Annotated in this window: 53 protein-coding genes and 1 riboswitch (1 of these 54 running past the window's edge); of the genes, 20 read left to right on the top strand and 33 right to left on the bottom strand. The window is 72.3% G+C overall.

All coding sequences use genetic code 11. The features are described from left to right. From JS756_RS07235 to rsmH, 16 genes are all read right to left on the bottom strand, one after another. A protein-coding gene (locus tag JS756_RS07235) for a DivIVA domain-containing protein (RefSeq protein ID WP_205382143.1) crosses the window boundary here: on the bottom strand, positions 1 to 414 show its 5' end (the start). 684 nt of this gene lie to the left of the window's left edge; 414 of the gene's 1098 nt are visible here — the first part of the coding sequence; its start codon is at positions 412 to 414; its stop codon lies off the left edge, out of view. A gap of 55 nt (positions 415 to 469) precedes the next feature. After that, positions 470 to 757, bottom strand: coding sequence for a YggT family protein (locus JS756_RS07230; RefSeq protein ID WP_205382142.1), 288 nt, complete (start codon positions 755 to 757; stop codon positions 470 to 472). Positions 758 to 805: 48 nt separating this feature from the next. Continuing rightward, complete coding sequence (locus JS756_RS07225; RefSeq protein WP_205382141.1) at positions 806 to 1447, bottom strand: cell division protein SepF; 642 nt, start codon at positions 1445 to 1447, stop codon at positions 806 to 808. Positions 1448 to 1575: 128 nt separating this feature from the next. Further along, the gene (locus JS756_RS07220; protein ID WP_205382140.1) at positions 1576 to 2322 is read right to left on the bottom strand and encodes a YggS family pyridoxal phosphate-dependent enzyme; all 747 of its coding nucleotides are present in this window, start codon (positions 2320 to 2322) and stop codon (positions 1576 to 1578) included. Positions 2323 to 2328: 6 nt separating this feature from the next. Beyond that, positions 2329 to 3057, bottom strand: a complete 729-nt coding sequence (gene pgeF / locus JS756_RS07215; RefSeq protein ID WP_205382139.1) for a peptidoglycan editing factor PgeF — start codon at positions 3055 to 3057, stop codon at positions 2329 to 2331. Between the two features lie 10 nt (positions 3058 to 3067). After that, entirely contained in the window at positions 3068 to 4291 is a 1224-nt protein-coding gene (gene ftsZ, locus JS756_RS07210) for a cell division protein FtsZ (RefSeq protein WP_205382137.1), read from the bottom strand. Positions 4292 to 4569: 278 nt separating this feature from the next. Then, positions 4570 to 5373, bottom strand: coding sequence for a cell division protein FtsQ/DivIB (locus JS756_RS07205; RefSeq protein WP_205382136.1), 804 nt, complete (start codon positions 5371 to 5373; stop codon positions 4570 to 4572). A gap of 25 nt (positions 5374 to 5398) precedes the next feature. Beyond that, entirely contained in the window at positions 5399 to 6490 is a 1092-nt protein-coding gene (murG, locus tag JS756_RS07200) for an undecaprenyldiphospho-muramoylpentapeptide beta-N-acetylglucosaminyltransferase (RefSeq protein WP_205382134.1), read from the bottom strand. A gap of 6 nt (positions 6491 to 6496) precedes the next feature. Then, positions 6497 to 7852 (bottom strand): putative lipid II flippase FtsW, encoded by a 1356-nt coding sequence (ftsW, locus tag JS756_RS07195; protein ID WP_205382133.1) that lies wholly within the window; start codon positions 7850 to 7852, stop codon positions 6497 to 6499. A 68-nt stretch (positions 7853 to 7920) separates the two neighbouring features. Beyond that, the gene (murD, locus tag JS756_RS07190) at positions 7921 to 9372 is read right to left on the bottom strand and encodes a UDP-N-acetylmuramoyl-L-alanine--D-glutamate ligase (protein WP_240203410.1); all 1452 of its coding nucleotides are present in this window, start codon (positions 9370 to 9372) and stop codon (positions 7921 to 7923) included. Next, positions 9354 to 10442, bottom strand: coding sequence for a phospho-N-acetylmuramoyl-pentapeptide-transferase (gene mraY, locus JS756_RS07185; RefSeq protein WP_205382382.1), 1089 nt, complete (start codon positions 10440 to 10442; stop codon positions 9354 to 9356). The genes murD and mraY overlap by 19 nt, the downstream gene beginning before the upstream one ends. Beyond that, on the bottom strand, positions 10442 to 11863 hold the full coding sequence (locus JS756_RS07180) for a UDP-N-acetylmuramoyl-tripeptide--D-alanyl-D-alanine ligase (RefSeq protein ID WP_205382131.1): 1422 nt from the start codon (positions 11861 to 11863) through the stop codon (positions 10442 to 10444). Before JS756_RS07180 ends, mraY begins: the two co-directional genes overlap by 1 nt. 4 nt (positions 11864 to 11867) lie before the next feature. Next, on the bottom strand, positions 11868 to 13388 hold the full coding sequence (locus JS756_RS07175) for a UDP-N-acetylmuramoyl-L-alanyl-D-glutamate--2,6-diaminopimelate ligase (protein WP_205382381.1): 1521 nt from the start codon (positions 13386 to 13388) through the stop codon (positions 11868 to 11870). A 197-nt stretch (positions 13389 to 13585) separates the two neighbouring features. After that, positions 13586 to 15574 carry a peptidoglycan D,D-transpeptidase FtsI family protein gene (locus tag JS756_RS07170; RefSeq protein WP_307790380.1) on the bottom strand — a complete coding sequence of 663 codons (1989 nt, stop codon included), beginning with the start codon at positions 15572 to 15574 and terminating at the stop codon, positions 13586 to 13588. A 5-nt stretch (positions 15575 to 15579) separates the two neighbouring features. Further along, positions 15580 to 16143: a cell division protein FtsL gene (gene ftsL / locus JS756_RS07165; RefSeq protein WP_205382128.1), complete on the bottom strand. Its 564-nt coding sequence runs from the start codon at positions 16141 to 16143 to the stop codon at positions 15580 to 15582. A gap of 106 nt (positions 16144 to 16249) precedes the next feature. Next, positions 16250 to 17203: a 16S rRNA (cytosine(1402)-N(4))-methyltransferase RsmH gene (rsmH, locus tag JS756_RS07160; protein WP_205382127.1), complete on the bottom strand. Its 954-nt coding sequence runs from the start codon at positions 17201 to 17203 to the stop codon at positions 16250 to 16252. A gap of 444 nt (positions 17204 to 17647) precedes the next feature. Between rsmH and JS756_RS07155 the strand changes: the two genes are divergently transcribed. The 4 genes from JS756_RS07155 (at position 17648) to JS756_RS07140 (ending at position 23416) form a co-directional block, all read left to right on the top strand. Next, the gene (locus JS756_RS07155) at positions 17648 to 18190 is read left to right on the top strand and encodes a beta-class carbonic anhydrase (RefSeq protein WP_205382125.1); all 543 of its coding nucleotides are present in this window, start codon (positions 17648 to 17650) and stop codon (positions 18188 to 18190) included. A gap of 297 nt (positions 18191 to 18487) precedes the next feature. Continuing rightward, positions 18488 to 19522: an AAA family ATPase gene (locus tag JS756_RS07150; RefSeq protein WP_205382124.1), complete on the top strand. Its 1035-nt coding sequence runs from the start codon at positions 18488 to 18490 to the stop codon at positions 19520 to 19522. Then, positions 19522 to 20892, top strand: a complete 1371-nt coding sequence (locus JS756_RS07145; protein WP_205382123.1) for a DUF58 domain-containing protein — start codon at positions 19522 to 19524, stop codon at positions 20890 to 20892. The genes JS756_RS07150 and JS756_RS07145 overlap by 1 nt, the downstream gene beginning before the upstream one ends. Positions 20893 to 20923: 31 nt before the next feature. Further along, on the top strand, positions 20924 to 23416 hold the full coding sequence (locus JS756_RS07140) for a transglutaminase TgpA family protein (protein WP_205382380.1): 2493 nt from the start codon (positions 20924 to 20926) through the stop codon (positions 23414 to 23416). Positions 23417 to 23769: 353 nt separating this feature from the next. Here JS756_RS07140 and JS756_RS07135 read toward each other — a convergent pair whose 3' ends face one another. The 3 genes from JS756_RS07135 to JS756_RS07125 form a co-directional block, all read right to left on the bottom strand. Continuing rightward, positions 23770 to 24162 carry an SCO2097 family morphological protein gene (locus tag JS756_RS07135; protein ID WP_205382121.1) on the bottom strand — a complete coding sequence of 131 codons (393 nt, stop codon included), beginning with the start codon at positions 24160 to 24162 and terminating at the stop codon, positions 23770 to 23772. Between the two features lie 287 nt (positions 24163 to 24449). Further along, entirely contained in the window at positions 24450 to 25277 is an 828-nt protein-coding gene (locus JS756_RS07130; protein ID WP_205382120.1) for a methyltransferase, read from the bottom strand. Positions 25278 to 25437: 160 nt separating this feature from the next. Continuing rightward, positions 25438 to 26025, bottom strand: a complete 588-nt coding sequence (locus JS756_RS07125; protein ID WP_205382119.1) for an SAV_6107 family HEPN domain-containing protein — start codon at positions 26023 to 26025, stop codon at positions 25438 to 25440. A 179-nt stretch (positions 26026 to 26204) separates the two neighbouring features. Between JS756_RS07125 and JS756_RS07120 the strand changes: the two genes are divergently transcribed. The 4 genes from JS756_RS07120 (at position 26205) to JS756_RS07105 (ending at position 31555) form a co-directional block, all read left to right on the top strand. Next, a complete protein-coding gene (locus JS756_RS07120) occupies positions 26205 to 26948 on the top strand; it encodes an ATP-binding cassette domain-containing protein (protein WP_307790377.1) in 744 nt (247 codons plus the stop codon). Continuing rightward, a complete protein-coding gene (locus JS756_RS07115; protein WP_205382117.1) occupies positions 26920 to 29004 on the top strand; it encodes a YhgE/Pip family protein in 2085 nt (694 codons plus the stop codon). The genes JS756_RS07120 and JS756_RS07115 overlap by 29 nt, the downstream gene beginning before the upstream one ends. A gap of 35 nt (positions 29005 to 29039) precedes the next feature. Next, positions 29040 to 29666 (top strand): TetR/AcrR family transcriptional regulator, encoded by a 627-nt coding sequence (locus JS756_RS07110; protein ID WP_205382116.1) that lies wholly within the window; start codon positions 29040 to 29042, stop codon positions 29664 to 29666. Between the two features lie 383 nt (positions 29667 to 30049). After that, complete coding sequence (locus JS756_RS07105) at positions 30050 to 31555, top strand: phytoene desaturase family protein (RefSeq protein WP_205382115.1); 1506 nt, start codon at positions 30050 to 30052, stop codon at positions 31553 to 31555. A gap of 40 nt (positions 31556 to 31595) precedes the next feature. Here the strand turns inward: JS756_RS07105 and JS756_RS07100 are convergent, their stop codons facing one another. The 6 genes from JS756_RS07100 to JS756_RS07075 all read right to left on the bottom strand — a co-directional run bounded on the left by JS756_RS07100 (position 31596) and on the right by JS756_RS07075 (position 36555). Next, positions 31596 to 32576 (bottom strand): SCO2102 family sporulation regulator, encoded by a 981-nt coding sequence (locus tag JS756_RS07100; protein ID WP_205382114.1) that lies wholly within the window; start codon positions 32574 to 32576, stop codon positions 31596 to 31598. A gap of 56 nt (positions 32577 to 32632) precedes the next feature. Next, positions 32633 to 33556: a methylenetetrahydrofolate reductase [NAD(P)H] gene (metF, locus tag JS756_RS07095; RefSeq protein ID WP_205382113.1), complete on the bottom strand. Its 924-nt coding sequence runs from the start codon at positions 33554 to 33556 to the stop codon at positions 32633 to 32635. Positions 33557 to 33664: 108 nt separating this feature from the next. Further along, the gene (gene thiE / locus JS756_RS07090) at positions 33665 to 34318 is read right to left on the bottom strand and encodes a thiamine phosphate synthase (RefSeq protein ID WP_240203409.1); all 654 of its coding nucleotides are present in this window, start codon (positions 34316 to 34318) and stop codon (positions 33665 to 33667) included. A gap of 170 nt (positions 34319 to 34488) precedes the next feature. Continuing rightward, positions 34489 to 34854, bottom strand: coding sequence for an Rv2175c family DNA-binding protein (locus JS756_RS07085; RefSeq protein WP_061919720.1), 366 nt, complete (start codon positions 34852 to 34854; stop codon positions 34489 to 34491). Between the two features lie 76 nt (positions 34855 to 34930). After that, entirely contained in the window at positions 34931 to 36172 is a 1242-nt protein-coding gene (locus JS756_RS07080) for an NAD(P)/FAD-dependent oxidoreductase (RefSeq protein ID WP_205382112.1), read from the bottom strand. A 32-nt stretch (positions 36173 to 36204) separates the two neighbouring features. Further along, complete coding sequence (locus tag JS756_RS07075; protein WP_205382111.1) at positions 36205 to 36555, bottom strand: avidin-fold protein; 351 nt, start codon at positions 36553 to 36555, stop codon at positions 36205 to 36207. A gap of 52 nt (positions 36556 to 36607) precedes the next feature. After that, positions 36608 to 36719, top strand: a riboswitch (TPP riboswitch). On the opposite strand from JS756_RS07075, the gene thiO reads away from it, so the two are divergent. From thiO to JS756_RS07045, 6 genes are all read left to right on the top strand, one after another. Then, complete coding sequence (gene thiO / locus JS756_RS07070) at positions 36717 to 37886, top strand: glycine oxidase ThiO (protein WP_205382110.1); 1170 nt, start codon at positions 36717 to 36719, stop codon at positions 37884 to 37886. (Overlaps the previous riboswitch by 3 nt.) After that, positions 37883 to 38083 (top strand): sulfur carrier protein ThiS, encoded by a 201-nt coding sequence (thiS, locus tag JS756_RS07065; RefSeq protein WP_205382109.1) that lies wholly within the window; start codon positions 37883 to 37885, stop codon positions 38081 to 38083. The genes thiO and thiS overlap by 4 nt, the downstream gene beginning before the upstream one ends. A 3-nt stretch (positions 38084 to 38086) precedes the next feature. Next, positions 38087 to 38881: a thiazole synthase gene (locus JS756_RS07060; RefSeq protein WP_205382108.1), complete on the top strand. Its 795-nt coding sequence runs from the start codon at positions 38087 to 38089 to the stop codon at positions 38879 to 38881. A 197-nt stretch (positions 38882 to 39078) separates the two neighbouring features. Then, on the top strand, positions 39079 to 41007 hold the full coding sequence (gene pknB, locus JS756_RS07055; RefSeq protein WP_205382107.1) for a Stk1 family PASTA domain-containing Ser/Thr kinase: 1929 nt from the start codon (positions 39079 to 39081) through the stop codon (positions 41005 to 41007). Positions 41008 to 41074: 67 nt separating this feature from the next. Then, entirely contained in the window at positions 41075 to 41956 is an 882-nt protein-coding gene (locus tag JS756_RS07050; RefSeq protein WP_205382106.1) for a deoxyribonuclease IV, read from the top strand. 76 nt (positions 41957 to 42032) lie between these two features. After that, on the top strand, positions 42033 to 42557 hold the full coding sequence (locus tag JS756_RS07045; RefSeq protein WP_205382105.1) for a DUF4396 domain-containing protein: 525 nt from the start codon (positions 42033 to 42035) through the stop codon (positions 42555 to 42557). 159 nt (positions 42558 to 42716) lie between these two features. Here JS756_RS07045 and JS756_RS07040 read toward each other — a convergent pair whose 3' ends face one another. Continuing rightward, positions 42717 to 43349: a sulfite oxidase-like oxidoreductase gene (locus tag JS756_RS07040; protein WP_205382104.1), complete on the bottom strand. Its 633-nt coding sequence runs from the start codon at positions 43347 to 43349 to the stop codon at positions 42717 to 42719. Between the two features lie 179 nt (positions 43350 to 43528). On the opposite strand from JS756_RS07040, the gene bfr reads away from it, so the two are divergent. Continuing rightward, entirely contained in the window at positions 43529 to 44008 is a 480-nt protein-coding gene (gene bfr, locus JS756_RS07035; protein ID WP_205382103.1) for a bacterioferritin, read from the top strand. Positions 44009 to 44129: 121 nt separating this feature from the next. On the opposite strand, the gene JS756_RS07030 is transcribed toward bfr, so the two are convergent. Both JS756_RS07030 and JS756_RS07025 read right to left on the bottom strand, forming a co-directional pair. Beyond that, the gene (locus JS756_RS07030) at positions 44130 to 44366 is read right to left on the bottom strand and encodes a (2Fe-2S)-binding protein (protein ID WP_205382102.1); all 237 of its coding nucleotides are present in this window, start codon (positions 44364 to 44366) and stop codon (positions 44130 to 44132) included. 161 nt (positions 44367 to 44527) lie between these two features. Then, complete coding sequence (locus tag JS756_RS07025) at positions 44528 to 45880, bottom strand: class II 3-deoxy-7-phosphoheptulonate synthase (RefSeq protein WP_205382101.1); 1353 nt, start codon at positions 45878 to 45880, stop codon at positions 44528 to 44530. A 167-nt stretch (positions 45881 to 46047) separates the two neighbouring features. Here JS756_RS07025 and JS756_RS07020 point away from each other — a divergent pair, with 167 nt between their 5' ends. The 3 genes from JS756_RS07020 to JS756_RS07010 all read left to right on the top strand — a co-directional run bounded on the left by JS756_RS07020 (position 46048) and on the right by JS756_RS07010 (position 51009). Then, a complete protein-coding gene (locus tag JS756_RS07020) occupies positions 46048 to 48885 on the top strand; it encodes an N-acetylmuramoyl-L-alanine amidase (RefSeq protein ID WP_205382100.1) in 2838 nt (945 codons plus the stop codon). A 33-nt stretch (positions 48886 to 48918) separates the two neighbouring features. Next, complete coding sequence (locus JS756_RS38030) at positions 48919 to 48975, top strand: trp operon leader peptide (RefSeq protein WP_205382378.1); 57 nt, start codon at positions 48919 to 48921, stop codon at positions 48973 to 48975. A gap of 96 nt (positions 48976 to 49071) precedes the next feature. Then, positions 49072 to 51009, top strand: coding sequence for an anthranilate synthase family protein (locus JS756_RS07010; RefSeq protein ID WP_205382099.1), 1938 nt, complete (start codon positions 49072 to 49074; stop codon positions 51007 to 51009). On the opposite strand, the gene JS756_RS07005 is transcribed toward JS756_RS07010, so the two are convergent. From JS756_RS07005 to JS756_RS06985, 5 genes are all read right to left on the bottom strand, one after another. Then, on the bottom strand, positions 50961 to 51956 hold the full coding sequence (locus tag JS756_RS07005) for a 2-hydroxyacid dehydrogenase (RefSeq protein WP_205382098.1): 996 nt from the start codon (positions 51954 to 51956) through the stop codon (positions 50961 to 50963). The genes JS756_RS07010 and JS756_RS07005 overlap by 49 nt on opposite strands. 74 nt (positions 51957 to 52030) lie before the next feature. After that, a complete protein-coding gene (locus JS756_RS07000; RefSeq protein ID WP_205382097.1) occupies positions 52031 to 53059 on the bottom strand; it encodes a 6-phosphofructokinase in 1029 nt (342 codons plus the stop codon). Positions 53060 to 53234: 175 nt separating this feature from the next. Beyond that, positions 53235 to 53918: a response regulator gene (locus JS756_RS06995; protein ID WP_205382096.1), complete on the bottom strand. Its 684-nt coding sequence runs from the start codon at positions 53916 to 53918 to the stop codon at positions 53235 to 53237. Further along, positions 53918 to 55141: a MacS family sensor histidine kinase gene (gene macS, locus JS756_RS06990; protein WP_205382095.1), complete on the bottom strand. Its 1224-nt coding sequence runs from the start codon at positions 55139 to 55141 to the stop codon at positions 53918 to 53920. The genes JS756_RS06995 and macS overlap by 1 nt, the downstream gene beginning before the upstream one ends. 124 nt (positions 55142 to 55265) lie before the next feature. After that, positions 55266 to 56015: a lysophospholipid acyltransferase family protein gene (locus JS756_RS06985; protein ID WP_205382094.1), complete on the bottom strand. Its 750-nt coding sequence runs from the start codon at positions 56013 to 56015 to the stop codon at positions 55266 to 55268. Between the two features lie 161 nt (positions 56016 to 56176). Between JS756_RS06985 and JS756_RS06980 the strand changes: the two genes are divergently transcribed. Then, positions 56177 to 56956 carry an alpha/beta hydrolase gene (locus tag JS756_RS06980; RefSeq protein ID WP_205382093.1) on the top strand — a complete coding sequence of 260 codons (780 nt, stop codon included), beginning with the start codon at positions 56177 to 56179 and terminating at the stop codon, positions 56954 to 56956. After that, positions 56949 to 57527 carry a hypothetical protein gene (locus tag JS756_RS06975; protein WP_205382092.1) on the top strand — a complete coding sequence of 193 codons (579 nt, stop codon included), beginning with the start codon at positions 56949 to 56951 and terminating at the stop codon, positions 57525 to 57527. The genes JS756_RS06980 and JS756_RS06975 overlap by 8 nt, the downstream gene beginning before the upstream one ends. Positions 57528 to 57671 lie beyond the last annotated feature (144 nt).

The following is a 57671-nucleotide window of genomic DNA, read 5'->3' as shown; positions in this document are numbered from 1 at the left end:
CATGGGGCCGGGACCCTGACCCATCGGGCCGGGGCCCTGCGGGCCCTGACCGCCGGGACCGGCGGGCAGCTGCGGGGCACCGCTCGGCAGCTGGGGCGGGCCGCCCATGGGGCCGCCCATCTGCTGCTGCGGCGGGCCCGATATGCCGGCGGGCACCGGGGCGCCGGGGCCTCGCATCCCCTGTTGCTGCTGATCCTGAGGCTCGGGGGGTTTGCGCATGTTCTGCTGGTTCTGGGCAGCAGCGCGGGTGGCCGCGGCCAGCTTGGCGCGCAGGTCCTCGTTCTCGCGGAGCAGGCGGGTCAGTTCGGCTTCGACCTCGTCGAGGAAGGCATCGACCTCGTCCTCGTCATAGCCTTCTCGGAGGCGGACGGTCGTGAACTGCTTGTTCCGCACGTCCTCGGGGGTCAACGGCATCTCTTCACCTCAACGTAGTCATCGGCAGTCGGCAAGACCGTATCGTCCACATTCATCACACGAACCTCTGCACGATGGAGAGGAGAACATAGACGATGATCATCAGTACGAAGAAGGACAGGTCGAGCGCCACGCCCCCGAGACGCAGCGGCGGAATGAACCGCCGCAGAAGCTTCAACGGTGGATCGGTGACAGTGTAGGTGGCCTCAAGGACGACCACCATCGCCTTGCCGGGTTGCCACGAGCGGGCGAACTGGAAGACGTAGTCCATGACCAACCGGAAGATCAACACGATGAGGAAAACCATCAGCGCGATGTAGATCACCTGCGCGAACACGCTCATGGCCTGTGCTTCCCTCTCCCCTGTTCCTGCGTTTTCCGGTCGTGCGTCTCAGCTCTGGTTGAAGAACCCGCCTTCTGCGATGCGGGCCTTGTCCTCCGCCGTGACATCGACGTTAGCAGGCGACAACAGGAACACCTTCTGCGTCACCCGCTCGATGCTGCCGTGAAGACCAAACACCAAACCAGCCGCAAAGTCGACAAGTCGCTTCGCGTCTGTGTCATCCATCTCAGTCAGATTCATGATCACCGGGGTGCCCTCACGGAAGTGTTCCCCGATGGTACGGGCCTCGTTGTACGTCCGCGGGTGAAGCGTGGTGATCCGGTACGGCTCTCGTTCCGACACGACTTTGGGCATGATCACCGGTGCGTTCTTCTCCAGGGACTGACGTTCTTGTGTGATGGACGCCACGGGCGCGATACGCGCCGGGCGCCCGGATTCCGCGGGCAGCGAAGCAGACCGGGCCACGGGCTCGCGCGGCGCGGGAGGCTGCACGACTCGCACCTCTTCGTCCCTTTGGGACTGATGTGCGCCGTGCGACGGGTGGGACACCTCGTGTCGACGGTGGTCCCGCTCGGGCTCCGGGTCCAGCTCGGGCTCGAAGTCGTCGTCGGGGTCGAATCCGCGGCCGTCGTACCCATCGTCCTCCACGAGGCCGAGGTAGACCGCCATCTTGCGCATCGCGCCGGCCATGCTCTGAGTCCTCCGCTCTGTGGTGGATCGGCTGACGACTGCCAAGTGCCCGCGATCCACGTGGTCCTTGTGCCCGCCTTCGGCGGTAATGACCATATTTTCTGCTGTGGTCCGACTTCCTGGCGACGTTACCCGAGCCTGGGGCGGACTCCGAGTACCGCAGTGCCGACGCGCACATGTGTCGCCCCGGCCGCCACGGCCTCCTCGAGGTCCGCACTCATCCCTGCGGAGACCATGTTCGCAGCCGGATGGGCACGGCGCAGGTCAGTCGACAAATCCATCAACCGCTCGAACGCCGCCCGTTGCCGTCCCGCGAACCGCCCGGTGAGCGGGGCGACGGTCATCAGTCCGTCGAGCCGCAGCCCCGGCGAGTCGGCGACGAGGCCGGCCAACTCACCGATGCCCGCGGGCACCACCCCACCGCGTCCGCCCGGGGAGACCCCCGCTCCCCCCGGCTCCCGTCCGCTCTCCTCCGCGTCGAGCGCGACCTGGAGGAGGCAGCCGATCTCGCGTCCGGCCCGCACGGCCTCCCGGGACAGGGCGGTCACCAGCCGGGACCGGTCCACGGACTGCACGACATCGGCATAACCGACCACGGATCGGACTTTGTTGGTCTGCAGCTGGCCCACGAAGTGCCAGGTGAGTGGCAGATCCGAGCAGGCGGCGGCCTTGGGGGCCGCGTCCTGGTCGCGGTTCTCGGCCACATGGCGCACGCCGAGCTCCGACAGCATCCGCACGTCGCTCGCCGGATACGTCTTGGTGACCACGATCAGGGTCACCTCGTCGCGCTCCCGCCCCGCGGCCGCGCATGCCGCGGCGATGCGGCGCTCCACCTTCGCCAGGTTCGCGGCGAGTTCGTCCTTACGGTCCGTCATGCCCCATCAGTCCAGCCAGACGTAGCCCGCGAGCCGACCCGTGGTGCGGTCGCGGCGGTACGAGAAGTGGTCAGCCGACTCCAGCGTGCACACCGGCGACTGCGCCCGGTCGTGCACCCCCAGCCGTGCCAGCTGTGCGTGCACTCCGGCGGTCACGTCGACCGCCGGAGTGCCCCAGCTCGTCTCGGAATGCGCCGCCGGTTCGACGGCGGCCACCTCGGCGCGCATCCGCTCGGGCACCTCGTAGCACCGACCGCAGACGGCGGGCCCGGTGCGGGCGAGGATCCGGGACGGTTCGGCGCCGAGCTCGGTCATCGCGCGCACGGCCGCGGGGACCACCCCGGCGATCATCCCGGGCCGGCCCGCGTGGGCCGCGGCGGCGACGCCGGCGACGGGGTCGGCGAGCAGGACCGGTGTGCAGTCGGCGGTGAGCACGGCCAGGGCGAGCCCCCGCCGGACGGTGACCACGGCGTCCACGGCGGGGACGTCCGCGGTACCCCACGGGCCGTCGACGACCGCCACCTCGTTGCCGTGCACCTGATTCATCCAGACCACCCGGGCCGGGTCCAGGCCCAGCGAGCCGGCCGCCCGCTCCCGGTTGGTCCGTACGGCGCCGGGGTCGTCACCGACCGCGCCGCCGAGGTTGAGCTCCTCGTACGGAACGGCGCTCACCCCGCCCCACCGGTCGGTGAAGGCGAAGTGCGCGCCGTTCGCGATGTCGCGCTGTCCTATCACGTCAGAAGGATCACTTGAGGAAGTCCGGTACGTCCAGTTCCTCTGCCGCGCTGTCCGCGTACCGCGACGGCGGGATCGGCGGGGAGACCGGGATCTCCGCCGCGGGCTCCGGCGCGGGGGCGGGCTCCGGCGCCTCCTTCGGCGTCACGCTGCCGAGCGAGCCGAAGGACGGACGGCTCTCCGCCGGACGCGCCGGCGCGTCCTCCTCGCGGCGAGGCCCGGAGGAGGGCGACGCGGAAGAAGAGGAGGAGGCCGAGCCGAGGCCGTTCTCCCGGCGGGCCGGGGGCTGGCCGCCGTCGAAGCCGGCCGCGATCACGGTGACCCGGACCTCGTCGCCCAGGGCGTCGTCGATCACCGCGCCGAAGATGATGTTGGCCTCGGGGTGGGCCGCCTCGCTGACCAGCTGGGCGGCCTCGTTGATCTCGAAGAGCCCGAGGTCGCTGCCGCCGGAGATGGAGAGCAGCACGCCGCGGGCGCCGTCGATGGATGCCTCCAGCAGCGGCGAGGAGATCGCCATCTCGGCGGCGGCCACCGCGCGGTCGTCGCCGCGGGCCGAGCCGATGCCCATCAGGGCCGAACCGGCCTCGGACATCACCGACTTCACGTCGGCGAAGTCGAGGTTGATCAGGCCGGGCGTGGTGATCAGGTCGGTGATGCCCTGGACGCCGGAGAGCAGGACCTGGTCGGCCGACTTGAAGGCGTCCAGGACGGAGACCTGACGGTCCGAGATGGACAGCAGCCGGTCGTTGGGGATGACGATGAGGGTGTCGACCTCTTCGCGCAGTTCGGCGATGCCGTCCTCGGCCTGGTTGGCGCGCCGCCGCCCCTCGAAGGTGAACGGGCGGGTGACCACGCCGATGGTGAGGGCGCCCAGGGAGCGGGCGATGTTGGCGACGACGGGCGCGCCGCCGGTGCCGGTGCCGCCGCCTTCACCGGCCGTCACGAAGACCATGTCGGCCCCCTTGAGGACCTCCTCGATCTCCTCGCGGTGGTCCTCGGCGGCTTTGCGGCCGACGGCCGGGTTCGCCCCGGCGCCGAGTCCGCGGGTGAGTTCGCGGCCGACGTCGAGCTTGACGTCGGCGTCGCTCATCAACAGCGCCTGCGCGTCGGTGTTGATGGCGATGAACTCGACGCCCTTGAGACCGACCTCGATCATCCGGTTGATGGCATTGACACCACCGCCGCCGACACCGATGACTTTGATGACTGCGAGGTAGTTCTGCGGTGCTGCCACGTCGAAGGCCTCTCGCCTCGAGTTACGTGTCGCCGTCTCGCGTTGCGTCGCGCTCCGCCGACTGATGCCGAATGGGACGGTCCGAATCGCCGACCCGAACCCTAACGCTGAAGTTTAGGGTTACCAGTGTGTCTGTTCGCTGGAGTCTTCTGAACAGGACACTAAGTCGACAAGTGGCGCACGTTCAACGAACACGCCGAACCTCCCGTTTTTCTTTTCACCCTATGTGATCAGCCGTAGCGCTGCCCAACCAGGGTGCTGGCCTGCGCAGATGTGCGTCAACTCCCCGATGACGCAGGGGCGGTGGGGACACTCACGTCGAAGTGCCGCGCATCGGGTGCCGCTTTCATCAACGCGGCGAGGGTTCGGGCCTTGGCGTGCCCCTTCTCGGCGCTGCCCCAGGCGACCGTCCGGTCGCCGGTCAAGTCCAGTGAGATGTCGTCGAAGGAGCGCAGCTTGACGACCCTGGTCTCGCGGGCGACGGCGGCCGGAAGGGAGCCGGCGACCTCGACTGCCTCCCGCAGCAGCCGGTCCGTTCCGAAGCGGCGCAGGCCGGCCGCGCCCGAACCCGAGCGGGAGACCGAGAGGTCGAGCAGCGGCACGCCTTTCGGGGCGTCGGAAACCGTGGCGTACCGGACTCCCCCGTCGTCCACTTCCACATATTTTCCGCCCTTGGGGACCAGAAGCACCGGGGTGCGCTCGACCACTTTCAGCCCGATCGCATGAGGCCAGGAACGGACCACGTCCACCGTGTCGATCCGGGGCAGTTCCCGCCGCAGTCGTGCCGCGATCGCCTCGGTGTCGACGGACGCCAGAGGCGCCCCGACCGGAACCCGGGCCGCCTCGCGCACCTGTGCGGGTGTGAGGACGCGGGTGCCGGAGACCGGGACGCGCTCCACGCGCAGCCACGGCGAGCCGTACAACGTCCAGACACCGCCCGCCCCGAGGAGGACGACGGCCAACGCCAGGATGATGATCCTACGAAGCCGGCGCGGCCCCAGCCTCCGGAGCCTCCGGACGAGGGGCGGGCCGGACGTCTCCTGCTGGCGCCGACCGCGCTCGGCGGTGGTGGGTCCGGCCACGCTCCTGCCCTTTCGTCACACGTGCCTAGCGGTGCGCGGCGGCGATCGCCTCGTGCACCATGCCGACGAGCAGGTCGTCGGCGTCCCGGCGGCCGAACTCGGCGGCGGAGCGGGACATCTGGTAGAGCCGGTGGGGGTCGGCGAGCACGGGAAGGACGTTCTGCTGCACCCACTCCGGCGTCAGGTCCGCGTCGTCGACGAGGAGTCCGCCGCCCGCCTTCACCACCGGCTGAGCGTTCAGCCGCTGCTCGCCGTTGCCGATCGGCAGGGGGACGTAGGCGGCCGGAAGCCCGACGGCGGAGAGTTCGGCGACGGTCATCGCACCCGCGCGGCACAGCATCATGTCGGCCGCGGCGTACGCGAGGTCCATCCGGTCCAGGTAACTTACCGGGATGTAGGGCGGCATTCCCGGCATCTGGTGGACCTGCGGCAGTTCGTTCTTCGGGCCGACCGCGTGCAGGATCTGGATACCGGCCTGCTGGAGCCAGGGCGCGACCTGCTGGACGACCTCGTTGAGGCGGCGCGCACCCTGCGAGCCGCCGGAGACGAGCAGCGTCGGCAGGTTGGGGTCGAGCCCGAACATCGCCCGGGCCTCGGGGCGGGCGGCGGCCCGGTCCAGGGTCGCGATGGAGTGCCGCAGCGGGATCCCGATGTAGCGCGCGCCCCGCAGCTTGCTGTCGGGGGTCGCGACGGCGACCTGGGCGGCGTACCGGGAGCCGATCTTGTTGGCGAGACCGGGGCGGGCGTTCGCCTCGTGGATGACGATCGGCACGCCCAGACGCTTGGCGGCGAGGTAGCCGGGCAGGGCGACGTAGCCGCCGAAGCCGACGACGGCGTCGGCCTTGGTGCGCTCCAGGATCTGCTCGGCGGCCTTGATGGTGCCGCGCAGCCGGCCCGGGACGGTGATCAGCTCGGGCGTGGGCTTGCGCGGCAGCGGGACGGCCGGGATCAGCGCCAGCTCGTAGCCCCGCTGCGGGACCAGTTGGGTCTCCAGGCCGCGCTCCGTGCCCAGAGCCGTGATCCCCACGGTCGGGTCCTGCCTGCGCAGGGCGTCCGCGAGGGCGAGCGCGGGCTCGATGTGGCCCGCGGTACCCCCGCCGGCGAGTACGACATGCACCGAAATTCACCGCTCTCCGGACGAGCGCGCCACCGTGGCACGCCGTCGCATCGTGTTCCATCTCCTGGGTCCCGCGGGACCCCCGGCCCCCCGCTTTCTACCAAAGCGAGGTTGCCGCACCGCAAGCGCCGCCCGCGCACCGGGCTCCTCACGCGCGAAGGCGATCAGCAGTCCGACGGCGAACATGGTCGGCAGGAGGGCGGAACCTCCGTAGGAGAACAGCGGGAGGGGGACACCGGCGATCGGCAGCAGACCGAGCACCGCACCGATGTTGACCACCGCCTGGGCGGTGATCCAGGTGGTCACTCCTCCCGCGGCATACCTGACGAAGGGGTCCTCCGTGCGTCCGGCCACGCGGATACCCGCATAGCCTAGAGCCGCGAACAGGGCGAGTACCGACAGCGTCCCCGCCAGTCCCAGTTCCTCACCGGTGACCGCGAAGATGAAGTCGGTGTGCGCTTCGGGGAGTTGGCCCCATTTTTCCACACTCGCACCGAGTCCGGAGCCGAAGATCCCGCCGGACGCGAGGGCGTAGATGCCGTGCACGGCCTGCCAGCAGTCGGCGGCGCCGGAGCGGGGCTCGGTGGCGCCGATGCAGGCGAGCCGGGCCATGCGGTTGGGGCTGGTCCTGATCAGGATCGCGCCGATGGCGCCGGCGACGGAGAGGACGCCGACGAAGAGCCGGGTGGGCGCGCCCGCGAGCCACAGCAGGCCGAACAGGATCGCCGTCAGGATGATCGCGGTGCCCATGTCGCCGCCGAGCATGATCAGCCCGAGCAGCAGGAAGCCGACCGGGACCAGCGGGACCAGCATGTGCTTCCACTGGGTCAGCAGCTTCTTGTCCTGCTTGCGGGCCAGCAGGTCGGCGCCCCACAGCACGAGGGCGAGCTTGCCGAACTCGCTCGGCTGGAGCTGGAAGGGGCCCCCGACGGAGAGCCAGTTCTGGTTCCCGTTGACGGCATGCCCTATCCCCGGCACCTGCACCAGGATCATCAGGAACACGGCGCCGGCCAGGATGGGGTAGGCCAGCGCCCGGTGCAGCTTGACCGGCATCCGCGAGGCGGCGTACAGCAGGATGCCGCCGATGGCGGCGGCCAGCAGCTGCTTGCGGAAGAAGTAGGAGCCGGGCAGCGACATCTGCAGCGCGGTGATCTGGGATGCCGAGTACACCATCACCAGACCGAGCACGGTGATCAGCAGGCTGCCGCCGAGGATCAGGTAGTACGCGGTCAGCGGCCGGTCCCAGGCCTTGCGGGCCCGGTCGAGCAGCCGCCGAACGGGGTTCTCGCGGACCGGGCGGACGGGGGCGGGACGCCGGGGGGCCCGCTGCACGGGCGGCCGGCCGGTACGGCTACTGGGCATCGGCGCCTCCATCGAACGTCGGCCGTCCCACGCGTCCCTCCCAAGATCCGCCCGGCGGGCGGCCGGGGTCAGGCTTCGAGCTCGCGGACCGCCGCCGCGAACGCGTCACCGCGCTGGTTGTAATTGGTGAACATGTCCATGGAGGCGCAGGCCGGGGCCAGCAGCACCGTGTCCCCGGGCTGCGCGAGCCGCTGGGCTTCCGTCACCGCCTGGAGCATCGCCCCAGTGTCGGTCCGGTCGAGGTCGACCACGGGTACCTCCGGGGCGTGTCGCGCCAGGGCTTCCCGGATCAGGGCACGGTCGGCGCCCATCAGCACGGCCCCGCGCAGGTGCTTCGCCGACCCGGCGACCAGCTCGTCGAAGACCGCGCCCTTCGCCAGACCGCCCGCGATCCACACGATCGACTCGTAGGCCGCCAACGAGGCCTGTGCGGCGTGGGTGTTGGTCGCCTTGGAGTCGTCGACGTACGCCACCCCGCCGACGTCGGCGACGTGCGCGATGCGGTGGGCGTCGGGCCGGAAGGCGCGCAGCCCTTCGCGCACCGCCGCCGGAGCCACCCCGAAAGCGCGGGCGAGGGCGGCGGCCGCAAGGGCGTTGGCGATGTTGTGCGGGGCGGACGGCCGGACGTCGGAGACCTCGGCGAGTTCCTGGGCGTTCCTCTGCCGGTTCTCGACGAATGCGCGGTCGACGAGGAGGCCCTCCACGACGCCGAGTTGGGACGGCGCGGGCGGTCCGAGGGTGAAGCCGACGGCCCGGCAGCCCTCCTCGACGTCGGCCTCGCGCACCAGGTCCTCGGTGGCCCCGTCGGCGACGTTGTAGACGCAGGCGACGCGGTTGCCCTCGTAGATACGGCCCTTGTCGGCGGCGTAGGCCTCCATGGAGCCGTGCCAGTCGAGGTGGTCGGGGGCCAGGTTGAGCACGGCGGCGGAGTGGGCGCGCAGGGAGGGCGCCCAGTGCAGCTGGTAGCTGGACAGCTCCACGGCGAGGACGTCGTACGGCTCGTCGCCGAGCACCGCGTCCAGCAGTGAGACGCCGATGTTGCCGACGGCGGCGGTGCGCAGACCGGCGGCCGTGAGGATCGAGGCGAGCATCTGCACGGTCGTCGTCTTGCCGTTGGTCCCGGTCACGCACAGCCAGGGCGCGGCGTCGGGGCCGCGCAGCCGCCAGGCCAGCTCGACGTCGCCCCAGACGGGGACGCCCGCCTTCGCGGCGGCGACGAACAGGGGTTTGTCCGGCTTCCAGCCGGGCGCGGTGACGATGAGGTCGGTGCCCTCGGGCAGGGTCGCGCCGTCGCCCAGGCGCACGGTCACACCGAGCGCCTGAAGCTGTGCGGCCTGCTCACGCGCGCGTGCGTCGTCGCCGTCGTTGACGACGGTCACCTTCGCGCCGAGGCCGTGCAGCACCTTGGCCGCCGGGATGCCGGAGACGCCGAGCCCGGCGACGGTGACGTGCCTGCCGTGGAACGACGGCGAGCCGTCGCGCTGCGAGGACACCGAGGAGGTCACTTGTCCGCTGCCCATCCTGCATAGAAGAGGCCCAGTCCGACGATCACACAGATGCCCTGGATGATCCAGAAGCGGACCACGACCAGGACCTCGGACCAGCCCTTGAGTTCGAAGTGGTGCTGGAGCGGCGCCATGCGGAAGACGCGCTTGCCGGTGAGGCGGAAGGAGCCGACCTGGATGACCACCGACATGGTGATCAGCACGAACAGGCCGCCCATGATGGCCACCAGCAGCTCCGTGCGGGAGCAGATGGCCAGGCCCGTGAGGACACCGCCGAGGGCGAGGGAGCCGGTGTCGCCCATGAAGATCTTCGCCGGCGAGGTGTTCCACCACAGGAAGCCCAGGCAGGCGCCCATCAGAGCGGAGGCGACGACCGCCAGGTCCAGCGGGTCGCGCACCTCGTAGCAGGCGTTGGGGTTGGTGAGGGTCAGCGCGTTGGCGCAGGACTCCTGGAACTGCCAGACGCCGATGAAGGTGTAGGCGCCGAAGACGAGCACGGAGGCGCCGGTGGCCAGACCGTCCAGACCGTCGGTCAGGTTCACGCCGTTCGACATCGCAAGGATCATGAACAGCGCCCAGACGACGAACAGCACCGGGCCGATCGTCCAGCCGAAGTCGGTGATGAACGACAGCTTCGTGGAGGCAGGGGTGTTGCCGCGGGCGTCCTGGAACTGGAGCGCGAGCACCGCGAAGGAGATGCCGACGATGAGCTGGCCGGCCATCTTGGCCTTGGCGCGCAGGCCCAGCGAACGCCGCTTGACGATCTTGATGTAGTCGTCGAGGAAGCCGACCAGGCCCATGCCGACCATCAGGCCGAGGACGAGCACACCGGAGAAGGTCGGCGTGGCTGCCCGGTCGGTGGTCCAGGTCGTGATCACCTTCGACAGGAAGTACGCGGCGACCGTCGCCAGGATGAAGGCGATGCCGCCCATCGTCGGCGTACCGCGCTTGCTGGCGTGCTCGCGCGGGCCGTCGTCGCGGATGTACTGGCCGTACCCCTTGCGGGCCAGCAACTTGATCAGCAGCGGGGTGCCGACCAGGGTCAGGAACAGACCAATGACTCCTGCGAACAGGATCTGCTTCATCATCGGGCGGAAACCTCACCCTCGGCACCGGTCTCCAGCAGCGCCTGCGCCACGCTCTCCAGACCGACCGCCCGGGACGCCTTCACGAGTACGACGTCCCCCGGGCGCAACTCGCTGCGCAACAGGTCGACCGCCGCCTGTGCGTCGGACACGTGCACCGACTCCTCACCCCACGAACCCTCGTTATATGCGCCCAGTTGCAGCCAGGCGGCTTCCCTGCCACCGACCGCGACGAGCTTGCTGACGTTGAGCCGGACGGCGAGCCGTCCGACCGCGTCGTGCTCGGCGAGCGCCTCGTCCCCCAGCTCGGCCATCTGGCCGAGCACCGCCCACGTGCGCCCCCCTCGTGCCCGTGAGGCCTCACCCATGGCCACCAGTGCGCGCAGGGCGGCCCGCATGGACTCGGGGTTCGCGTTGTAGGCGTCGTTGACGATCGTCACGCCGTCCGGGCGCTCGGTGACCTCCATGCGCCAGCGGGAGAGGGAGCCCGCCTCGGAGAGCGCGGTGGCGATCTCTTCCGCGGACATGCCCAGCTCATGGGCGACGGACGCCGCGGCGAGCGCGTTCGACACGTGGTGCTCACCGTACAGGCGCATGGTCACATCGCTTGCACCGGAGGGTGTGAGAAGCCTGAACGAGGGCTGTCCGCTGTCCGTGAGTCGCACGTTCTCGGCACGTACGTCCGCTTCGTCGCTCTCGCCGAAGAGGACCACCTTCGCCTTGGTCCGGGTGGCCATGGCCCGCACGTAGGGGTCGTCCGCGTTGAGGATCGCGGCCCCGTCCTCCGGAAGCGCCTCGACGAGTTCGCCCTTGGCCTGCGCGATCTGCTCCCGGCCGCCGAACTCCCCGATGTGGGCGCTGCCGACGTTCAGCACCACGCCGATCCTCGGCGGCGTCAGACCGGCGAGGTAGCGGATGTGACCGATGCCGCGCGCGCCCATCTCCAGGACGAGGAACCTCGTGTCCTCGGTGGCGGACAGCGCCGTCAGCGGCAGCCCGATCTCGTTGTTGAGGGAGCCGGGCGTGAACACCGTCGGCGCCTTGCGGCGGAGCACCTGGGCGATGAGGTCCTTGGTGCCGGTCTTGCCCGCCGAGCCGGTCAGGGCGACGAGGGTGGCGCCGAGCCGCCGTACGACGTGCCGGGCGAGCGCGCCGAGGGCGGCCTGGACGTCCTCGACGACGACCGCGGGGACGCCGACCGGGCGCGAGGCCAGCACGGCCACCGCGCCCGCCGCCACGACCGCCGGCGCGAAGTCGTGGCCGTCCACGCGCTCGCCGCGGAAGGCGACGAACAGGGTGCCGGGCCCCGCCTCGCGGGAGTCCCGGACGACCGGCCCGGTGACCTGCACCGACGTATCCGGTATGTCGTACGTCTGCCCGCCGACGACTTCGGCGATCTCGGCGAGGGAGAGGGCGATCACAAATTCATCCCTGGGTCTTCTGGATAGCTTCGCGAAGCACCTGGCGGTCGTCGAAGGGACGCACCACCCCGGCGATGTCCTGGCCCTGCTCGTGGCCCTTGCCCGCGACCAGCACGGTGTCCCCGGGGTGCGCGCGGGCGACGGCGGCGGCGATCGCCGCGGCCCGGTCCTCGAAGAGGGCGACCTCGCCGCGCTCGTGCGCGGGCACGGAGGCGGCGCCCTGGAGCATCGCGGCGAGGATCGCGAGCGGATCCTCCGAGCGAGGGTTGTCGGAGGTCAGTACGGCGGTGTCGGCGAACCGTGCCGCGGCGGCGCCCATCGGGCCGCGCTTGGTGGTGTCGCGGTCACCGCCGCAGCCGAGCACGATGTGCAGCCGGCCCTTGGTGACCTTGCGCAGGGCCCTGAGCACCGACTCGACGGCGTCCGTCTTGTGCGCGTAGTCGACGACCGCGAGATACGGCTGCCCGGCGTCCACGCGCTCCAGGCGGCCCGGTACACCGGGCACGGCGGCGATGCCGTCGGCGGCCGCCTGCGGGTCGAGGCCGGCGACGGCGAGGGCGACGACGGCGGCGAGGGTGTTCGCCACGTTGAAGGGGCCCGCGAGCGGGGACCGGGCGGCGATGCGCTGTCCTGCGGGCCCGACGACGGTGAACGTCGAGTCCAGCGGACCGACCTCGACGTCCTCGGCGCGCCAGTCGGCGTCGGGGTGGCCCTCGGCGGAGTAGGTGACCACGGGGACGGTCGCCTCGTGCACGAGCCGGCGGCCGTACTCGTCGTCGAGGTTGACCACGCCGCGCCTGCTGCGCTCCGGTGTGAACAGCTGCGCCTTGGCCCGGAAGTAGTCCTCCATGTCGGAGTGGAACTCCATGTGCTCCGGGCTGAGGTTGGTGAAGACGGCGACGTCGAAGACGCAGCCGTCCACGCGTCCGAGCACCAGGGCGTGGCTGGAGACCTCCATGGCGACCGCGTCGACGCCGCGTTCGCGCATGACGGCGAACAGGGCCTGCAGATCGGTGGCTTCGGGGGTGGTGCGCTCGGACTTGATGCGCGTGTCGCCGATGCGCATCTCGACGGTGCCGATGAGTCCGGTGCTGTGCGCGGTCCTCAGCCCGCCCTCGACGAGGTAGGCGGTGGTGGTCTTGCCGGAGGTGCCCGTGATGCCGATCTGGAGCAGATCGCGGCCGGGGTTGCCGTAGATCGTGGCCGCCAGTTCGCCCATCCGTCCGCGCGGGTCGTCCACGACGAGCACCGGCAGGCCGGTGGCCGCCGCGCGTTCGGCGCCCGACGGATCGGTGAGCACGGCGACCGCGCCCAGGCCGGCGGCCTGGGTGACGAAGTCGGCGCCGTGCGCCCGGGCGCCGGGGAGGGCGGCGTACAGGTCGCCGGGGCGGACGGCGCGCGAGTCGTGGGTGATGCCCGTGACCTCGGCGGTGCTCTCCGGCGCGGTGACACCCAGCTCGGCGGCGAGGTCCGCGAGGGGTGCGGCGGAGACCTGCGCCGGTCGGGGCGGTCCCGGATGGTTCACGGGCTGGCCCTTCTGGGTGGTTTGGGACTGATCAGCGTGTGGCACGGCGGTGAGCGTACCGGGCGCACCCGCCTGCGGGCGAAGTGAGGGGCCGGAGGCGTCCTGGTTCCCGGGCTGGGGAGTGGTCATGGTCACGGGTCGTTCCTGGCTGGTCGCGCTGATCAGGGATGGTGACGACGGGGTCGGGTCGGGGGCGGTCAGGGTTCGAAGGTGACGGGCAGGTTCGCGGCCTTGGCGCCGGTCGGCGGGACCTGAAGAGTCTTCAGCGCGAACTCCATCACCTGTTTGTAGATGGGTCCACAGATCTGACCACCGAAGTAGCTTCCCTTGGTGGCGTTCTGGATGGCGCAGTAGACGGTGATGCGGGGGTTGTCGGCGGGCGCGAACCCGGCGAACGACGACGTGTAGCCGTGGTACTTGCCGGTGGCCGGATCCACGCGGTTGGCCGTGCCGGTCTTGCCGGCGACCCGGTAGCCGGGGATGCGCGCCTTGTTGCCGGTGCCCTCCTCGTCGTCGACGACCGACTCCAGCATCTGGGCGAGGGACCGGGCGGTCGCGGTGCTGACCACGCGGTTCTTCTTCGGGGCGGGGGCGGGGGTGAAGCGGCCGTCGGGCCCCTTGGTACCGCGCACCAGCGTCGGGTCGACGCGGACGCCGCCGTTGGCGATCGTCGAGTACACGGACGCCGCCTGGAGTGCGTTGATGGAGAAGCCCTGGCCGAAAGGAATCGTGAACTGCTGCGAGGTGGACCACTTGTCGGGCGCCGCGAGGATGCCTCGGGTCTCGCCCGGGAAGCGCAGGCCGGAGGCGCCGCCGATGCCGAACTTGCGCAGGTAGGAGTAGAGCATCCGGTTCGCCTGGCTCTGGGTCCTGCCGAGTTCGCCGGTCGCCATGATGGTGCCGATGTTCGAGGACTTGGCGAGCACGCCGTTGAGGGTGAGGTACCAGGTCGAGTGGTCGATGTCGTCCTGGAAGAGCCGGTCGCCCCGGTGCAGCCGGTTGGGTACCGTGAGGTGGGTCAGCGGCGTGGCGGCGTTCTCCTCCAGCACGGCGGCCATCGACATGACCTTGGCGGTGGAACCGGGTTCGTAGGCGTCCTGGAGGGCGGGGTTGCCCAGCGTCGCGGGGTCGGCGTGGGCGAGGTCGTTCGGGTCGAAGCCGGGCGCGTTGGCCATGGCCAGGATCTCGCCGGTGCGGGTGTCCTGCACGATCACGTACCCGCGGTCCGCCGCGGACTTCCCCACCTGCTCGCTGATGGCGTTCTGGGCCGCCCACTGGATGTCGCGGTCGATGGTGAGCTCGATGTCGCTCCCGGGCACCGCGGGCGTCTCGGTCGAGCCGGCGGTGGGCACCTGCCGGCCGCCGGACTGGGCGTAGCGGATCTTGCCGTCCTTGCCGGCGAGCGTCTTGTCCAGTTGCTGCTCGATGCCGCCGCCGCCCACGCCCTCGGCGTTGACCCAGCCCAGTATCCCGGCGGCGAGGTCGCCGTTGGGGTAGACCCGCTTGCTGCTGGGGTCGGCGAAGACACCGGCGAGGACGTTCACCGTGGACCGGTCGGTCTCGGCCTTCTTGGCGAGCGCCCGCTTCAGGTCCTTGATCTGCGTCCACACCTGCGGGGTGCGGCTCAGGGCGAGCCGGACGTAGCGCAGGTTCCTGTCCTTGGGCCGGAGCTTCGCGACGATGTCCGGCTGGCTCCGGCCCAGGATGGGCGCGAGCAGGGCGGCGGCCTGCTCCGGCCCGTCGTCGATCTTCAGCTGCTCGCGGGTGAACATCGTGGGGTCGGCGGTGATGTCGTACGCGTCCACGCTGGTGGCCAGGGCCACGCCGTTGCGGTCGGTGATCCCGCCGCGCTCGGCGGCCAGGGTGTGCACCACGTACCGGTTCTGCTCGGCCTTGGCGGCGTACGTGCTCGCGTCGACGGCCTGCACCTGGAGCAGCCGCAGGACGAAGGCGAGCATGACGAGGGTCAGCGCGAGGCCGACCATGCGCAGACGGGGGCGTGGACGGCCCAGCCGGAGCGGGCGGGGCGGCGCGGCCGACCGGGGCGGGGCGGGGCGCCGGGCCGAGCGGGCCCCGGGGCCGGGGCGCTGCGGCCTGCCGGAGCCTCGCGAGCCTGCGGGCCGGGCGGGCCGGGCGGGCCCGGGGACGCGGCGGCGAGGCGGCTGCCTGCCGGAACTGTCGACCACTTCCGTCACCTGCCGGGGGGCGTCGTCGCGGACGGGGAGGGGGCGGCCCCGGACTCCTCGGCGCCGCCGGAGGCGTCCTCGGTGTCGGAGGGGTCGGGGGCGCCGGGCGCCGTGGTGGTGGCGGACTCGGTGGGAACCGGCTCGGCGGTCATCGCCTCGGGGGCGAGGACCAGGGGCCGGCGGGACGCGGCGGGCCCGGCGGAGGCCGGGGAGGGTACGCCGCGGACCGTGCCGTCGGGATCGAGGAACGCCGGGTCGCCGCCGGGGACCATGCCGAGTTCGCGGGCACGCTGCTGAAGGGCCCGGGGTGCGGAGTAGGCGTCGACGTCCCGCTGGAGCGCCTGCTCCTCGTCGGTGAGCGCCTTGGTGTCCCTCTGCAGGTCGTCCAGCTGGAACGCGCCCTCGCTCAGGGCCGAGTTCAGCACGAGGAGCCCGATGAGGCCGCCGCCGAGGAGCAGGACCACGAGCAGGACGAAGGGGGCGCGGGCCGCCCGTCCCGCCGCCGGGGTGACCGGGAGGAGCCGGGCGAGCCGGGCCGCCCGTCCCTTCAGTTCGGGTTTCCTACTCACTCGCCCTCCCCCGGGTCCGTCCCCGCGGGCGCCGGCACGGCCGGGACGCCACCGCGGGGTCCGTCGCTGCCGGGGACCGGGCCACGGGTGTGCGCGACCGGGTGGGTCACTCCACGTCCTCCCTGATGCGCTCGGCGCCGCGCAGGCGGGCCGGGGCCGCTCGGCGGTTGTCCGCGATCTCTTCCTCGGTGGGAAGTTCGGCACCGCGCGTCAGCAGCTTGAGCCGGGGCTGGTAGCGCTCGGGGACGACGGGCAGGCCGGGGGGTGCGGTGGAGGCGGCGCCGGCCGCGAGGACCTGCTTGACCAGCCGGTCCTCCAGCGACTGGTACGACAGCACGGCGATCCGGCCGCCCACGTCGAGGACCTTGACGGCGGCCGGGATCGCCCGTTCCAGGACGGACAGCTCGCCGTTGACCTCGATCCGCAGCGCCTGGAAGGTGCGCTTGGCCGGGTTGCCGCCGGTGCGCTTGGCCGCCTGCGGCAGCGCGTCGCGGATCAGGTCGACCAGCCGCGCGCTGGTGGTGAACGGCTCCTTCTCGCGCTCGCGCACGATGGCGGCCACGATCCGCTTGGCCTGCTTCTCCTCGCCGTACGCCCGCAGGATCCGCACGAGCTCGCCCGCCGGGTAGGTGTTGAGGACCTCGGCGGCCCCGATCCCGGTCGTCTGGTCCATGCGCATGTCCAGGGGCGCGTCCTGCGCGTAGGCGAAGCCGCGGTCGGCCTCGTCCAGTTGCATGGAGGAGACCCCGAGGTCGAACAGGACGCCCTGCACACGCGCGATGCCGAGCCGGTCGAGCACCTCGGGAAGCTCGTCGTAGACCGCGTGCACGAGGGTGGCGCGCTCGCCGTAGGGGGCGAGGCGTTCACCGGACAGGCGCAGGGCCTCCTTGTCGCGGTCCAGGCCGATCAGGCGTGCCTCGGGGAAGCGGTCGAGCAGGGCCTCGCTGTGGCCGCCGAGGCCCAGGGTGCAGTCGGCCACCACCGCTCCGGGCCGCCGGAGGGCGGGCGCCAGCAGGTCCAGGCACCGCTGGAGCATCACCGGGACGTGTCTCTGGCTCAAGGGGCCCTCTCAGGTCCGGCGCGGCGCGACGCACCGCCGGGTCCCCGCCCGCTCCGAGAAGGGGAAGGCCGACCGGTGCCCAGGGCGCCGGCCGACCGGGAGCGGGAGGAGGCCGGGCCGTACGTACGCGCCGCGCACGTGGAAGATCTCCGGACAGCGCGCCGGGTCTTGCGGGTTCTTCGGGGTTCTCACTCGGGAGATCCGTCCAGCGGGGAGGGCCTCCCCTCCCGCTTCGCGTCACTTTAGTCCACGCTGTCTCGCGGTCAATCAACCGGCCTGCGCGTCGTGGACCGGCAGGACTGCGAACCGGGGAATCCGGGAAGACCACCCGCACGGCCGCACCTCGCCCACCTGTGTGGGTTAGCTCACAGGAAGGACGTGATGACGCTCTTCTCCCGACCTCACAGCGCGACTGGATCGCCGGTGACCAGTAACGTCATGGGTATGACGACTTCTGCATCTGTTCCCACCGGTTCCGAGGACGCCATACAGGGTTCCGTGACGGATCGCCTCGTGGAGGCGAACGGGCAGTACGCCGACCGTTTCACCGACCCGGGCATGGACGCCCGTCCGGTCCTGCGCGTCGCGGTCGTGGCGTGCATGGACGCCCGTCTCGACCTGCACGCGGCGCTCGGCCTGGAGCTCGGCGACTGCCACACCATCCGCAACGCGGGCGGCGTGGTCACCGACGACGTCATCCGTTCCCTGACCATCAGCCAGCGGGCGCTCGGCACGAGCAGCGTGGTCCTGATCCACCACACCAACTGCGGCCTGGAGTCCCTCACCGAGGAGTTCCGCCACGAGCTGGAGATGGAGGTGGGCCAGCGCCCGTCGTGGGCCGTGGAGGCCTTCCGGGACGTCGAACAGGACGTGCGGCAGTCGATGCAGCGCGTGCGCACCTCGCCGTTCCTGGTGCACACGGACGACGTGCGCGGCTTCGTCTTCGACGTGAAGACCGGCCTGCTGCGCGAGATCGACCCGGCCTGACCGGCCCGCCGTCCCGCGCGGTCCGCCCGGCACGAAGGGCCCGGCACGAGGGCCCGGCGTGGCGACTCCGGCCCCGCCCGAACTCCTCCGCTTCGCCCACCGAGCACCAAAAGTCATATGATCCGACATATCGCTGCCAGTTGTCCACAGGCGAGTGACACGAATCGGTAACGGCAGCAAGAATGCGGGGTGTGACGTCACACGGAACCACTTCTGTGTGGTGTCCGTGTTCGGGGTGGGCCGGTTTCGCGTCACAGAGCGTCGGCCCAAAAGAAAGAACGGGCCGAGGAGGGCCGGGTGACGACCTATGACGAGCGAGCGAGCCTCACGGATCTGACCACCACCGCGGAGCGTGTGCGCGATTCGGTGGAAGGAGTGATCGAGGGCAAGCCCGAGGTCGTACGGCTCACGCTGACCGTTTTGCTCGCCGAGGGGCATCTTCTGATCGAGGATGTTCCCGGCGTCGGCAAGACGATGCTGGCGAAGACGCTGGCACGGTCCATCGACTGCTCGGTGCGCCGCATCCAGTTCACGCCCGACCTGCTGCCCTCGGACATCACCGGGGTGTCCATCTGGGACCAGCAGCGCCGGGACTTCGAGTTCAAACCGGGAGCGATCTTCGCGCAGATCGTCATCGGCGACGAGATCAACCGCGCCTCGCCCAAGACCCAGTCCGCGCTGCTGGAGTCGATGGAGGAGCGCCAGGTCACCATCGACGGGCAGACCTACGAGCTGCCCAGCCCGTTCATGGTGGTGGCCACGCAGAACCCGGTCGAGATGGAGGGCACCTACCCGCTGCCCGAGGCCCAGCGCGACCGCTTCATGGCCCGCGTGTCGGTGGGCTACCCCAGCGTGGAGGCCGAGCTGGAGATGCTCGACGTGCACGGCGGCGTGTCCCCGCTGGAGGACCTCCAGCCGGTGGCGCACGCCCACGACATCGTGAAGCTGATCGAGGCCGTCCGCGGCGTCCACGTCGCCGACACGGTCCGGCGCTACGCGGTCGACCTGGTCGCCGCCACGCGGACCCACCCCGACCTCAGACTCGGCGCCTCCCCGCGTGCGACGCTGCACCTGCTGCGCGCGGCCAAGGCGTCCGCCGCCCTCAGCGGCAGGGAGTACGCCCTGCCCGACGACGTCCAGGACCTCGCCGTGGCCGTCCTGGCCCACCGGCTGCTGCCCACCGCACAGGCCCAGCTCAACCGCCGCACCGCCGAGCAGGTCGTGCAGGAGATCCTGCAGCAGACCCCGGTGCCCCAGGCACCCCAGCAGCACGGCTACGGCCTGGGCGGCGCGGCCCCCGCCTACCCCGCGCAGCCCCCGCGGAGGCTGTGATGAGCGCCGGGGGGACCGGGCGCCCGGAGGCCGGCCGCGGGGAGAAGGGCGGCATCCGGACCGCCCTGGCCGGTCTGACCACGCGTGGCCGCTCCTTCCTGGCCGCCGGCCTCGCCGCCGCCGTCTGCGCCTACGCCCTCGGGCAGGCGGACCTGCTGCGGGTGGGCCTGCTGCTGGCGGTACTGCCGCTGGTGTGCGCGACGGTGCTGTACCGCACCCGATACCGGGTCGCCGGCAGCCGCCGCCTCTCCCCCGCCCGCGTTCCCGCGGGCAGCGAGGCACGCGTCCATCTGCGGATGGACAACGTCTCCCGGCTGCCCACCGGCCTGCTGATGCTCCAGGACCGGGTGCCCTACGTGCTCGGCCCGCGCCCCCGCTTCGTCCTGGACCGGGTCGAGGCGGGCGGTCGGCGCGAGGTGTCCTACCGGGTCCGCTCCGACCTGCGGGGCCGCTACCCGCTGGGCCCGCTCCAGCTGCGCCTGTCCGACCCGTTCGGCATGTGCGAGCTGACCCGCTCCTTCTCCACGCACGACACCCTGACGGTGATCCCGCGCGTGGAGGCCCTGCCACCGGTCCGGCTGACCGGCGAGGCGAAGGGGTACGGCGACGGCCGGCAGCGCTCGCTGGCGCTGGCCGGCGAGGACGACGTCATCCCGCGCGGCTACCGCTACGGCGACGACCTGCGCCGCGTGCACTGGCGCTCCACCGCGCGCCACGGCGAGCTGATGGTGCGCCGCGAGGAGCAGCCGCAGCGCTCGCGCTGCACGGTGCTGCTGGACACCCGGGGCGCCGCCTACGCCGGCGCGGGCCCGGACTCGGCCTTCGAGTGGGCCGTTGCGGGCACGGCGTCGGTGCTGGTGCACATGCTGGAGCGGGGCTTCTCGGTCCGGCTGCTGACGGACACGGGCGACTCGGTGCCGGGCGAGGGCGCGGACGGCTTCGGGGCGGGCGGCCAGGGGTCCGCGGAGGCGGCCGGGCTGATGATGGACACCCTCGCGGTGATCGACCACTCCGCGGGCACGGGCCTGTCCCGGGCGTACGACGTGCTGCGCGGCGGGAACGAGGGGCTGCTCGTGGCCTTCTTCGGCGATCTCGACGAGGAGCAGACCGCGGTGGCCGGGCGGATGCGGCAGCGCAGCGGAGCCGCGATCGCCTTCGTACTCGACAGCGACGTCTGGGCGCGTGAACCGGACGACGTGCCCGCAGCGATGAACAGGACACAGGAGCGGCTGCGGATGCTGCGCGAGGCGGGGTGGACGGCCGTGGAGGTGCCGCGGGGCACCCCGCTGGCCGGCCTGTGGCAGCAGGCGGACCACGAACGCTCGGGCGCCATGGCGCTCGGCGGAACGGGCAACGGGGAGGCGCGGTGACGGCCGGGACGAGCCACCGGGAGGCACGGTGCTGAGCAGCCGGGCCCGACTGGCCCTGTGCGCCTGGGCGGCCACGCTGATGGCGGCGTGCGCGCTGTTGCCGCTGGTCGACCCCGCGACCTGGATCGTGGAGGCGGCCGCGCTGCTGGGCATCCAGTCGTGCGTGGGGGTGGCGACACGGCGGGTGCCGTTGGCCCGCCCCGTCACCGTGGCCGCGCAGGCACTGGTCGCGCTGATGCTGCTCACCCTGCTGTTCGCCCGGCGGCAGGCCCTCGGCGGGGTGCTGCCCGGCCCTCAGGCGTTCCAGCACTTCGCCGATCTCCTGCGGCAGGGCTCCGACGACATCGCGCGGTACGCCGTGCCGGCGCCGATGGAGTCCGACGGCATCCGGCTGATGGTCCTCGGCGGCGTGCTGCTGATCGGTCTCCTGGTGGACACACTCGCCGTCACCTTCCGCAGCGCCGCCCCGGCAGGTCTGCCGCTGCTCGCGCTGTACTCGATCGCGGCGGGCCTGTCCGACGGCTCCGGCGGCTGGGCGTGGTTCCTGATCGCCGCTGCGGGATACCTCATGCTGCTCCTCGCCGAGGGGCGCGAGCGGCTGTCGCAGTGGGGCCGGGTCTTCGGCGCGGCGCCACGCGTTCCGGGTGGGCCGCCCGGGCCGCTCGCCCCGGTGCGCACCGGGCGGCGGATCGGCGCGGTCGCCCTCGGCATCGCCCTGGCGGTGCCGATGCTGCCGCTGCCCGCGATACAGGGCGGCCTGCTGGACGGTGCCCGCACCGGCGTGGGCACGGGCACCGGCGGCGGGGGCACGATCTCGGCGGTCAATCCTCTGGTGTCGCTGCGCGACAGCCTGAAGCAGGACGAGGACCGCACGGTCCTGACCCTGCGCACCACGTCGGCGAACCTGTCGAACCTGTATCTGCGGATCGTCTCCCTCGACGAGTTCGACGGCACCACGTGGAAGCCCGCCAAGCGGCGCATCACCGCAGTGCCGGACACCCTTCCGACGCCGCCCGGCCTGTCCGCCGACGTCCTGCGCGCCACGGTGCGCACCCGTGTCTCGGCGGCCGACTGGTACGCGCAGGACTGGCTCCCCATGCCGTACCCGCCGAGCGCCGTGCAGGTCGGCGGCAACTGGCGCTACGAACCGGTGGGCATGACGCTCGTCGGCGACCACGGTCAGACCACCCGCGGTGCCACGTACGAGGTGACGAGCCTCGACGTGCAGCCGACGGCGGAGCAGCTGGCCGACGCGCCGAAGCCGCCCGCGGGTCTGCTGCGTGAGTACACCAAGGTGCCCGGGTCGCTGCCGCCGGTGGTCGCGAGCACCGCCCGCGTGGTCACCTCGGGCGCGGCGAGCGACTACGAACGGGCCGTGAAGCTCCAGGACTACTTCGCGATCAACGGCGGCTTCCAGTACGACACCGACGTCGAAGTCGGCAGCGGCACCGACGCGATCGCCACGTTCCTGCGGGACAAGCAGGGCTTCTGCGTCCACTTCTCCTTCGCGATGGCCGCGATGGCCCGCACCCTGGGCATCCCGGCCCGGGTCGCGGTGGGCTTCGCGCCCGGCTCCCCGCAGGCGGACGGCACCGTGGCGGTGAGCCTGAAGGACGCGCACGCCTGGCCGGAGCTGTACTTCGCGGGCGTGGGCTGGACCCGCTTCGAGCCGACGCCCAACCGGGGCACGACGCCGTCCTACACGGTGCCCCAGGCGCCGGGCAACAGCGATCCCGAGCTGCCGCGGCCGACGCGGTCGGCGGGCGTGGACGCGGCGCCCTCGGCGACCGGGAGCGCGAGCTGCGACGCCCGGGACAAGCATCTCGACCTCTGCGCCGGCGCCCTCCCGCTGAACCCGTCCGACAAGGGCGGCAGCGGTGTGCCCTGGTGGGGCTTCCTCGGCTGGACGCTCCTGGGGCTCGCCCTGGTCGGGGTCCCGCTGCTGCCGATGCTGTGGCGGTTCAGGCGGCGAACCGTGCTGCTGGCCTCGGCGCAGCACGCGCCGGACGCCGCCGGCGCGGCGGCCCGGGTGCCCGAGTCGGGCCGCGACGGGGCGGAGTCCGCGGGCGGGCAGCAGACGGCGGCCGGGCCGGAGGGGACGGCCGCTCCGCAGTCGGCCGCTCACGTCCTGGCGGTGTGGCGCGAGCTGACCGACACGGCCTGGGACTACGGCATCGCGCCGGACGACGCGCTGACCCCGCGCGGGGCGGCGGAACGGATCGTGCGGCTGGGGCAGCTGGACGAGCAGGCGGCGGGCGCGGCGCGCCGGGTGGCGGGCGCGGTGGAGCAGGTGCTGTTCGCTCCGCGTCCCCAGGCCCGGCCGGGGCTCGCCGACGACGTCCGCAGGGTGCGCGTGGCACTGCGGAAGGGCGCGAGCAGAACGACCCGGCTGCGGGCCGTCGTCGCGCCCCGTTCCGCGATCCGGGCGGTCTGGGACGTCACGGACCGCTGGCGGGCGGCCCGGGCACGGTGGACGGCCCGCTGGACGGCACTGCTGCGCCGTCCGAGCGGCCAGAACGGCTGATCGGCTGACACGGGGGTGGGCGTCGACCACCAGGACGCCCACCCCCGCTCAACCGACTCCTGGAGGGCGTTCCGCTCCACCGCGGCTCCGGCGCGGGCAGGGGGCCCACAGCAAGCTCCGCCGCCGGCATGCCTCCGGCGGACCGTCGGAACCGACACCCCGCCTGTCGCGCCGTGCGGCATCCGGCCGGCCGTCCGGCGCATCCGGGTGCTCCGGCGTACGTGCGCGAAGGCGCCTCCGGATACGTACACCTCCCCCGGGGGCCACGGGACGCCCGCCCTCCGGGTATGCGCGAGGGGGCGACCACCACACGGGTGATCGCCCCTCGGGATGTCCTTGATGCCGTTCGGCGGTCAATGACCTTGCTGCTCGTCGCGGCGCCGCTGCCAGCGCTCCTCGATGCGGTCCATCATGGAGCGCCGGGGCCGGTGCTGGCGCCGGCCGTGCGCCTGGGAACCGGCCTGCTCACCGGGCTTGGGCGCCTTGCGCCAGCCGGTCACGGCCAGCACCGCGCATCCCAGCATGACGAGGAAGCCCACCACGCTGAGCCAGACCTGCTTGGCGACCATTCCGGCCATGAGGAGCGCAATACCAACGAGGAAGCCCGCGACCGCCTGGTAGACCCGCCGCCGGGTGTACGTACGCAGCCCGCTTCCCTCAAGCGCCGACGCGAACTTGGGATCTTCGGCGTACAGCGCTCGCTCCATCTGCTCGAGCATGCGCTGCTCGTGCTCCGAGAGCGGCACGGAGTCCTCCTCATCGTGCAGTCGCCGGGGCGACCGGGGGGGTCTCTTCAGGATAGGCAGGGAATCGCCCCCGTGAAACCCGCCCCTCTACGCCAATTGACCAACCGGGAACCGTCATGGTCGTCCCGGCTCGCTGAGGCTTGCATTCCCCGGCGGCCGACCCGTCATGCCGGGCGGTCACCCTCGATCATACGGCTCCGAGCCCCCGAGCGGAGGGCCTGTGGCGCACTCCATGCGCCGCCGACGCGCTGATCAGCCGCTCGGTCCCACACGCCGCAGAGGTCGGCTCAGGCCTCTGCGGCCCCTTGTGTCTCACCCAGCACATGGAGCTGGGTGGCCACGGAGTGGAAGGCGGGCAACTCGGCTGCGGCCTCCTCCAGCTTCAGCAGCGCCTCCAGCGCCCCGGGTTCGGTGTCCACCAGGACACCGGGGACCAGGTCGGCGAAGACCCGCACGCCGTGCACGGCTCCGACGCGCAGGCCGGCGCCCTCGACCAGGGCGGTGAGCTGCTCGGCGGTGAAGCGCCGCGGCACGGGGTCGCCGGCCCCCCAGCGGCCGTTCGGGTCGTCGAGCGCCTGTCTGGCCTCCGTGAAGTGCCCGGCGAGGGCGCGGGCGAGCACGGCGCCGCCGAGCCCTGCGGCCAGGACGCTGAGAACGCCCTCGGGGCGCAAGGCGGCCACCGCGTTGCGGATGCCCTCGGCGGGGTCGTCCACGTACTCCAGGACGCCGTGGCACAGGACCGCGTCGTAGCCGCCGCGCTCGACGACGTCGAACAGGCCGTGGGCATCGCCCTGCACGCCCCGGACCCGGTCGGCGACACCCGCCTCCGCCGTGCGGCGCTCCAGGGCGAACAGGGCGTTGGGACTGGGGTCCACGACGGTGACACGGTGGCCGAGCCGGGCGACGGGCACGGCGAAGTTGCCGCTGCCGCCACCGGTGTCGAGGACGTCGAGCGACTCCCGCCCCGTGGCCTTGACCAAGCGGTCGAGGGCGTCCTGGAGGACCTCCCAGACCACGGCGGTGCGGAGCGCGGCCCGCGGCCGGGAGGGGTCGGTGCGCGGCGACGTCGTCGGCGCGTGGTGATGGTCGACGGGCGGGCGCATCGGGTCCGGCACGGCAGTTGACTCCTCGGCGCGGCACCGCCTCTTGCCCGGCGGCGCGAACGGGGTGCCTCCCCGGCCCGGGGTGCGGGTGGGCAGGCTTCAGGCGCTCTCCACCCTATTGCCTTCGGGGCCCCACCTGGTCATCACCGTGGACGGCCTCGGGGCGGGCGGGTCAGCCGGCGTCCGGCATGCCCTTGGACAGGGCGGTCGGGCCGTCGGGCCGGGGACGGCCGGGGTCCGGCTCGCCGGTGTCCCGGCGGGGCTGCGGAAGGACCGGCTGGAGCACCAGCATCCGCTCGACGAGGCGGATGAACATACCCACGTCCCGGATCAGGTCGTCGGCGTCCCGGCGGCCGGCCGCGCCCCGGATGCCCGCCTCGGCCAGGGCGCGGCGGCGGGCACCGGAGGCGAACAGCGCGCTCCACTCGGTGAGCTCGGGCGCGATCTCCGGGAGCACTTCCCAGGCGCTCCGGATCCTGGCCCGCTTGCGTGGTGTGGTCTCCGGCCGGCCGCGGGCGGCGAGCACCGCGGCGGCGGTGCGCAGGGCGGCGAGGTGGGCGGTGGCGTAGCGCTCGTTGGGTGTGTCGAGGACGGTCGCCTCGTCGAGTCCGGCGCGGGCCTGGGCGAGCAGGTCCAACGCGGCCGGCGGGGCCGTGGTCCGGCGCAGGACGGGGTGCACGTCGCTCGCGGGGCCGGTCGGTGAGGGGGCAGGGCCGGTGGCGCGGCGCCGGTGGGCGGCAGCTGCGGAGTGGCTGGCCATGACGAACCTCCTGTCGTCTGGGTGACGGCGCTCCCGCTACGGAGTGCCGTAGGCACCCATCGTCGGGTATGGCACTGACAATCCGCTCTGACCAGCGGTTTTGCCTCGACAGCAAGTTCGGGCTAGCTTTTGCACTGACCAGTCAGTTCAAAAATAGTTCCAGAAACGGGGGTGGGACTGTGGCCGGAGCCGGCGTCGTCGCCGACAACCTCGGGCTCTCGGGTCCCCGCGGCTGGGCTTTCCGCGGCGTCGATCTCGCCGCGGAGCCCGGCTCGCTGATCGCGGTGGCGGGACCGTCCGGGTCCGGGCGCACCTGCCTGCTGCTCGCACTCACCGGGCGGATGCGGCCCACCGAGGGCACGGCCGCCGTGGACGGCCTGAAGCTGCCGCGGCAGATGGCCGCCGTCCGCCGGATCAGCGGGCTGGCGCATGTGCCGGGCGTCAGCGATCTCGACCCGGCGCTGACCGTCGGGGAGCACCTGCACGAGCGGGCGCTGCTCCAGAGCCGCTTCGGCGACTCCCTGCGGGGGCTGCTGCGCCCGCGCGCCGAGCGCGCGACCGAGACGCGGCGGCGCATCGACACAGCGCTGGGTGCCGCCGGGCTCGACCGTGAGGCCCTGCCCAAGGGCTCCCGCACCGCCGTACGCGACCTGGAGCGGATCGAGGCGCTGCGGCTGTCCGTGGCCCTCGCGCTGATCGGCCGCCCGCGGCTGCTCGGGGTCGACGACGCGGACCTGAAGCTGTCGGACGCGGAGCGGACCGAGGCCTGGTCGCTGCTCCGCTCGGTCGCCGAGGCGGGCACGACGGTCGTCGCGGTGTGCAGTGAGGCGCCCGAGGGCGCCGTCGCGGTCTCCACCGCGGCCGGGAGCACCACCGAGGGGAAGGAGACGGCGCATGCGCTCGCCCCGACTGGCCGCACTTGAGCTGCGGCGCTTCGGCCGCGGGCGGCTCCCGCGCGCCGCGCTCGTCGCCCTCCTGCTGCTGCCCCTGCTGTACGGCGCGCTGTACCTGTGGTCCTTCTGGGACCCGTACGGCCGCCTGGACCGCGTGCCCGTGGCGCTCGTCAACGCCGACCGGGGCGCGACCGTGGACGGAAAGCGGATCACCGCGGGTGACGACATCACCGGCCGGCTGCTGGAGTCGCGGACCTTCGAGTGGCACGAGGTCGACGCCGAGCAGGCGCGCAAGGGCGTCGAGGACGGCACGTACTACCTGTCGCTGACGATGCCGTCCGACTTCAGCGCGCGGATCGCCTCCAGCTCGGGCGCCTCGCCCGAGTCGGGCGCCCTCCGGGTGCGCACCAACGACGCGAACAACTACATCGTCGGGCAGATCTCCCGGACGGTCTTCAGCGAGGTGCGCACGGCCGCGTCCACCAGGACGGCCCGGTCCTTCCTGGACCGGATCTTCATCTCCTTCTCCGACATCCACGGCGCCACCGTCGAGGCGGCCGACGGCGCCGACCGGCTCAGCAGCGGCATCGGGAAGGCGGAGAAGGGCTCCAAGGACCTCGCCGACGGCCTGAAGGACGCCGAGGACGGCAGCGGCAAGCTGTCCGGGGGCCTGAAGAATCTCCACCGGGGCGCGGGCGACCTGGAGGACGGCGCGGCGCGGGTCGCCGCCGGCACGCACACGCTCGCCGGACGGGTCAACGGGACCGCGGACCGGGTGGGCCCGTTCCTGAAGGACAACGAGAAGACCATCGGGGACACGGCCCGGCTGGTGGCCGACTCGGCCGCCGGGATCCGGCACAACCTCGACACCCTGGTCGAGCGGGCCCCGGTCGCCGCCAAGGGCGCCCATCTGGCCGCCGACGGGCTGAGCGCCGTCCACCGGCGGCGCTGCGAGGAGGCCGTGCTGCCCGACCCGGCCTGCGCGGACCTGAAGAAGGCCGCGCAGGGCGCCGCGGACGTGGCGACGATCGCCGACGACCTCAACACACTGATCGCCGACGAGGACGGCGACCTGAAGAAGCTCGACGCCGACCTGGCCACGCTCGAGAAGCAGGCCGACGCACTCGCCGAGCGCGCCCCGCACCTGTCGGAGGACCTCGACGACGCCGTCGAGAAGATCAACGCCCTCGACAGCGGCGCCACCGAGGTCGCCAAGGGCGCGAAAGCCCTGCACACCGGCCTGGGCACGGCGAAGAAGGGCGCGTCCGACCTGGACGACGGGGTCGGCCGGCTGAAGACGGGCGCCGAGACGCTCAACGGCGGCATGTACAAGCTGGTCGACGGCTCCGGCAAGCTGGCCGGCGGACTGCACGACGGCGCCGAGCGGATCCCCGACTACGACGGGCCGGAGCGCGAGCGGCGCACCGGCGTCATGGCCGACCCGGTCCGGCTCGCCGCTCAGGACCTGCACAAGGCACCCAACTACGGCACGGGCTTCGCCCCGTACTTCATCCCGCTGTCGCTCTGGGTGGGCGCCATGGTGGCCTACATGCTGATCGCGCCGATGAACCGGCGCGCGCTCGCCGCGGGCGCCCCCGCCTGGCGGATCGCGCTGGCCGGCTGGCTCCCGGTGGCGGCGATCGGGGTGCTGCAGACGGCGGCCCTGATGGCGGTGCTGCACTGGGCGATCGGGCTGCAGCCGGCCCGGGCTGCCGGGACGGTGGCGTTCCTGTTCCTGGTGACGGCCTGCTTCGCGGCGATCGTGCAGTGGCTGAACGCGCGCTTCGGCGCGGCGGGCCGGATCCTCGTCCTCGCCCTGCTGATGCTGCAGCTGACCTCGGCGGGCGGAACCTACCCCGTGCAGACGTCCCCGGACTTCTTCAACGCCATCCATCCCTTCCTGCCGATGAGCTACGTCGTCCAGGCCTTGCGCCGACTCGTCACCGGTGGCGGACTGGGACCGGTGTGGACGGCGTGCGCGGTGCTGGCCGTCTTCACCGCGGGCGCCCTCGCGCTCACCGCCCTGTCGGCGCGTCGCCGCCAGGTGTGGACGCTCGACCGACTCCACCCGGAGCTGAGCCTGTGACCACACGCGCGGGCGTTCCTGTGACAATCAGGGCCATGGAACGCAGCACGACGTCGGGCGGCAGCACGCGCCGCGAGGCCACCCGGCAGAAGCTCTACGAGGCCGCCGTCACACTCATCGCCGAGCAGGGCTTCTCCGCCACCACGGTGGACGAGATCGCCGAGCGGGCCGGAGTGGCCAAAGGCACCGTCTACTACAACTTCGCGAGCAAGTCGGTCCTCTTCGAGGAGCTGCTGCGGCACGGCGTGGGGCTCCTGACCGCCTCCTTGCGGGAGGCGGCGGAGCACACGGCCCGCGAGGGCGGCTCCTCGGTGGACGCGCTGGACGCGATGGTTCGCGCGGGGCTCGTCTTCATCGACCGGTACCCGGCCTTCACCCAGCTGTACGTGGCAGAGCTGTGGCGCACCAACCGGGCCTGGCAGTCCACGCTCATGGTGGTGCGCCAGGAGGCGGTCGCGGTCGTCGAAGGGGTGCTGCGCGAGGGGGTGGAGAACGGCGAGTTCAGCGACGAGATCGACATCCAGCTGACCGCCGCCGCGCTGGTCGGCATGGTCCTGGTGGCCGCCCTGGACTGGAAGTCCTTCCAGCCGGAACGCTCCCTGGACGACGTCCACGCCGCCCTGTCCCGGCTGCTCCAGGGCCGGGTGAGCGGACGCCCCTGACGGGCGTGCGAGAGCGCCGGTCCGACGGCCGCGTCCCCCGCGGGCCGTCGGACCGGCGCCTTGTGCGTTCCCCCGTGGAACCCCCGTGGCGGTCGTTCCTGTGGGCTCCCCCGTGTCTCGCTCCCGCCGGCCGGGCCGGCGGAAGGAGCGGATCGAGGGCCGCTCCGTTCCGGCGCCCCGTGTCGCCGGTGCCGGAGCCGTGCCCTGTCTCCGTGTCTCCACCTTCTCGTCCGCGCGGGTCCGGCCCCATCCGCGTGGGTACTCATCTCACCCCCTAGGTACGGATACTCAGTCCTGGGTGCTCGGACCCAGGCCCGCTTCGCCCCGCCGCCCCCGGGACGGTCGTGCCCGGGTGTCGGGTGGCGGCGGATAGGGTCGCAGGCATGGCACGGATTGCGGTGATCGGCGCCGGGACGGGCGCCCTGGCGGCGGCCGCCCGGCTGGCCGTCGCAGGCCACCGGGTGGTGGTCCACGAGCGGACGGAGACGTACGGCGGTGCGGTGCGCCGCTACGAGCGGGACGGCTTCGGCTTCGACACCGGGCCCGGTCTGCTGCCGCTGCCCGCGGTCTGGCGGGATCTGTTCGTCAAGACCGGCAAGGAGCCCCTCGAAGCGTGCGTCGACCTCGTGCAGGTCGACCCGTCGTCGTGCCACGTCTTCGCCGACGGCACCCGGGTCTCGCTGCCGAACGCCTCACGTGCCGGTGTGGTCACCGCTCTGGACGAGGCGCTGGGAGCGGGCGCGGGCCGGCGCTGGGGCGACTTCCTGGTCCGGGCGCGCGAGGCCTGGGACCGCACCCGCCGCCCCCTGCTGGAGGAGCCGCTGTGGCCGAACTGGCAGGTGCTGGCAGAACGGGAGCCGTATCCGGCGGTGCCGCACAAGCGGCTGCTGCGCACGCGCCGCGCGGGCACGCTGCGCGAGATCGGCGCGTGGGAGCTGCGGGACGAGCGCCTGGCCGGCCTGCTGGAGAGCTTCGCCCTGGACCACGGCCTCGATCCGCGGACCGCTCCGGCGAGCGCGGCGGTGCTGCCGTACCTGGAGCACGCCTTCGGCACGTGGTACGTGCGGGGCGGTGTGCGGGAGCTGGCGCGTGCCGTGTACGAGCGGTGCGTGGCCCGCGGGGTCGAGTTCGTCTTCGGCTCCGAGGTCACCGGGGTCGTGGAGAAGGACGGCCGGGCGGCGGGCGTGGAACTGGCCGACGGGACGGTGGCCGAGGCCGACCATGTCGTGGCCGGCGTGGACCCGGTGCGGCTGCGGTCCCTGACCGGGCGTCCGCCTGACGGGGACGGCGACGTCCCCGCGGCCCCGGCGGAGACCGGGCGGTTCACGCTCCTGCTGGCCCTGCGCGGCGGCCGGGAGCCGCACGCCGCGCACCGCACGGTCGTCCACGCGCCGGACCGCGGGGCCGAGCCGGCGTTTGCGGCGCCCCCCGGCGACGAGGGGGCCGCCCGTCCCACCGTCACCGTGCTGCGCCCCGACGACCCGGCTCTGCGCCCGGACGACGCGCACGAGTCAGCGGTGGTGTCCGCCGTGGCACCGGCGGACGGCGCGTGGGAGGACGAGGAGCGGGTCCGCCGCTGGACGGACCTCCTCCTGCAGGCGGTCCGGCCCGCGCTACCGGACCTCGAGGAGCGCCTGCTGTGGCATGTGGCGCACACCCCCGGGCACGCCGCGGAGGAGACGGGTTCCCCCCACGGCGCCGTGTCCGCTCCTGCCCTCGCCGCGGCGGACGGCCGCTTCCTGCACCCCGCCAACACCACACGACTGCCCGGCCTGTACCGCGTCGGAGGCTGGTCGCACCCCGGCGGCGGTCTCCCCCACACCGGCATGTCGGGGGCGCTGGTCGCCGGGCTGATCGTCGAAGGGCCGGAGTTCCGGGGCTCGCAGTGACGGCCCCGGGAGCACGCACGGCGGTGGACCCGCGGGGGGATCAGAAACGGTACTGCTCGCCGTAGCCGGTGCCGTTGCCCTGCCCGTCGCCCTGCTGGTACGGGTAGGGCTGCTCGGTCGGCGGCTCGCCGTCGTAGGACTCGTCGGTGCGCTGCTGCGGGACCCAGGTGCCGCCGGGCGGGGTCTGGGCGTAGCCGCCGGTCGCGTACGGGTCCTGCGTGTAGCCCTGCTGGTCGTAGCCCTGGCCGCCGTAAGAGGTGTCGTAGGAGGCACCGCCGTACGTCTGGGTGCCGATGTACGGGTCGGAGTAGGCGGCGTACTGCTGCTGGCCCGAGGTGTCGTAGCCGTACTGGCCGTAGCCGGAGTAGCCGTCGTAGCCGTAGGCCTGGTCGGTGCTCTGGGCAGCGGTCGCGTACTCGCCCTGGGGCTGGGCCGCGGTGGCGTGGGCCGGGTCGCCGTAGACGCCGTAGGAGCCGGTGTCCTCGGGCATGGGCTGCGGCTGGTAGACCGCGTCGGCGTCGGCAGTGTCGGCGCCCGCCGGGCGCGCCGGCGTGAAGACGTCGTCCTGGTCGTAGTCGTCGCGGTCGTAGTCGTGGCCGTAGCCGTCGGCTCCGTAGGCGTCGCCGCCGTAGGGGACACCGTCCTGGTCTTGGGTGTCCGGCGCGTCGTCGTCGGCGTGGCCGTCGTCGGACGTCCGGAGGTCGGAAACCTCCGGATTCGCGTCCTTGCGCGCCGCACCGCGGCGGCCCCGGCCGGTCTCGGCGGCGGGCCCCCTGACCGCCCAGCCGGAGGCGAAGCCGCGGCGGAACGACAGGGTGACGTAGGTCTGGCCGACGGCGAAGGCGGCGGCGCCGAGCGCGATGACGACGACCGACGCGATCAGCACACCGAGGACGACGCCGAGGAAGCCGCCGAACGCGAGGAGACGCCAGCGAAGCCGCGCCTTGTACTGCAGCAGCACCTCACCGAGCAGCCACAGTGCGACGACACCGAACGCGATGTAGAGGACCGTCCAGCCCATGTACGCCCCTCTCCCAGTGGCCGCTACGCAGTGTGTCGTATGGCTGTGCGACCGGTCTAGGCCTGCGGGGGATGGTGCAGGCCCAGGTTCTCGTAGATTTCCAGGGTCGCCGTGGAGCTGTTGAGCGTGATGAAGTGCAGACCCGGCACTCCCTCGGCCAGCAGCCGTGCGCAGAACTCCGTGGCGAACTCGATGCCAATGGAGCGTACAGCGGCCGGATCGTCTTTCGCTGTGAGGATCCGTTCTTTCAGGCTGTCGGGGAAGGCGGCCGTACTCAGCTTCGGCAGCCGCTCCAGCATCCTGATGCTGGTCACCGGGAGGATCTCCGGGATGACCGGGGTGTCGCAGCCCGCCGCGGCGACCTTGTCGCGCAGCCGGAGGTACGGCTCCGGGTGGAAGAACATCTGCGTGATGGCGTAGTCGGCGCCGGCCCGGCACTTGTCGACGAAGTGCGCGACATCCCTGTCCCAGTCGCAGGAGCGCGGATGCATCTCGGGGAAGGCGGCGACGCCGACACAGAAGTCGCCCGACTCCTTGATGAGACGCACGAGTTCGGCGGCGTACGTCAGCCCCTGGGGATGCGGAACCCACGCGCCCATGGGGTCGCCGGGCGGGTCGCCGCGGACCGCGAGCATGTTCCGGATGCCGGCGTCGGCGTACTGGCCGATGATGTTGCGCAGCTCGGCGACGGAGTGGTCGACCGCGGTCAGGTGGGCGACCGGCGTGAGCGTGGTGTCCACGACGATCTGCTGGGTCTCCCTGACGGTCGTGGCGCGTGTGGACCCGCCCGCGCCGTAGGTCACGGAGACGAAGTCGGGGGCCACGGCCTCGACCCTGCGCAGCGCGGTCCACAGGTTCCGCTCGCCGGCCGGCGTCTTCGGCGCGTAGAACTCGAACGAGTACGTCGTCTTGCCGGCAGCGAGGATCTCGCGCACGGTGCGCGCGCGATCAGTCCTGGTGGAGGGGGTTCCGAGGGCCATACGGGCAGGTTAGCCAGGGGGCGCCGGTCACCCAACCGAATGCCGGAGATTTGCCCGAATTGCCGGGATGTTGTCCACCCCTTGGACGCTGACCGCGCAAAGCGCCCCTCAGTCGGCTGCCCGGAGCCGCTTCGCCAGTTCGGCCGCCGCGGCGCCGGGGTCGTCCGCCTCCGTGATCGCCCGGACCACGACCACCCGGCGGGCGCCGGCGTCGAGCACCCGGTCGAGGTTGCCGTGGTCGATGCCGCCGATGGCGAACCAGGGGCGGTCGGTGCCGAGGGTGGCCGTGTGGCGGACGAGGTCCAGCCCGGGGGCGTGGCGGCCGGGCTTGGTGGGGGTCGGCCAGCACGGGCCGGTGCAGAAGTAGTCCACACCCTCCTGGACGGCGGCGGCCTCCGCCTCGGCCGCGGAGTGTGTGGAGCGGCCGACGAGGACGTCGCCGCCGAGGATCGCGCGGGCCGCGGGGACCGGGAGGTCGCCCTGGCCCAGGTGGAGGACGTCGGCGCCGGCGGCGTGGGCGACGTCCGCGCGGTCGTTCACCGCGAGGAGCCTGCCGTGCCGGGCGCAGGCGTCGGCGAGGATCTCCAGGTGCCGGAGCTCTTCGGCGGCCTCCATGCCCTTGTCGCGCAGCTGCACGATGTCCACACCACCCGCCAGGGCGGCGTCCAGGAACTCGGCGAGGTCGCCCTGCCGCCGCCGCGCGTCGGTGCAGAGGTACAGCCGGGCGTCGGCGAGCCGGGCGCGGGCGTCGGTGTGCAGCATGCGTGGTCCCCCCGGGTGGGTGCCGTGTCGGTGGTGTACGGGCGGCGGCCGGGCGCGAGGGCGCGGCCCGCCCGGGCCGTGGTAGACCCGGCCGCGGCCCGCGCTCACGCGGGCCGCGGCCCGTACGCCGGACGGTGTCGACGGTTTTTCGGTGATGCAGCGGATTCGGCTCAGACGGCGAGCGCCTGGGCGCGGCGCTTCACCTCCGTACCGCGATTCTCGCTCAGGGCCTGCGCGGGGGTGCCGGGCAGGGTCGGGTCGGGGGTGAAGAGCCACTCGATCATCTCTTCGACCGTGAAGCCGTCGTCCCGCAGCAGCGTCAGGGTGCCGGACAGGCCCTTGACGACCTTGTCCCCGTCGATGAAGGCGGCGGGGACGTGCAGCGCGCGGTTCTCACCTCGGCGTACGGCGATGAGCTGGCCCTCCTTGACCAGCTGCCGCACACGCGTCACCTCGACGCCGAACTGTTCGGCGATGTCGGGGAGGGTGAGCCAGGCGGGGACGAGAGCATCGATCTTTGCGTCAATCTCGGTCACGGGTCCAAGCCTGCCATCTGCCACCGACAGTCGGAAGCCGACCCGGTCCACCCGGGGGGACGCTCCCGCGCCCGGCCTACCCGACGGCCTTCTTCAGGGGCCGGGCGGGATCCGCCAGCAGCTCGGCGTCCATCGGCGTGCCCGCCTCGATCAGCCGCCGCCCCTGCGCCAGGTCCCGTGGGCGGCCCACCGCGAGGATCGCCACCAGCCGGTCCCCGCGCAGCCAGCACACCGTCCAGGCGGGCCCGGCGGGATCGCCGCGCCAGACGGCGCGGTCGGCCGCCGCATGGTGCCCGGCGTACTGGACGAAGCGGCCGAACTGCTCGGACCAGAAGTACGGGACCGGGTCGTAGACCACGGGCGGCTCGCCGGTCGCCGCCCCGATGATGTTCGCCGCGACGGTGCGCGGGCCCTGGAGGGCGTTGTCCCAGTGGTGCACCAGCAGGCGCTCGCCGTAGCGGCCGGAGGGGAAGGAGGCGCAGTCGCCGACGGCGTGGACGCCGGGGACGGAGGTGCTCAGGTGGGCGTCGGCGACGACCTCGCCGTGCGCACCCAGCTCCACGCCGGAGCCGGCCAGCCAGCGGGTGGCCGGGCGGGCGCCGATCCCGACGACGACCGCGTCCGCGGGCACGCGCGTGCCGTCGTCGAGCAGTACCGCACCGGGTTCGACGCGCTCCACACGCGCGTGGGTGCGCAGCTCGACACCGCTGTCGGCGTACCAGGCGGTCATCGGGGCGGCCGCCTCGGCGGGCAGCGCCCCGGCGAGCGGGCGGTCGGCGGCCTCGACGACGGTGACCGCGCAGCCCGCCTCGCGCGCCGCGGTGGCGAACTCGGCGCCGATCCACCCGGCGCCGACGACCACGATCTCGTGCTGGCGGGCGAGCACCGGCCGCAGCCGTTCGGCGTCGTCGAGGGTGCGCAGCAGGTGGACACCCGGCACCCCCTCGGCACCGGGCAGCCGAACCGGTTCGGCGCCGGTGGCCAGGACCAGCACGTCGTACGGGACCGGGCCGGCCTCGGTGTCCAGCTCGCGGTCGGCGGGACGCAGGCCGGTCACCTCGCGCCCGAGCAGCAGTTCGATGCCGAGGCCCTCGAAGTCCACGTCGAGTGCGGAGCCCTCGGCGGTGCCGAGCAGGACGGCCTTGGACAGCGGCGGCCGGTCGTAGGGCTGGTGCGGTTCGGCGCCGATGAGTGTCACGGGGCCGGTGAAGCCCTGCTCCCGCAGAGCCACGGCGGTCTGCACCCCGGCCATGCCCGCACCGACGACGACCACGCGCCGCGGCTGTCCCGTGCCCTGTTCCCGCGTCTGCTCGCTCACTGGATCACCATAGACAACTGACGTTGCGTCAGTCAGGGCCCGTGCTCAGTGACCTGCTCCACAACACTGGTCCCGCTGCCCGCCCGGGACTCCCACCGCCACGACTCCTCCAGCCGCACCCGCCCGTCGGGCAGCTCCACGACCGTGGACACGCAGTGCCCCGAGGAGGTCGTGCCGTCGGTCCGGAGCTGCACGTACCGGAAGTCCAGCCGGTCGCCGTCCCGGGTACCCACCAAATGCCCGCGCACCACGTCGCCGCCCGCGTACTCCGCCCAGATCTCACCGTCCTTCTCGTGGTAGGCGAACCGGGTGCGCGTGCCCACCTGGCCTGGGGCCTGGTCGGCCACGGGGGCGAGAACGAGGCCGTCGAGAGAGCGGGCCATGGCAGAAGGCTCCCTTACAGAGGCGTGGAAGCAACAGCTAGGGTGGCCAACGTAAAGCACTCGCGGGAGCCCGGACGCACCGGGCTGAGAGGGAGGCTGGCGGCCTCCGACCGTACGAACCTGATCCGGGTCATGCCGGCGAAGGGAGGGGCTGGACGCCCATGTCGCCTACGCGTACGTCAGACGTCCTCGTCGTGGGGGGCGGGATCATCGGGCTGGTGACGGCCTGGCGGGCCGCGCAACGCGGGTTCGCCACCGCCGTCGTCGATCCCTCGCCCGGCGGCGGCGCCGCACACGTGGCGGCCGGGATGCTGGCCGCCGTCACGGAGCTGCACCACGGCGAGCAGACGCTGCTCGGGCTGAACCTGGCCTCGGCGCACCGCTACCCCGGTTTCGTGGCCGAGCTGACCGACCTCACCGGGCACGACCTCGGCTACCGCCGCTGCGGCACGCTCGCCGTGGCCCTGGACGCCGACGACCGCGCCCACCTGCGCGAACTGCACGCCCTGCAGCACAGGTCGGGGCTGGAATCGGAGTGGCTGTCGGGGCGGGAGTGCCGTCGACTGGAGCCGATGCTCGCACCCGGGGTGCGCGGCGGGCTGCGGGTCGACGGCGACCACCAGATCGACCCCAGGCGGCTCGCGGCGGCGCTGGTCACCGCGTGCGAGCGGGCGGGCGTGGTGTTCCACCGGGAGTGGGCCGAGCGCCTGGAACTGGCCGGAGGGCGCGCCGCCGGGATCGTCACCCGCGGCGGGGCCGCGCTGGGCGCGGGCCAGGTGGTGCTCGCGGCCGGCAGCCTCAGCGGTCGGCTGGCCGGCCTCCCGGACGGCGTGGTGCCGCCGGTGCGGCCGGTCAAGGGACAGGTCCTGCGGCTGACCGTGCCCGAGCGGCACGGCCCCTTCCTCAGCCGCACGGTGCGGGCGGTGGTGCGCGGCGGCCAGGTGTACCTGGTGCCCCGGGAGAACGGCGAGCTGGTGATCGGCGCGACGAGCGAGGAACTCGGCTGGGACACGACGGTCACCGCCGGCGGGGTCTACGAACTGCTGCGGGACGCGCACGAACTGGTGCCCGGACTGACCGAACTGCCACTGACGGAGACCCTGGCCGGGCTCCGTCCGGGCTCCCCCGACAACGCCCCGCTGCTCGGACCGACCGGACTGGACGGGCTGCTGCTGGCCACCGGGCACCACCGCAACGGCGTCCTGCTCACACCGGTCACCGGGGACGTCATGGCGCACGTCCTGACGGCCGGTGAACTCCCCGACGTCGCCCTGCCCTTCACCCCGACGCGCTTCGGGGCACGCGTCGCGCCCACGGAGCAGCCCGCATGAACATCTCCGTCAACGGCCGGCCGCGGGACATCGACCCCGGCACGGTCCTCGACACCGTCGTGAAGTCCCTGACCGCCGCGCCCTCCGGGGTGGCCGCCGCGCTCAACGAGACCGTCGTCCCGCGCGCCGAGTGGCCCGCGACCGAACTCTCCGAGGGCGACCGCGTCGAGGTCCTGACCGCTGTCCAAGGAGGCTGAACCATGGCTGACGACCCCTTCGTCCTCGGCGGCACGTCCTTCTCGTCCCGCCTGATCATGGGTACGGGCGGCGCGCCCAGCCTGGAGGTGCTGGAGCACGCGCTGGTCGCCTCCGGCACGGAGCTGACGACGGTCGCGATGCGGCGCGTCGACCCCGGCGTGCACGGGTCCGTGCTGTCGGTGCTGGAGAGGCTGGGCATCCGGGTGCTGCCGAACACGGCGGGCTGCTTCACCGCGGGGGAGGCCGTGCTGACGGCGCGGCTGGCCCGGGAGGCGCTGGGCAGCGACCTGATCAAGCTGGAGGTCATCGCCGACGAGCGCACCCTGCTGCCCGACCCGATCGAGCTGCTGGACGCCGCCGAGACACTGGTCGACGAGGGGTTCACGGTGCTCCCGTACACCAACGACGACCCGGTCCTCGCCCGGAAGCTGGAGGACGCCGGCTGCGCGGCGATCATGCCGCTCGGTTCGCCGATCGGCTCCGGGCTCGGCATCCGCAACCCGCACAACTTCCAGCTGATCGTGGAGAACGCGGGGGTGCCGGTCGTCCTGGACGCGGGGGCGGGCACGGCGTCGGACGCGGCGCTGGCGATGGAGCTGGGGTGCGCTGGGGTGATGCTGGCCTCGGCGGTCACGCGGGCGCAGGAGCCGGTGCTGATGGCCGCCGCCATGCGCAACGCCGTGGAGGCGGGGCGGCTGGCCCGCCGGGCGGGGCGGATCCCGCGCCGGCACTTCGCGCGGGCGTCGTCCCCGGAGGACGGTGTGGCCCGCCTCGACCCCGAGCGGCCGGCCTTCTGAGTTCCGCCCCGCGGCGCCCGGCACCACCCGCGGAACCGGGGGGGCGGCTGCGGGCGTGCGGACGTGGAGACGCAGGTCACCGAAGGCCGGGGCGCCGCCATCACGACCCCCGTACGCACGTCACAGCTCGGCTGCAGTCCCGCCCCGATCCCGTGGCCGGGCGGGGGCTGTCGGTCCCGGCTCGTAGACTCGCCTGCGTGGATGCGACCCTTCAGGACCCTCTCGTCGGGCAGGTGCTCGACGGTCGTTACCGCGTGGACGCGCGGATCGCGGTCGGCGGCATGGCCACGGTGTACCGGGCCGTGGACACCCGCCTCGACCGCGTGCTCGCGCTGAAGGTGATGCACCCCACGCTCGCCGCCGACGGCACGTTCGTCGAGCGGTTCATCCGGGAGGCGAAGTCCGTCGCACGGCTCGCCCACCCGAACGTGGTGCAGGTCTTCGACCAGGGCACGGACGGCTCGTACGTCTACCTCGCCATGGAGTACGTCGCCGGGTGCACCCTGCGTGACGTGCTGCGCGAGCGCGGGGCACTGCAGCCGCGCGCCGCCCTGGACATCCTGGAGCCGGTGCTGGCCGCTCTGGGCGCGGCGCACCGCGCCGGGTTCGTGCACCGGGACATGAAGCCGGAGAACGTGCTGATCGGGGACGACGGCCGGGTCAAGGTCGCCGACTTCGGGCTGGTGCGGGCGGTGGACACCGTCACCAACACCACCGGCGCGGTGCTCGGCACCGTCTCCTATCTGGCTCCGGAGCAGATCGAGCACGGTGTCGCCGACCCGCGGGCCGATGTGTACGCGTGCGGTGTCGTGCTGCACGAGATGCTGACCGGGCAGAAGCCGCACGAGGGCGAGTCCCCTGCCCAGGTGCTCTACAAGCACCTCCACGAGGACGTGCCGCCGCCGTCCGCGGCCGTGCCGGGGCTGCCGTACGCCCTGGACGAGCTGGTGATGTCGGCCACCGCGCGCACCCCGGAGGTGCGGCCGAACGACGCGGTGGCGCTGCTGGCGCAGGCCCGTGAGGCACGGGCCGGGCTCTCCGAGGAGCAATTGGACGCCGTACCGCCGCAGGCGCGTGCCCAGGAGCACGACAACGCGCAGGACCGCACGAGCGTCATCCCGCGCGCGCTCGCCGTCCCGCGCCCGCTGCCGGTGAACGAGGACGCGGGGGACGAGCAGGTCCTGCACCGCACGAGCCGCCTGGAGAGCCCGCCGGCCGCGCCGCCGCGGCGCCGCCCGGCGCGCGGACGGCAGCGGCTCGTCGCCGTCGTCGCCGCCCTGCTGGTGGTGCTCGGCGTCGGCGCGGGTGTGTGGTACATCAACTCCGGCCAGTTCACCGAGGTCCCGCCACTCCTCGCCAAGACCGAGGCGCAGGCCCGGCAGGAGCTGAAGGACGCCGGGCTGGGGGTCAGCGTCGAGCGGGACTACAGCGACACCGTCGAGCGCGGGACGGTCATCGGGACCGACCCGGCCGCGGGCGCCCGGATCCGGGGCAACGGCTCGGTGACGCTGCGGATCTCGCGGGGCCCTGAGACGGTGAAGGTCCCGGACCTGCAGGGGTACCGGCTGGACAAGGCGAAGTCGGTGCTGAAGGACAGTGGCCTGGAACCGGGCATGGTCACCCGGGAGTTCAGCGACGACGTGCCCAAGGGCTTCGTGATCGGCTCGGCCCCGGCGGCCGGCACCGAGCGGCACGCGGGTTCCGCGATCGCGCTCACCGTGAGCCAGGGCAGCCCGGTCGAGGTGCCGGACGTCACCGGCGAGGACCTGGACGAGGCGAAGGCCGATCTGGAGGGCGCCGGGCTGACGGTGGAGGTCTCCACCGAGCGGGTCCACTCCGAGTTCGACGCCGGGCAGGTGGCCGCGCAGACCCCGGACAGCGGAAGCGAGGCCGCCGAGGGCGACACCGTGACGCTGACCCTGTCCAAGGGGCCGGAGATGGTCGAGGTCCCTGATGTGGTGGGCCGGAGCGTCGACGACGCGAAGCAGGAGCTGAAGGCGGCGGGCTTCAAGGTCAAGGAGGACCGCGGGCTGCTCGGGCTGTTCGGCGACAAGGTGAAGAAGCAGTCCGTGAAGGGCGGCGACACGGCTCCGAAGGGCTCGACGATCACGATCACCATCCGGTGACGTACGCCACCGGTGGCCGGACCCGTCCGGCGCCGGGGCGCACCGGAGCGCATGGCAGGCTGAACGGGTGAGAAGTCAGCAGGCGAAAGCCCCCTTGCGCAACCCTGTCGGTGCCCACGTCCCCGTCGCCGGCGGGTTGCACGCGGTCGGCCTGCCCTACGCCCGCGACCTGGCGGCGGAGGCCCTGCAGGTCTTCGTGGCCAACCCGCGCGGCTGGGCCACACCCACCGGGAACCCGCGGCAGGACGAGGCGTTCCGCGTGGCGTGCGCGGCCGAGTCGCTGCCGGTGTACGTGCACGCCCCGTACCTGATCAACTTCGGCTCGCACACCGAGGCCACGGTCGAGCGGTCGGTGGAGTCGCTGCGGCACTCGCTGCGGCGCGGGCGGGAGATCGGCGCGCTCGGTGTCGTCGTGCACACGGGCAGCGCGACCGGCGGGCGGGAGCGGTCGGTGGCACTGCGGCAGGTTCGGGAGCACATGCTGCCGCTGCTGGAGGAGCTGACCCACGACGACGACCCGTTCCTGCTGCTGGAGTCCACCGCCGGGCAGGGCGCGTCCCTGTGTTCGCGGACCTGGGACTTCGGCCCGTACTTCGAGGCGCTCGACGCGCATCCCAGGCTGGGCGTGTGTCTGGACACCTGCCACATCTTCGCGGCCGGGCACGACCTGACCGGCCCGAGCGGCATGCACGAGACACTCGATCTGCTGGTGGACACGGTCGGCGAGGGCCGGCTGAAGCTGATCCACGCCAACGACTCCAAGGACGTGACCGGCGCGCACAAGGACCGACACGAGAACATCGGTGCAGGTCACATCGGTGAGGATCCGTTCCGGGCACTGATGACCCACCCGGCGACACAGGGCGTACCGCTGGTGATCGAGACTCCCGGCGGCAAGCAGGGGCACGCGGCCGATGTGGAGCGGCTGAAGAAACTGCGCGACGGATAACCCGTTGAGGAATACCCCAGGGGGGTATACGGTTCCGGTGCGGTACAGGAACCGTCACCGGACCTCGGGGGCACACATGCAGCACGCGGCGCACACCGCAGACGATCACCACCAGGGGCACCACCCACAGGACCACCACGAGCACGGGCACCACGCCCCGGCCGGCGCGAGCTGGGCCATGGCGGCGCAGGCCACGCTGCACTGCCTCACCGGATGCGCCATCGGCGAGGTGCTCGGCATGGTGATCGGCACCCGGCTCGGCTGGGGCAACGGGCCGACGATGGTCACGGCGATCCTGCTCGCCTTCCTCTTCGGCTACTCGCTCACCCTGCGCGGCGTCCTCAGGGCCGGCGTCGGCCTCGGGGCGGCCGTCCGGGTGGCCCTGGCCGCGGACACCCTGTCGATCGCGGTGATGGAGCTGATCGACAACGGCGTGATCGCCCTGTGGCCCGAGGCGATGGAGGCACGGCTGGACGAGGCCCTGTTCTGGGGTTCGCTGGGCGTCTCCCTGGTCCTGGCGTTCCTGGCCACCACCCCGGTCAACAAGTGGATGATCGGACGCGGCAAGGGCCATGCGGTGGTGCACCGGTACCACCACTGACTCCCCCGGAGGCGTCAGGAGCGCTCCCCGAGACGGTCGGGCGAAGTCCACTGCGGTTCGGCGGCACCCCGAAGGGGCGCGGGGAACTGCGCGACCGCGCACGGCGGCGCCGCGGTCGGCCGACGCCGCGCCCCCGGCAGAGCGCTCGGCCGACGGGAGTCAGAGCTCGGGGCCGTCCCCGGGCTCTTCCTGGTAGGAGTACCGCTGCTCCTTCCACGGGTCGCCGATGTTGTGGTAGCCGCGCTCCTCCCAGAAACCACGGCGATCGGTCGTCATGTACTCCACGCCGCGGACCCACTTGGGCCCCTTCCACGCGTACAGGTGCGGGACGATCAGCCTCAGCGGGAAGCCGTGCTCGGCCGTCAGCAGCTCACCGTCCTTGTGGGTGGCGAAGAGGGTGCGGTCGGCGGTGAAGTCGGACAGGCGCAGGTTGGAGCTGAAGCCGTATTCCGCCCACACCATCACATGGGTGGCCTCGGGTGCGGGCGGCGCGATGTCCAGGATCGTCCGGGCGGGAATGCCGCCCCATTCCGCGCCGAGCATGCTGTACTTCGTCACGCAGTGCAGATCGGCGACCACGGTGGCATACGGCAGGGCCGTGAACTCCTCGTGGTTCCAGCAGTGCTTCGCCCCGTCGGCGGTGGCACCGAAGACCCTGAACTCCCAGCGCTCGGGCCGGAACTTGGGGACCGGCCCGTAGTGCGTGACCGGCCAGCCCTTCTGCAGTCGCTGCCCCGGCGGAAGCTCGGACCGTGCTGCATCTCCAGATTCCTGCTCCACCGGATGACCCATGACTCCATCCTGACAGACACGGAGCGGTGCACAGGACGAGGCACCCCGCCGAACCGGACAAGCAGTACCAAGCATGCATGTACTTACTAAGTCAACACTTACTGGACGATCTTCCCGGGCGGTGAAATCATGCCGCCGCAACCCCTCCACAGTTCCGCACGCGGAAGGAGCCTGGCGCGATGCAGGGCGACCCCGAGGTCATCGAATTCCTCAACGAGCAGCTGACCGGTGAGCTGACCGCGATCAACCAGTACTTCCTGCACGCCAAGATGCAGGAGAACTTCGGCTGGACGAAGCTCGCGAAGTACACCCGGCACGAGTCGTTCGACGAGATGAAGCATGCCGAGGTGCTCACCGACCGGATCCTCTTCCTGGACGGGCTGCCGAACTACCAGCGACTGTTCCACGTCCGGGTGGGGCAGACCGTCAAGGAGATGTTCGAGGCCGACCGGCAGATCGAGGTGGAGGCGATCGACCGGCTGCGGCGCGGCATCAAGGTGATGCGGGAAAAGGGCGACATCACGTCCGCGAACATCTTCGAGGACATCCTGGCCGACGAAGAGCACCACATCGACTACCTCGACACACAGCTGGAGCTGCTGGAGAAGCTCGGCGAGGCGCTCTACCTCGCCCAGCTGATCGAGCAGCCGGAGAGCTGAGCCGGCCGGGTGAGGCCCGCCGCGGATCGGCCGCCCCGAACGGGGCGCGGTGGCCGTCACGGCCGGCCGCGACGGCACCGCGGGCGACCGGCGGCCGGGCGCCGGGCTCGAAGCGGTGCGCTCAGGCGGCCTCGTCCAGGGCGGCGGCCAGGACCGGCCCCTTCTGGACGGCGGGTTCGCGGCGCGGGACGGCTCCCCGACCCAGCAGCGCCTGGATGCGGCGAACGCAGGAACCGCAGTCCGTGCCGGCCTTGCAGGCGGACGCCACCTGGCGGGGGGTGCAGGCACCGTTCTCGACGTGCTGCTTGACCTGCTGCTCGGTGACGCCGAAGCAGGAGCAGACGTACACGCGGTTCACCTCCCACCGGGATCCTTCACCGACGCCCCCCTTGATCAGTGAGGCTAACCTAACCTTACCCATCGCGTCGGGGCCGCGAAAGTGCTGTGGGGCGCGGATCGCATGTGATCCGCGCCCCACTTCGCTTCACACCCGGAAACGGGTGGTGCCGGACGAAGCCGTCACTGGTCCCGGTACATCTCGGCGACCAGGAACGCCAGGTCGAGCGACTGGCTGCGGTTGAGCCGCGGATCGCACGCCGTCTCGTAGCGCTGGTGCAGGTCGTCGACGAAGATCTCGTCGCCGCCGCCCACGCACTCGGTGACGTCGTCGCCGGTGAGCTCCACATGGATGCCGCCCGGATGCGTGCCGAGCGCCTTGTGCACCTCGAAGAAGCCCTTGACCTCGTCGAGCACGTCGTCGAAGCGGCGGGTCTTGTGGCCGGAGGCCGCCTCGAAGGTGTTGCCGTGCATCGGGTCGGCCACCCAGGCCACGACCGCGCCGGACGCCGTGACCTTCTCCACCAGCTCGGGGAGCTTGTCCCTGATCTTGTCGGCACCCATGCGGACGACGAAGGTGAGCCGGCCCGGCTCGCGCTCGGGGTCGAGGCGCTCGATGTACTGCAGCGCCTCCTCGGCCGTCGTGGTCGGTCCGAGCTTGATCCCGATCGGGTTGCGGATCCGGGAGGCGAACTCGATGTGCGCGTGGTCCAGCTGCCGGGTGCGCTCACCGATCCACACCATGTGGCCCGAGACGTCGTACAGCTGCCCGGTCCGCGAGTCGACGCGGGTGAGCGCCGTCTCGTAGTCGAGGAGCAGCGCCTCGTGGGAGGCGTAGAACTCGACGGTCTTGAACTCCTCCGGGTCCGCCCCGCAGGCGTGCATGAAGTTCAGCGCGTTGTCGATCTCCCGCGCCAGCTGCTCGTAGCGCTGCCCGGACGGGGACGACTTCACGAAGTCCTGGTTCCAGGCGTGCACCTGGCGCAGGTCGGCGTAGCCGCCGGTGGTGAAGGCGCGCACCAGGTTCAGCGTGGAGGCGGAGGCGTGGTACATCCGCTTCAGCCGCTCCGGGTCCGGGATGCGCTCGGCCTCGGTGAACTCGAAGCCGTTGACGGAATCGCCCCGGTACACCGGAAGGGTCACGCCGTCGCGCGTCTCGGTCGGCTTGGAGCGCGGCTTGGAGTACTGCCCGGCGATACGGCCGACCTTCACCACCGGCACGGAGGCCGCATAGGTGAGGACGGCGCCCATCTGGAGCAGCGTCTTGAGCTTGTTGCGGATGTGGTCGGCGGACACCGCGTCGAAGGCCTCGGCGCAGTCGCCGCCCTGGAGGAGGAACGCCTCACCCTTGGCGACGGCCGCCAGCCGGGCGCGCAGCTGGTCGCACTCGCCCGCGAAGACGAGCGGCGGATACGACTCGAGGTCCGCGATCACTGCGCGCAGAGCCTCGGTGTCGGGGTACTCGGGCTGCTGCGCCGCGGGCAGGTCTCGCCAGGAGTTGCCAGCGCTGAGGCTGGTCTTCGCGTTCACGGTCACGCCCTCCACATTACGGGGTCGTGTCGACCGATTTTCGCGTGGCTCGACAGGTGAGACAGCCGAGACGGGGCCGCTCGACCCCGGTTGTTCGCTCCCCGGTAACATCAGCCACTTCTTCAACGCTGGTTTACATACATCCAATCTTCGTATCCACAGGGGTGGGGGACTTGACCGCGGGTCATCGCAGGGACCGCAAGAAGAAACGCATGCTCGTCTACGGCGTCGCCTCGGTGGTGGCCGCCGCGACCACCGCAGGAACGCTGGCCCTGGCCTCGCCGGGGCTCTTGGGTTCGGACGGCGAACAGGGGCCGCCGCCGTCGCTGCAGACCCAGTTCGAACAGGCCGCCGAGGAGTTCGACGTCCCGCAGAACGTGCTGATGGCGGTGTCGTACCGGCAGACGCGCTGGGAGGACCACGACGGCCTGCCGAGCACCACCGGCGCCTACAACGTGATGGGTCTCACGGACGTCGACAAGGACGATCTCGGGGACGGCCACGACGGCGAGGCCGACGAGCGCAAGAACCAGCTCGACCACATGAACCTCAGTGGCGACCCGGCCATCGAGAAGCACTTCGACGCGGACAAGGCGCTCCGGAGCCTGCGCAAGAAGCCCGTCGACACCAGCGATCCGCGCCTGCACACCCTGGACGAGGCCGCCGACCTCATCGACGTCTCCACGACGAAGGTCCGGAACGACACGCAGCAGAGCATCCGGGCGGGTGCCGCACTCCTGGCCAAGTACCAGAAGGACGCGACCGGCTCGCTGCCCGAGGACCCGGGCGCCTGGTACCCGGCCGTGGCTCGCGCGAGCCAGGCCACCGACCGCAAGGGCGCGGACCTCTTCGCCAAGCGCGTGTACGAGTCGATCAAGACCGGCGAGCGGCGGGTCACCACCGACGGCCAGACCCTGACCCTGCCGGCCGACCCGTCGGTGAAGCCCGACACGTCGTCCGAGCTGGAACTCGCCGGGGCCGTGGCGGGCACCACCGCCACGGCCGACTGCCCGTCCGGCCTGAACTGCGACTTCCGCCCCGCCGCGTACAAGCAGAACAGCTCCGACAACACCGACTGGGGCAACTACGGCGTCGCCGACCGCCCCAAGACCGGTCACGAGATCCGCTACATCCTGCTGCACGACACCGAGGGCAGCTACGACGGATCCCTCGCGGTGTTCCAGAACTCCAACACGTACGCCAGTGCCCATTACCTGATCCGCGCCTCCGACGGTCTCGTCACCCAGATGGTCGAGAACAAGAACGAGGCGTGGCATGCCGGCAACAAGAGCATGAACATGCACTCGATCGGCATCGAGCACGAGGGCTACGCGATCAAGGACGGCAGCTGGTACACCGAGCCGCAGTACGAGTCCTCCGCGGCCCTGGTGAAGTACCTGGCGGCCGAGTACGACGTCCCGCTGGACCGTGAGCACATCATCGGCCACGACGAGGTCCCCGGCCCGCTGGACAACAACGTCCGCTCCCAGCACTGGGACCCGGGTCCCTTCTGGGACTGGAACCACTACATGCAGCTGCTGGGCGCCCCGACCGGGGCGGGCGGCGCCGGCGGCCTGTACAAGGCCGGCCAGCTGATCCGGATCGCGCCGCCGTTCACCGCGGCCAACCAGCCGACGCTCACCAACGGCGGCACGGCGGTCGCCGAGCAGCCGGCGAACTTCGTGTACCTGTACACGTCACCGTCCACCTCCTCGGCCAAGATCACCGACGCCTACCTCGGCAGCGTGAACCCGACCGACGGCGCGAACTGGGCCGACAAGGCCGTCGCCGGCGGCGAGTACGTGGTCGCCGAGGCGCAGCAGGACTGGACCGCCATCTGGTACGGCGGCAAGAAGGCCTGGTTCTACAACCGGGGCGGTCAGTTCGCCGCGGCCGTCGGCACGCAGAGCGTGATCACGCCCAAGGCGGGCAAGAGCTCCGTCCCGGTCTACGGGCGCACCTACCCCGAGGACGCGGCGTACAGCGGGACCGGAGTGCCGGTCCAGGGCAGCAACACCGCGTCGCTGACCAAGTACAGCGTCCCCGCCGGGCAGAAGTACACGCTGGGCGGCTCGGCCGTGACCGGCTCGTACTACAACAGCGGCACCTACGACGGGTCCGGCACGGGTTCGCGCACGGTGGTCGTGGGCAGCACCAACACCTTCTACCCGATCCGCTTCAACCACCGGGTCGCCTGGGTGCGCACCTCGGACGTCGACGTGGTGAACAGCACCGCTCCCGACCCCGGCACCAACCGCTACGACATCCTCGGGCGCGACAAGTACGGCACGCTGTGGCAGTACCAGGGCACCGGCGACGCGGGCTCCCCGTTCTTCGGCCGCTACCGCGTCGGCGGCGGCTGGAACACCTACAACACGGTGACGGCGCTGACGGCGCTGCGCGCGGACGGCACCGGTGACATGGTGGCCCGCGACAAGGACGGCGTGCTCTGGTACTACAAGGGCACCGGCGATCCCTCCGCGCCGTTCGCCTCGCGCACCCGCGTCGGCGGGGGCTGGTACGTCTACAACACCATCCTCGGTGTCCGGGACCTCACCGGCGACGGCAAGCCCGACCTGATCGCCCGCGACAGCAGCGGCGTGCTCTGGCTGTACAAGGGCACCGGCGACACCGGCGCCCCGTTCGCGGCCCGCAGCCGGATCGGCGGCGGCTGGTACGTCTACAACACGATGGTCAGCACCGGCGACCTCGACGGCGACGGCAAGGCCGACCTGGTCGCCCGCGACAGCAGCGGCGTGCTCTGGTTCTACCAGGGCACCGGCGACGCTTCCGCGCCCTTCGCGGCGCGCACCCGGGTCGGCGGCGGCTGGTACGTCTACGACATGCTGAACGGCCCCAGCGACCTGAACCGGGACGGCAGGACGGACCTGATCGCCCGCGACAAGGACGGCGTGCTCTGGTTCTACCAGGGCACGGGTGACGCCTCCGCGCCGTTCGCCTCGCGGAGCCGGATCGGCGGAGGCTGGAGCATCTACGACATGATCGTCTGACACCGACCACCCGTATGCGTTAGGGTGCGTCGCATGTACGCGCCGACGAACCAGAACTGGTGGTGGACCGCTCATCCGGCGGCCCACTGACCGCGCGTACACCAGACGACGCGAAGGCCGCCCCGAGGGCGGCCTTCGGCGTTTCCCGGCCCGGGCCGTTCCTCCCAGCGAGAAGGAAACGGACCCATGACGCTGCTCGACCTCCTCGACGATCCCCGCCCGTTCGCCCTGCTGCGCCGCCGCACGCCGGGCCACGACGAGAACACCGTCGAGGTGCTCCTCGGCCAGGTCGCCACCTGCGACCGCCTCGCCGGCCTGCCCGACGAGGGCCTCGCGCTCGTCCCCTTCCGGCAGATCCGCGAGCGCGGCTTCGACGTCCGCGACGACGGCACGCCGCTGGCCGTCCTCGTCCCCGAGGAGACCCGCGCCCTCACCCTGGAGCAGGCCCTCGCCCAGTTGCCCGGGCACCGCGTCCGCGTCGACGGCGGGGGCTTCGACGTGCCCGACGAGGAGTACGCCGAGACCGTCTCCCGCGTGCTGCGCGAGGAGATCGGGCGGGGCGAGGGCGCCAACTTCGTGATCCGGCGGACCTACGAGGGCCGGATCCCGGGCTTCACCCGGGGCGACGCGCTGGCCCTGTTCCGGCGGCTGCTGGAGGGCGAGCGGGGCGCCTACTGGACGTTCGTCGTGCACACCGGGGAGCGGACGCTCGTCGGCGCGAGCCCCGAGGTGCACGTGCGGATGTCCGGGGCGCGACCCGGCGACGGCGGGGCGGGGGCGGGCACGGTCGTGATGAACCCGATCAGCGGGACCTACCGGTACCCCGCCGAGGGCCCCACCCCCGAGCACCTGCTCCGGTTCCTGGCCGACGGCAAGGAGATCGAGGAGCTGTCCATGGTCGTGGACGAGGAGCTGAAGATGATGTGCACCGTCGGCGACATGGGCGGGGTCGTCGTCGGGCCGCGGCTGAAGGAGATGGCGCACCTCGCGCACACCGAGTACGAACTGCGCGGGAAGTCCTCGCTGGACGTGCGCGAGGTGCTGCGGGAGACCATGTTCGCGGCCACCGTCACCGGGTCGCCGGTGCAGAACGCATGCCGGGTGATCGAACGGCACGAGACCGGCGGGCGCGGCTACTACGCGGGCGCCCTGGCCCTGCTCGGCCGGGACGCCGGCGGCGCCCAGACCCTCGACTCCCCCATCCTCATCCGCACCGCCGAGATCTCCGCCTCCGGGCGGTTGCGCGTGCCGGTCGGCGCCACTCTGGTGCGCGGCTCCGATCCGGCGGGCGAGGTCGCCGAGACCCACGCCAAGGCGGCGGGAGTGCTCGCGGCCCTGGGGGTGCGGCCGTCCCGGCCCCGTGCGGAGCGGGCGCGGCCGCGGCTGGCCGACGACCCCCGGGTGCGCGCGGCGCTGGACGGGCGGCGGGCCTCGCTGGCGCCGTTCTGGCTGCGGATGCAGCAGCCGTCGCGGGAGCCGGCCGGGCACGCCCTGGTCGTCGACGCCGAGGACACCTTCACCGCGATGCTGGCGCACGTGCTGCGGTCGAACGGGACGACCGTCACCGTCCGGCGGTACGACGAGCCCGGTCTCGGCGACGCGGTCCTGGCGCACGAGGGCCCGCTGGTCCTGGGCCCCGGCCCCGGTGACCCCTCCGACCTGGCCGACCCCCGGATGCGGTTCCTGCGCGGGCTGACCGCGGCGGTCCTGCGGGAGCACCGCCACGGCGTCCTGGGCGTGTGCCTCGGCCACGAGCTGATCGCGGCCGAGCTGGGCCTGGAGATCGTGCGGAAGGAGGTGCCGTACCAGGGGGCGCAGACGGTGATCGACCTGTTCGGGCGCCAGGAGACGGTCGGCTTCTACAACAGCTACGTCGCCCGCTGCGACGACGAGGCCGCGCGGAGGCTGGCCGCGCGCGGCATCGAGGTCAGCCGGAACGGGGCGCACGAGGTGCACGCGCTGCGCGGGCCGGATCCCGCCGCGGGCGCGCCGTCGAACGCGATCGCCGGCGTGCAGTTCCACCCCGAGTCGGTGCTGACCCTGAACGGCGCCGCCGTCGTCGGGCGGCTGCTGGATCAGCTGCGGGGCACCAGCACGTTCTCCGAGCGGCGGCCGGCCCGGTAGTCGAGGACGTTGCTCACCGTGGTCTCGACGATCTGGCCGACCGCCTCCACGGTGTAGTACGCCTGGTGGGAGGTGACCAGGACGTTCGGGAAGGTGAGCAGGCGGGCCAGCGTGTCGTCCTCGATGGCCTGGAGGGACTTGTCGAGGAAGAACAGGCCCGCCTCCGCCTCGTAGACGTCCAGGCCGACGCCGGTGAACCGGCCGGCGCGCAGCTCGTCGACGAGGGCCACGGTGTCGATCAGGCCGCCGCGGCTGGAGTTGACCAGGACGGCGTCGTCCTTCATGGCCCTCAGCGCGGCGCCGTCGATGAGGTGCTGCGTCTGCGGCATCAGCGGGACGTGCAGGCTGACCAGGTCGGACTCGGTGAGCAGCTCCTCCTTGGAGACGTACTTCATGCCGAGGTCCAGGCAGGCGGGGTTCTCGGCGACGTCCCAGCCCAGCAGCCGCATGCCGAAGCCGTGGGCGATCCGGGCGAACGCCTCGCCGATCCTGCCGGTGCCGAGCACGCCGGCCGTGCGGCCGTGCATGTCGCGGCCCATCAGCCCGTCGAGCCGGAAGTCGAAGTCGCGGGTGCGGGTGGAGGCCCGCACGATCCGCCGGTTGACCGCCATGGCGAGGGTCCAGGCGAACTCGGCGACGGAGTGGGGCGAGTAGTACGACACCCGGGCGACCGTGATGCCGAGCCGCTCGGCGACGGTCAGGTCGACGTTGTTGAATCCGGTGGACCGCTGGGCGATCATCCGGGTGCCGCCGGCCGAGAGGATCTCCAGCACGCGGCCGTTCAGGTCGGCGTTGACGCTGCTGGAGATCACCTCGTAGCCGGTCGCGATCGGAGCGGTGTCCTCGTTGAGGAACACATCCAGGCAGCGGACCTCGTGGTGACCGGCGAAGGCCCGCTCCATCAGCGGCTTCTCGTCGGCCTGCACTCCGAAGGCCAGGATCTCCATCGACTCTCCCGTCTCAGGTCGGCATGGGCCGAGCGTACGGCGTCCGACCGGCCTCGGGCCGGTCGGGCACCCCGTCAGCCGAAGAACACTCCGGCCTCTTCGTACAGCTTCACATCCACCGTCTTCAGCTTCGCCGTGGCCTCGGCCATCGGGACGCGGACGATGTCCGTGCCGCGCAGGGACACCATCGTGCCGAAGTCCCGTTCGTGCACCGCGTCGACGGCGTGCAGGCCGAAGCGGGTGGCGAGCCAGCGGTCGAAGGCACTGGGCGTGCCTCCGCGCTGCACATGGCCGAGGACGGTGGTGCGGGCCTCCTTGCCGGTGCGCCGCTCGATCTCCCTGGCGAGCCATTCGCCGATGCCGGAGAGCCGGACGTGCCCGAAGGGGTCCTGCGAGCCGTCCTTGAGCACCATGGAGCCGTCCCGGGGCACGGCCCCCTCGGCGACGACGACGATCGGTGCGTACGACGCCCTGAAGCGCGACGTCACCCAGGCGCACACCTGGTCGATGTCGAAGCGCTGCTCGGGGATGAGGATGACGTTGGCGCCGCCGGCGAGCCCCGAGTGCAGCGCGATCCAGCCGGTGTGGCGGCCCATCACCTCCACGACGAGGACCCGCATGTGGGACTCGGCGGTGGTGTGCAGGCGGTCGATGGCTTCGGTGGCGATGCCGACGGCGGTGTCGAAACCGAAGGTGTAGTCCGTGGCGGACAGGTCGTTGTCTATCGTCTTCGGCACGCCGACGCAGGGCACACCGTAGTCGTCGGACAGGCGGGCGGCGACCCCGAGGGTGTCCTCGCCGCCGATCGTGATGAGCGCCTCGACGTCGTGCTTGGCTAGGTTCGCCTTGATGCGCCGGACGGCGTTGTCGTGCCGGAGCGGATGGGTGCGCGAGGAGCCGAGGATGGTGCCGCCGCGCGGCAGAATGCCGCGCACGGCGGGGATGTCGAGGCGGACGGTGTCCCCTTCGAGGGGGCCCCGCCAGCCGTCGCGGAAGCCGATGAAGCCGTGGCCGTACTCCTGGACGCCCTTGCGGACGACGGCCCGGATGACGGCGTTGAGGCCGGGGCAGTCTCCGCCGCCGGTCAGTACTCCGATCCGCATGGAATGGGTCCCTTCGCCGCGGTCGCCGCGTGCGTGCGGCGCGTGCGAGCCGAAAAGGCTCTCCCCGCACGCTAATGGTGACGCAGGTCACTTCGGCAGGACCGCAACGGGCAAATCCGGTGAATTCCCGGCCGGTTGGCCGACAGCGCGGGCCGGGCGGCGCGGGCCGCCCTGCTCACTCGTCGTCCAGGCCCCGCTCGATGGCGTAGCGCACCAGCTCGACGCGGTTGTGCAGTTGGAGCTTGCCGAGGGTGTTCTGGACGTGGTTCTGCACCGTGCGATGGGAGATGACGAGGCGTTCGGCGATCTGCTTGTAGCTGAGCCCCTTGGCGACCAGGCGCAGCACTTCCGTCTCCCGGTCGGTGAGCCGGGGCGTCCCCGGCTCGTCGCCGACCGTCCCGGCGGGCGGCCCGGGCTCGGAGGCGAGCCGGCGGTACTCGCCGAGGACCAGACCGGCCAGGCCCGGCGTGAACACCGGGTCGCCGGCGGCGGTGCGGCGGACCGCGTCGCGCAGTTCCTCGGTGGACGCCGACTTCACCAGGTAGCCCGTCGCGCCGGACTTGACCGCCTCCAGCACGTCGGCGTGCTCACCGCTGGCCGACAGCACCAGCACGCGCAGCTGCGGATGGGCGGAGACGACCTCCTTGCAGACCTGTACGCCGGGCTTGCCGGGCAGGTTCAGGTCCAGGACCAGCACGTCCGGCACGGCGGCCCGGGCGCGCCGCACGGCCTGCGCGCCGTCGCCGGCGGTGGCGACCACCTCGAAACCGGACTCGGCCAGGTCGCGGGCGACCGCGTCGCGCCACATGGGGTGGTCGTCGACCACCATGACCTTGATCGGGCCCTGCTGCTCGCTCATCACCGCTCCGCCTTCCCCCGTGTCCGCGTTCCGTCCCTGGGTACCGTCAGCTCGACCTCCGTGCCCTGCCCCGGGATCGAGACCCACTCGGCGGTGCCGCCGAGGTCGCGCAGGCGCCCTCGGATCGACTGGGCCGCGCCGAGCCGGCCCTCGCTCTCCGCCCGCGCCAGCCGCCCCTCGGGGATGCCGGGCCCGTCGTCCCGCACGGTCACGATCACCGCCTCGGGCTCGTCCTCGACGAGTATCCAGGCGTGCGCGCCGGGGCCGGCGTGCTGCCGGACGTTGTCCAGCGCCGCGCCGACGGCGGCGGCCACTTCCCGCGCCGCGCCCGGGGGCAGCCGCACCGGGGCGCCCGGCTCGGCGAGGCTGACGCGGGCGCCGGCGTGCGGGGCGAGCAGGCAGCGCAGGTCCAGGGGGGCACCGTCGTGCGGCTCGTCCTCCACCACGCGGACGACGGCGCCGCGTTCGGCGTCCTGCGGGATGCGGGGGATGGGGCCGAGGCCCCCGGAGACCAGGGTGCGCAGGGCCACCTCCTGGTCCCCCGCGAGACGGCCCAGCTCGGCCGCCTCGCCGCCGAGCGCGGTCCCGCGGCGCTTGACCATGGCCAGGACCTGGAGCACCCCGTCGTGGATGTCCCGGGCCAGTCGCTCACGCTCCCGGGTCGCGGCCTCGATCTCCAGGGCGCGGGCGAGGGTGCGCTCGGAGGCACGGGCGACCTCGACGACATAGCCGATGGCGATGGAGGCGACCCACACCAGGACCACGTTGTGCACGGTGTCCCGGGCCGGGGCGCCGCGTTCGACCAGGTTGGCGACGGCGACGGCGGTGGAGGCCAGGGCCGCCCAGCGCCAGCCGCCCTTGATCGCGAAGGCCAGCACCGAGCCTGCGGTCCAGATCGACGGCAGGGTGGGGCCGCCCTCGACGATCCGCTGGTGTGTGTCGGCGACGGGGGTGAGCAGGATCCCGCAGAGGGCGATCGTGAGGTCGGCGGCGAGGAACCGGCGGGTGCAGGCCGCCTCGCTCGCGACCCTGGGCAGCGTGGTCAGCGTCCACACGCACAGCACGCCGTAGTACGCGATCGCGACGCCGGGGCGGGGGAAGCGGCCGTAGGCGGTGGCGAACAGCCCGACCGCGTACAGCATCGTCAGCACCCGGTAGGCGGCCAGGGCGCGCCACAGCGGCAGCTCGACCGACATCCTCACGACCTTCGCCCGCTTGGGCATGTCCCCACCCCGAGTCCCGGACCGCCCCCGGCCCCGTCACCCGCCCGGCCGGCCGGGCGTCGCCGGTGCCGTGACCGACGGGTCCACCGGCTCGCGACGGCCGGCGGACCCGTCGGTCACGGCACTAGCTCTCCTGCTTCTCTTTCCTCGCCTGGTCCTTCTCCGCCTTCGCCAGTGCCGCCCTGGCCTCCTTCTCCGCCTTGGCGGCCTCCGCGATCTGCCGCTTGGCGGCGGTCGCGTACATGTCCACGTACTCCTGGCCGGAGAGCTTCATGATCTCGTACATGACCTCGTCGGTCACCGCCCGCAGCACGAAGCGGTCGTGCTCCATGCCCTGGTACCGGGAGAAGTCCAGCGGCCGGCCGATCCGGATGCCGGGCCGCATCACCTTCGGGACGACCTTCCCCGGCGGCTGGATCTTCTCGGTGTCGATCATCGCCACCGGGATCACGGGTGCGCCCGTGGCGAGCGCCACGCGCGCGAGGCCGCCGGGCTTGCCGCGGTAGAGGCGGCCGTCGGGCGAGCGGGTGCCCTCCGGGTAGATCCCGAACAACTCGCCGCGCTCCAGCACCTCTATGCCGCTCCTGATCGCCGCCTCACCCGCGCCCCGCGCGCCCGAGCGGTCGACCGGGAGCTGGCCGACGCCCTTGAAGAACGCGGCGGTGAGCCGGCCCTTCACCCCGGGCGTGGTGAAGTACTCGGCCTTCGCGATGAAGGTGACCTTGCGGTCGAGCACCGCGGGCAGGAAGAACGAGTCGGAGAAGGAGAGGTGGTTGCTCGCCAGGATCGCCGGGCCCTCGGCGGGAATGTTCTCCAGGCCCTCCACCCAGGGCCGGAAGACGATCTTCAACGGCCCCCCGACGGAAACCTTCATCGCGCCGTACAACAACCGAGTGCCTCCTGATGTGTGTCGATCAGACCTTAACCCCACCGGCGGCCAACAGCCCGACGGCCCTGGTCGGTGTCAGTGCGGTCGCGTACGGTGAACCTCACCTGGACGTTGCTCATGCCTTTCTCATGAACAGGAGACCGAAGGTGACGGTCCTTCCTGGAGCCGAGCCGTACCGCCATGAGGGCGGGGAGGTCGGCGTCCTCCTCTGTCACGGCTTCACCGGTTCCCCCCAGTCGCTGCGCCCCTGGGCGGAGCACCTCGCCGGTCACGGGCTGACCGTGTCGCTGCCCCTGCTGCCCGGGCACGGCACGCGCTGGGAGGACCTCCAGGTCACCGGCTGGCAGGACTGGTACGCGGAAGTGGACCGGGAGCTGCGCGCCCTGCGCGAGCGCTGCACCCGCGTGTTCGTGGCGGGGCTGTCCATGGGCGGCGCGCTGGCCCTGCGCCTCGCGGCCCTGCACGGCGACGCGATCAGCGGCGTCGTCGTGGTGAACCCGGCGAACAAGGTGCACGGCCTGTCCGCGTACGCCCTCCCCGTGGCCCGGCACCTGGTGCGGACGACGAAGGGCATCGCCAGCGACATCGCCCGGGGGGACGGCGCGGAACTGGGCTACGACCGGGTGCCGCTGCACGCGGCCCACTCCCTGCGTACCTTCCTGCGGCTGGTGGACGGCGAACTGCCGCAGGTCACCCAGCCGCTGCTGCTGCTGCGCAGCCCGCAGGACCATGTGGTGCCGCCGGCGGACTCGGCCCGGATCCTCGGGCGGGTCTCGTCCGTTGACGTCACGGAGGTCCTGCTGGAACAGAGTTACCACGTGGCGACGTTGGACCACGATGCGGAGCGGATCTTCGACGAGAGCCTCGCCTTCATCGGCCGGCTGGCTCCGAGTGTCGGCAAGGAAGGAACAACGGCAGGTGGCTGAGCACGACGCGGACCGCGGGGACGGGCTCGACGAGCCGGAGGAGCAGAGCGTGCCCTTCGACGAGGCGGCGGCCTGGGCGGCCATCGTCGCCGGGTACGGCAAGGAGCCCCCGGACCCGCCGGGCTCCAAGCCGTTCCGGTCCGTGGAGGACCTGGCGCTGCCGGAGCCGGAGCCGGAGGCGGACGAACCGGAGAAGCAGCCCGACGGCAAGGGCGGCAGGCCCGTGACCCCGCTGGGCGGCTCGGTCTCCTTCGCCCCGGGCGTCGGCCCGCGCGACTACTCGCTCCCCGAGACGTCCGACGACGATCTGGACGAGGACGACGAGGGCCACTTCGAGCCGCCGGAGCCGCCACCGCTGCCCGAGTCGGACACGACCGCGCGGTTCGCGTGGCTGGGCGTGATCGGCGGTCCGGTCCTGCTGCTGCTGGCCGTGCTGCTCGGCTGGGACATGACCTGGTGGCTGACGACGCTCTGCATCGGCGGCTTCCTCGGCGGCTTCGCCACCCTGGTGATGCGGATGCGCACGGACGACGAGGACGGCGACGATCCGGGGCGGGGCGCGGTCGTCTAGTAGTGCTTGGTCAGGTTGGTTGTGGCGGTGCGTGTCCTGTGGGCCCGGCGTGGCGTTGAGTCTGCGTGACTCCGGACGAGATTGCTGTGGTGCGTGGTGAGTTGGAGACCTTCGCGGCGGAGGTGTTCGAGCCGTTCGCGCGCA

It is taken from the genome of Streptomyces actuosus (genome assembly GCF_016921115.1).
In the GTDB taxonomy this organism is placed as follows: Bacteria; Actinomycetota; Actinomycetes; order Streptomycetales; family Streptomycetaceae; genus Streptomyces; species Streptomyces actuosus_A.
This window is presented reverse-complemented; position numbering and strand designations above follow the sequence as displayed.

Excerpts from the sequence above, each read along its gene's own strand:
- JS756_RS07230 (WP_205382142.1), bottom strand. The coding sequence starts at position 757 with ATGAGCGTGTTCGCGCAGGTGATCTACATCGCGCTGATGGTTTTCCTC.
- JS756_RS07225 (WP_205382141.1), bottom strand. The coding sequence starts at position 1,447 with ATGGCCGGCGCGATGCGCAAGATGGCGGTCTACCTCGGCCTCGTGGAG.
- JS756_RS07220 (WP_205382140.1), bottom strand. The coding sequence starts at position 2,322 with ATGACGGACCGTAAGGACGAACTCGCCGCGAACCTGGCGAAGGTGGAG.
- ftsW (WP_205382133.1), bottom strand. The coding sequence starts at position 7,852 with ATGCCCAGTAGCCGTACCGGCCGGCCGCCCGTGCAGCGGGCCCCCCGG.
- murD (WP_240203410.1), bottom strand. The coding sequence starts at position 9,372 with ATGGGCAGCGGACAAGTGACCTCCTCGGTGTCCTCGCAGCGCGACGGC.
- mraY (WP_205382382.1), bottom strand. The coding sequence starts at position 10,442 with ATGAAGCAGATCCTGTTCGCAGGAGTCATTGGTCTGTTCCTGACCCTG.
- JS756_RS07155 (WP_205382125.1), top strand. The coding sequence starts at position 17,648 with ATGACGACTTCTGCATCTGTTCCCACCGGTTCCGAGGACGCCATACAG.
- JS756_RS07145 (WP_205382123.1), top strand. The coding sequence starts at position 19,522 with ATGAGCGCCGGGGGGACCGGGCGCCCGGAGGCCGGCCGCGGGGAGAAG.
- JS756_RS07125 (WP_205382119.1), bottom strand. The coding sequence starts at position 26,025 with ATGGCCAGCCACTCCGCAGCTGCCGCCCACCGGCGCCGCGCCACCGGC.
- JS756_RS07115 (WP_205382117.1), top strand. The coding sequence starts at position 26,920 with ATGCGCTCGCCCCGACTGGCCGCACTTGAGCTGCGGCGCTTCGGCCGC.
- JS756_RS07110 (WP_205382116.1), top strand. The coding sequence starts at position 29,040 with ATGGAACGCAGCACGACGTCGGGCGGCAGCACGCGCCGCGAGGCCACC.
- JS756_RS07105 (WP_205382115.1), top strand. The coding sequence starts at position 30,050 with ATGGCACGGATTGCGGTGATCGGCGCCGGGACGGGCGCCCTGGCGGCG.
- JS756_RS07100 (WP_205382114.1), bottom strand. The coding sequence starts at position 32,576 with ATGGGCTGGACGGTCCTCTACATCGCGTTCGGTGTCGTCGCACTGTGG.
- metF (WP_205382113.1), bottom strand. The coding sequence starts at position 33,556 with ATGGCCCTCGGAACCCCCTCCACCAGGACTGATCGCGCGCGCACCGTG.
- thiE (WP_240203409.1), bottom strand. The coding sequence starts at position 34,318 with ATGCTGCACACCGACGCCCGCGCCCGGCTCGCCGACGCCCGGCTGTAC.
- JS756_RS07075 (WP_205382111.1), bottom strand. The coding sequence starts at position 36,555 with ATGGCCCGCTCTCTCGACGGCCTCGTTCTCGCCCCCGTGGCCGACCAG.
- thiO (WP_205382110.1), top strand. The coding sequence starts at position 36,717 with ATGTCGCCTACGCGTACGTCAGACGTCCTCGTCGTGGGGGGCGGGATC.
- thiS (WP_205382109.1), top strand. The coding sequence starts at position 37,883 with ATGAACATCTCCGTCAACGGCCGGCCGCGGGACATCGACCCCGGCACG.
- JS756_RS07060 (WP_205382108.1), top strand. The coding sequence starts at position 38,087 with ATGGCTGACGACCCCTTCGTCCTCGGCGGCACGTCCTTCTCGTCCCGC.
- JS756_RS07045 (WP_205382105.1), top strand. The coding sequence starts at position 42,033 with ATGCAGCACGCGGCGCACACCGCAGACGATCACCACCAGGGGCACCAC.
- JS756_RS07040 (WP_205382104.1), bottom strand. The coding sequence starts at position 43,349 with ATGGGTCATCCGGTGGAGCAGGAATCTGGAGATGCAGCACGGTCCGAG.
- bfr (WP_205382103.1), top strand. The coding sequence starts at position 43,529 with ATGCAGGGCGACCCCGAGGTCATCGAATTCCTCAACGAGCAGCTGACC.
- JS756_RS07010 (WP_205382099.1), top strand. The coding sequence starts at position 49,072 with ATGACGCTGCTCGACCTCCTCGACGATCCCCGCCCGTTCGCCCTGCTG.
- JS756_RS07005 (WP_205382098.1), bottom strand. The coding sequence starts at position 51,956 with ATGGAGATCCTGGCCTTCGGAGTGCAGGCCGACGAGAAGCCGCTGATG.
- JS756_RS07000 (WP_205382097.1), bottom strand. The coding sequence starts at position 53,059 with ATGCGGATCGGAGTACTGACCGGCGGCGGAGACTGCCCCGGCCTCAAC.
- JS756_RS06995 (WP_205382096.1), bottom strand. The coding sequence starts at position 53,918 with ATGAGCGAGCAGCAGGGCCCGATCAAGGTCATGGTGGTCGACGACCAC.
- macS (WP_205382095.1), bottom strand. The coding sequence starts at position 55,141 with ATGCCCAAGCGGGCGAAGGTCGTGAGGATGTCGGTCGAGCTGCCGCTG.
- JS756_RS06985 (WP_205382094.1), bottom strand. The coding sequence starts at position 56,015 with ATGAAGGTTTCCGTCGGGGGGCCGTTGAAGATCGTCTTCCGGCCCTGG.